The sequence below is a fragment of the Cellvibrio sp. genome, from assembly GCF_046347455.1.
Lineage (GTDB): Bacteria > Pseudomonadota > Gammaproteobacteria > Pseudomonadales > Cellvibrionaceae > Cellvibrio.
The window spans coordinates 225001-282300 of sequence record NZ_JAXMGC010000006.1 but is presented as its reverse complement, the minus strand read 5'-3'; the positions used below and the strand labels follow the sequence as shown (position 1 = coordinate 282300).

Genomic DNA, 57300 nt, shown 5'->3' with positions numbered 1-57300 from the left:
AGCTTTTCATGGTCATAACCACATGCGTATGGCTTACTGACCCCGTCTGAAAGGCTGACCCAGTGCGCCTGGCGCATCAAACACCGATCCTCATGTCGTAGCCGTTCTCCCAAATGCCTTCTGCAAGAAATCGCGGCATCTGATCATCTGTACCGCCATAGCTCGCGCCGACGAACCAGGTCGCCTGCGGTGCACTATCTATCGTCTGAGTGGTCATCCCCCGCCCCCTTTAGTAATACTGCCGGATGTAGCTGTAGGCCTTCTCGAACAGCTCTTCATCCGCATGCAGCTTGTATTTGAAGAGGGCTTTGCGCAGGGCCTTCTTGACCTCACGCTCGCCGGCCTGCGTGCCTTGCCAGCCCGGGAACCGGACGAGGCGCACGATTTCGTCGATGTCTGTGACCACCCGTTCGACCATGATGGGTGTCTCAGAAGTCTTGACCTCATTGAACAGTTCAGTGAGCGCCGCCTTTCCGCGATCCTCGTCCTCTTCGGGCGGGACCTCCTTCTCGGCCTGCAGCGTCTCCTTGGCGATCTCCAGCAACTGCTTCAGAAACTCGACGCTGTTGATCTGTCCGGATTCGAAACGGTCCTTCAGCGCATCGAGTCGTTCCGACAGTTTCTTGAACTTGGGGTTGCCGCCATGCCCGCGCAGCCGGCGCTTGAGCTTGATCTCGATCTCCTTGGCCTTCTTAGGGTCTGGGTTCGAGAGCACTGCCTCCAGCAGATCGGCGTCCAGCACCAATGTGTCGAGGTCATCCCGCACCGCGTCGACATGCACGTTCTGGTGGATCAGCTCGATGGTCTTTGCGCCCAGCGAATGCCAGATCAGCTTGCCGTGGCCACTGGAGGGCTGCACCGACTGGTACACCTGAGACAGCCACTTGTAGTCCTTCTCGAAGGGGCCCAGAACGGTATCCGGTGACAGTGCCTCCCAGATCTTGTTGAGCACGCTGTACTCGGCGGCAAAGTTGTCTCGCACCTCGTTATTGGGCAGACACTGCTGCGCAGCGATCAGGCCCTCGTAGCCTTGCAAGCTGCGGTCGCAGCCAGCGAAGAAGGCAAGGCACTTCTGCGTCGCCTCAGGCAGCTTGTCCTTCAGCTCCTGAATGTTGCTCACCACCTGCTTGACGCTCTGATCGTCGAACTCCAGCGCCGCTGCCACGTCATCGAAGATGCCGAGATAGTCCACGATCAGTCCGTGGGTCTTCTGCTCGGAGTAAGTGCGGTTCACCCGGCAGATGGCCTGGAGCAGCGTGTGGTCACGCAGCGGCTTATCCAGGTACATGGCCTGCAGGATGGGCGCATCGAAGCCGGTCAGCAGCTTAGCCGTGACGATGATCAGCTTCAGAGGGTCGGCCGGGTCCCGGAAGCGATCGAGCAGACGTTCTTCCTCGTCGCGTGAACGGTCATAGGCCGCGTACTCTGGGTGCTCCTTCTTGTCAGACGCCTGCACCGACATGACGATGTCCGTGGCCTCCGGCGGCAGCAGCTTGTCCAGCTCGGCCTTGAACAGCAGGCAGGACTCGCGGTCGAAGGTGACGATCTGGCCCTTGAAGCCGTTGGGCTCCACCTTGGTCTGGAAGTGCTCGACGATGTCCTCACAGACCTTGCGGATGCGCTCGGGCGTCTTCACCAGCACGGCCATCTTGGCGGCGGTCTTCGCGAGGTTGTCCCTGTCCAGATCCGACAGGCCGCCGGTCAGGTCTTTGTAGGCGGCATCCAGCGCCGCCTTGTCGATGTGCAGGTCAATCAGCCGGGGCTCGAAGTGCAACTTTAGTGTGGCACCGTCGCGGATCGACTCCTCGAAGCCGTACCGGCTCATGTAGCCTTTCTCGTCCTCGTCTGCACCAAAGGCGTAGAAGGTGTTACGGTCGGCACGGTTGATCGGCGTACCGGTCAGGCCGAACAGAAACGCGTTAGGCAAGGCCTCGCGCATCTTGCGGCCCAGGTCGCCTTCTTGGGTGCGGTGGGCTTCGTCCACCAGGGCAATGATGTTGCTGCGGTCGTTCAGACTGCCGGTGGCCTCGCCGAACTTGAAGATCGTGGTGATGATGATCTTGCGCACGTCTTGCGCCAGCAGCTGCTGCAGCTTCTCGCGGCTGTCCGCCTTTTCCAGATTGGGGATGTCCGCCCCGGTGAAGGTGCCGGTGATCTGGCTGTCCAGATCGATCCGGTCCACCACGATCAGCACCGTGGGATTCTTCAGGCCGGCGTGCATTCGCAGCTTTTGCGCGGCAAACACCATCAGCAGCGACTTGCCCGAGCCCTGGAAGTGCCAGATCAAGCCCTTCCTGGGGTAGCCCGCCAGCACGCGCTCGACGATCTTGTTGGCCGCCTCGTACTGCTGATAGCGGCAGATGATCTTGATGCGGCGCTTCTTTTTGTCCGTGGCAAACAGAGTGAAGCTGCCGAGGATGTCCATCACCACATGCGGGCGCAACATGCTCTCAGCGGACAGCTTGAGCGACTTCAGCGGGTGGTGCTGACCATCCTCCCCATTGCCATCCAGATGCCACGGCCCCCAATCCTTGACCGGCAGGCCGATGGACCCGTAGTGGTAAGCCTTGCCTTCGGTCGCCACCGAGAACACGTTGCAGACGAACAGCTCGGGTACGAACTTCTCGTAGTCGTCGTGCACCTGCACCGCGCCATCGACCCAGCTGATGCACTTCTTGACTGGCGTCTTGGCCTCGATCAGCACCAGCGGCAGCCCGTTGACCAACAACACCAGATCGGCGCGGCGCTCGGTGGGGCCTGCGCGGTAGATGAACTGCTGGGTGACGATGTACTGGTTCTGCGCCAAATCATCCAGGTCAATCAGCCGCACCGGAACATGCTCGTTGTTGGGGCCGAAGGGCATCGAGCGCTCACCACGCATCCAGGCGGTCATTTCCTCGTTGGCGCGGATCAGCCCATCCGATCGCACCGACAGCACGATGGCGCGCAGCTTGTAGAGCACCTCGTCGGCGCGGTCGGGCTGAGCGGCAATCTCCGGATTCAGGCGGATCAGCGCTTCACGCACCCACGGTTCCACCAGCACTTCCTGAATCTGGCGCGGGACCTCAGCCGGGGCGGCGTAGCGCCAGCCGATGCCTTTGGGGCTGGGTCCGTAGCTGGCCTGAGGTTCCTGGGCGGTGTTGGCCAGGACAGCCTTGACTGGGCCGGCGAGCAGATCGCGGACGTAGGCTTCGACGGTATTGGATTCGTTAAACATCGCCGAATACCTCCCTCAAAATTTTCTTGTAGGTGCGTTCTGTTGCCAATTTTCTTTCCTCGGTCAGCCGTACAGACTCGAAGAGCGCATCAATGGCCGAAACAACACCCTCTGCTAGATGATCTGGCGGCAGAGGCACGGGTAGCGTTTGGCAAAGCTCCAGCGTCAAATTCTGCTGACCAGAGGTCTTCTTCGATCTAGACCCCAACCAGCGTTGCGCCCAATCTGATAGCAGATATGCCGCGATAAACCTCGGAGAAATTTCTTTTCTGGCTCGAAAACGAGCGATCGCTTGATTTATGTTTGCGCTCGGGAACTTTGCAGGAACAATCGAAACCTTACCGAGAGGCGGGCCCACGATATTCATGAGTACATCGCCCTCTTGAACCTTCGACCTTGCCAATTCTTTGGAATGCGCTTCGGAACTCAAGAATGTGGGCTCAATAGTGAAATCAAGCGATCCATCAAATGTGAGGTTGTAGACCTTGAGGAATGGGATGCCCGTGTCGCTTACGCCAGTAGCGCCAGATGGCGTAGCTCCCTTTGTGATCGGTGCCACGCAGATATCCGCAGCAGAGACCAATCGCCACTCTGGGCGAACGATAGCTTGGGACATTTCTGTGTTTGCAGGAGAGCACCCTGCTGCTGCAAAGATCGAAACCAGACCCGACCTCAGCATTTCGTTTGCGGCTTCCAGTGCAGATGCATAGGACTCTGCCGATTCTCGAGCACAAGCAAGAAGTTCAAGTAGGCGAACCTGCTCATCCATTGATGGCAGTGCAAACTCAAAGTCCGCCAAACTCGTCCAGTTTGTACGAGGGCTCAGAGACCCCGCCGACGTGCCAACAGCGTGATCGAAGAAGGCATCGGTCTGGCAAATGAATGGCAGCAGCTCCGGCAGCAAGACCTGCGCATCCTTGGTCTCCAGCACGTAGATGTCCCCGGAACACACCCCAGAGAAATCCGCCACAGCCACCTTGCGCTGGTAAGCGCGGCGCTTGCCGAACAGCACCTGTCCAGGTTGAAACACGCTGGTGAAGGTCACGCCATCCGCAACGTTGCCCCAGCTGCGGATGCGCAAATCACCGGGTTCGAGATGTTCCAGGCCGACGTAGCGTTCAATACCATCGGCCAGCGGATCTTGGCTGCGGGCTTTCGAGAGGCGCACCACGTCGCCGAATTTCACCGGACGCCAGTCGGGCTTCAGGGTTTTATTGTTCTTGTCAGACACGCTCGATGTCCTCCGTAATAAGTCCATCCAGCGTTTCCACCAGCGCGTCCATCTGTTGCCAGAAGGCACGGCCATCGGTTTGCCATTGGTCCCAGGCTGAGCGCAGCGATACCGCGTCACCATTGCTGTCTGTGGCGATGGCGGCGGCAATGCGCTTCACGTACAGCGGGATCGAGAGGTTGCCCGCATTGATGCCGATTTCGGCCAGGGTGGCGACCTTGGCGAAACCGGGCACATCGGCAAAGGTCTTGTAAGCGCTCAGGATGCGCTGCTGGTGCGCGGGCTTCAGAAAGCTCTGCGCCCGTTCCCGGGTGACCTCGTTCACCGCGTCTATGAAGATCACCTTGCCCTTGCGAGCAGCCGCCTTCTTGCGGTTGCAGATGACGATGCACGACTCCATCGGGGAGTTGTAGAACAGGTTGGGGCCCAAGCCGATGACGGCCTCGACCCAGTCCTGTTCGACCATCTTGGCACGCATGGCCTGTTCCTCGTTACGGAACAACACGCCGTGGGGCCAGAGCACGGCACACCGCCCCTTGTCGGTGAGGCTGGTCAGGATGTGCTGCTGGAAGGCGTAGTCGGCCCGGCCCTGCGGCGGCGTACCCAGCGAATTACGACCCCACTTGTCACTGCTCCAGGCCTCGCGGTTCCACTGCTTGATGGAGTACGGCGGGTTGGCCAGGATCACATCGAACTGGCGCAGACGGTCGCCTTCGATGTGCTTGGGTTCGGCCAGGGTGTCGCCCCGGATGATCTCGAAGTCCTCCACGCCGTGCAGGAACAGGTTCATGCGGGCGATGGATGAAGTAATGAGGTTGCGCTCCTGCCCGTAGAGCTTGAGCGTGCGGTACTCGCCGCCCGAGCGCTTCACCTCGTCCAGCGCCGAGATCAACATGCCACCGGTGCCGCAGGTAGGGTCGTAGATTGACTCGCCTGCCTGTGGCGCCAGGAGTTGCGTCATCAAGTGGACGACGGTGCGGTTGGTGTAAAACTCAGCCGCCGTGTGGCCGGAGTCGTCCGCGAACTTCTTGATCAGGTATTCGTAGGCGTTGCCGAGCTCGTCCTCCGGCACGTTGGCCACCGAGAGTGTCTGCGTCGAGAAGTGCTCGATCAGGTTCTTCAGCGTTTCATCGGGCAGGCGCTCGCGGTTGGTCCAGGGGGCATCGCCGAAGATGCCATCGAGCAGATCCGGGTTGGCGGTCTCGATAGCGCGCATGGCTTTCTGGATGGCTGCACCGACGTTTTTGGGTGCCTGGCGAACATCGTTCCAGTGCGCGCCCTCGGGAATCTGGAAACGGTGGTTCTCCGCGAACTGGGCGTAGGAGAGGTCGCCCTTCGAGTTGGCGAGCGCCGCATGGTATTCCTCGTCCCAAACGTCCGAGACGCGCTTGTAGAACAGCAGCGGGAAGATGAACTGCTTGTAGTCGCCGGCGTCGATGAGACCACGCAGCAATACGGCGGCGCCCCACAGGTAGCTTTCGAGTTCTTGTTGGCTGATGCGTTTGCTTGGGTGACTCATTGCAGCCATCCCCCTTCAGTCATGACCTGCGCGAGCCGCTCTTCGGCTTCACGGCAGCGGGTGAGCGCGTCCTTGAATGCCGCGATAGCATCGGGCAGCGGTGGGATGTCTTCCTGCAATGGCGGAAGAACATAGCGCGAAATGTTCAGCGTCCAGTCCTCGGCTTTGATCTCGTCGAGACCGACCACGCGGACCGCGTCCTGCACATCGGCAAAGCCGCGATACCAGCCGAGGATCTCGGCGGCGTGCTCGGGCTCCAGATAGTTCTGCGCGCGGCCCCGGCGGAACAGGCGTGACGCATCGGCGATCAGGACCTTCTTCTTGTGCTTGGCGGGCTTGCGCTTGCGCAGGACCAGGATGCATGCGGCCAGGCCGGTGCCGTAGAACAGGTTGGGCGCCAAGCCGATCACGGCCTCGACCAGATCCATCTCCAGCAGCTTCTGACGGATGCTGCCTTCCACGCCTTTGCGGAACAGTGCGCCCTGGGGCAGCACCACGGCCATGCGGCCGCTGACGTCGGCCATCGACTTGACCATGTGTTGCACCCACGCGAAGTCACCGCTGGATGAGGGCGGTAGGCCAGCAAAGTTGCGGCCGAAGGGATCGTTCAGCCACAGGTCCTCGCCCCACTTTTCCAGCGAAAACGGCGGATTGGCGATGACGCAGTCGAAGGTGGCCAGCCGATCGACCTCGAAGAAGGCCGGGTTGCGCAGCGTGTCGCCGCGCACCACCTGGAAGTCTTCAATGCCGTGGAGGAACAAGTTCATCCGCGCAATGGATGAGGTGGTGAGGTTCTTCTCTTGCCCGTACAGCTTGCCCCACAGCCGCTTCACGTCGCCATGCTGTTCCTTCACGTGCTGCACAGCGGCCAGCAACATGCCGCCGGTACCGCAGGCCGGGTCGTAGATGGTCTCGGCTTCTTTGGGATCGAGCATGTCGATCATCAGCCGCACGACGCTGCGCGGGGTGTAGAACTCGCCGGCCTTCTTGTTGGTGGCGTCGGCGAACTTCTTGATCAGGTATTCGTAGGCGTTGCCGAGCAAGTCCGAATTGACGTTCTTGTTGCCAAACGGCAGCTTGGAGAAGTGCTCGATCAGGTCCTTGAGCAAGGCATCAGACAGCCGATCCTTGTTCGACCACTGAGCATCGCCGAACACGCCGTACAGGGTTTCGGGGTTGGCCTTCTCAATCTCGCGCATCGCGCGCTGAAGGGCCGTCCCGACATTGCTGGCCTTGGTGCGAACGTCGTTCCAGTGGCAGTCTTCCGGGATCTGGAAGCGGTGCGATTCCGGGAACCAGGCCAGTTGCTCGTCGCCGGTCTCATCAACGATCTCCTGGTACTCCTCGTCCCAGACGTCGCAGATGCGCTTGAAGAACAGCAGCGGAAAGATGTAGGTCTTGAAGTCAGCCGCATCCACCGGGCCGCGCAGGATGTTGGCGGATTCCCAGAGGTGACCTTCGAGCTGGCTGAGGGTGATTTGTTGGTCGCTCAAACGCATGGCCCTTCTGTATCGATGCCGTCGCACTGCGGCTTGTGTTCTTGTTTGGTCTTCATCGGTTATTCGAACAGCCGCTTTTGCTTGACGATGTAGCCCGTAGGCTTCTTCTGCTTTTCCAACACGCCCTCGTCAACAAGGCGCTGCAACCATGCCTTGGCCTGAGCGTTGGACACATCCAGCGCGGCGGCCACCTCCGCATCCTTCATCGGCGTACTCAATAGCTGCTGAATCGCTATACGCACGGCAGCGAAGAGCACTTCGGCAGGGGTCGATTCCGGCTGCGGAGATTCCTTGGCCTCGTCTATCGGCGCCACAGCCTCTGGTGTGACTGGCGGCAGTTCTTCCAATGCCGCAGCGTGTGGCTGCGCATCGGAAACAACGTCGACCGGTGCCGATGGCTCACTTTCGGCCTGGGGCGCTGGCGCGGCGTCGGGTGGCACGGGCGCCGTTGGCTTGGCGTCAGCCGACGTTGGTTCTTCGTTTGAAAACAGCGCAAAACCAACCTGTGGGGATGCAGTCGGCGTGGGCATCGCCACGTTGAACACGTCCTCGAACGAATCCACATCTTGCGGGTTCGGCCAGGGAAGTGCGCCTTTCTTTCGTAATCCATCCAATCCGGCGGAAGACTCGCCGGTCGATCGAATGAAGACCGGGACGAACTTGAGTTTGTCGAGCTGCTCGACAGCGCCCGCCCAAGTGCCACCTTTGTTGAGGTCGGAACTGACCACCAGTGAGGTGTCTGCCAGGGCATAGATCAGCTTGTTCCGCTGCATGGCGTTGCCGACATTGAACCCGGCACTCGGATCGTAGGGCGAAATCAGGACCAGTTGCCCATCGAGCAGCAGGTTGCGGTGCTCGCGGTTCATGGTGGTCTTTTCCAGACTGTCCGCCAGAACGCCACAAACTTTTCCACCTCCCTCAAGCGCACCTCGCATGGCGGCCTGATCGATGCCCTTGGCGCCACCGGAGACAAGCGTTCTGCCTGCCCGAGCAGCGAGCCGGCCAACTGCCATGGTGTAGTCAATGAGGGCGTCGTCCACATGCCGCGATCCGACGACGGCAAGCCCACCGGTTTCGAGCAAAGCCATGTCGCCACAGCCGTAGAGCACTGCCGGCGCATCTTCGCGCAGGCGGGTCTTCAGACGACGCGGATACTCGGCATCGGCGCGGCTGACCACCCAAATGGCGCGCGCTTGCCAGCGCTCGATCACTTGGCTCAGCAGGAATCCGCGCCCCAACAACTTCTGCAGGCGGCTCTCGTCAATCACCGGTTGGCACGCACGCAGGATCTCAGCTGCATCCGGCGATAGGAGATCCGCAGGCTGACGCTGGATCTCGCGCAAATGGCGTGCAAGACGTTTGTATTCACCAGGCGAGAGAAGATCCGATGACGCCGTGCCTCGTCCGGCAATGAGCGGCGCCGTCAGCAGCAGGATCGCCTGTGTATTGGGTGAGAGGACTGGCGTCATTCGTCGTGCCCCGTCTGTGAAAGGGCCATCGGCCAAACTGCACCACTACCGCTTTTGCGCAGCAGCCATGCAGCCACCGTCAGGGTCCAGCGCGAGTCGACCATGTCATCCACCAGGAGGACCGGGCCGGGAGGAATGGGCTGGCCGTTGAGTGCGAGCGAACCATCAATGTTGCGCGCCTGTTGTGTACTGTTTGCCATCGTTTTCTGTTCGGGCCTTGCGTCTGTTTTTGCGATGACCATATGAAACGGCAGACCCAGCGCAGCAGCCAAGCGTTGCGCGAAATTCGGCACCAATTCGGGATGCCGAAGCGAAGGAACGCAGGTCACCCAGGTCGGGCTCGGCTGCGGATTCCACTCTTGAATCATCTTCACGCACGCAGCAACGAGGTCATCGGAAAAGTGGCCGTCGTGGTACTTACCCTGTCGAACCAAGCCGCCCCAACCGGCATCGCCCCAGACGCAGAGGGCTTTGCCAGATTCGGCCTGATGGGCAGGGGCGATGAATCCCCTGACGCCGTACTGGGGCATTCCACCGTCGGGCCATTTTTTGCGGGGCTCGATAGGCAAGCTGGTTCGACGAAGAAATTCGACGGCGGCTTTGACCAGCTCGGTATCCACGGTTGCAGGCAATGGCGGCAAGGCAGGTTCTGTGACAACACTTGGATCGCCGTCGAGCGCGCCAATCAAAAAGCCCATGTGCTCACCAAACGGCAGGCTGACGTAGCCCTGCATCTGCTGGTGCTCGTCTCGTCGAAGCGCGGTGAGGCGTTCCGCTCGATCCCAGAACGCTTCACTCAGCGTTGCAGCCGTGAGCTGCCATTTGCTGCCTTGCTTGGCGATGGGCGCCGGGGCTTCGAGGGAAAGCAGTGCAATCGTCTTGTCGACACGTCCTTTGCTCAGATTGACTCGACTGAGCAGCTCGGGAACAGATAGCCCGTTGGGCTCGTCTTCAAGCGCTCCCAGGACGTCGGCAACTTCTTGTCGGGTCGGGAAGGCACTCCGGATAAACCAGTCAGTGATGTCAGACTCTTCCTGACCGCTGAGGAGCACTCCATAGGCGGAGTCCAGTGCGCGTCCCGCGCGACCAACCTGCTGGTAGTAGGCGACGACCGATCCTGGCATTTGGTAGTGGATGACAAAAGCCAGATCCGGCTTGTCGTAACCCATGCCTAGCGCTGTTGTGGCAACCAGCGCTTTGACTTGGTTGTTGAGCAGCGCCTGCTCAAGCTGTTCTCGGCGATCGCCGGTTTCACCGGTGTAGGCTTCCACGTTGAAGCCTTGGGTCTTCAGCCATTGCGCTACTTGATTGGCATCACGAACCGTCAGCGTGTAGATGATGCCGTGGCCCTGCAGCGTGGCCAGTTGCTCTGCCAGCCAGGCAAGGCGCTCAGCCTGGCTGGGTAAGCGGATCGTTTGCAGGGAAAGCGAGGTCCGATTCAAGTCGCCACGCGAAACATCCAGTTTCGGACCGAGCACTGCAGCAAGGTCCTCCATCACGCGGTTATTCGCCGTTGCCGTGGTGGCGAGCAAGCGCAGGTTTGGCGGCAGCGTTTTGACGATCCGCTCCAACAGGCGATAGTGCGGGCGGAAGTCGTGGCCCCAGTCGGAAATGCAATGCGCCTCGTCGATGACCAGCATCGAAATCTGTGCAGCAATGCCGGCCAGAACCTGCGTCCGGAAGCGCTCATTCGCCAGGCGCTCCGGCGAGATCAAGAGAATGTCGACCTCACCCTTGGCCAGCTTGCCTTCGACTGCAGTCCAGTCATCCATGTTGTCGGAATTGATGGTGGCGGCGCGAACCCCCATCCTCTCTGCTGCTGCAATCTGGTTTCGCATCAGCGCCAGCAGCGGCGAGATCAGTAACGCAGGGCCGGCTCCAGCTTCCCGCAGCAACTTGGTCGCGATGAAGTAGACAAAGCTCTTACCCCACCCGGTCTTCTGCACGACCAGCAAGCGGCCCTTGCCTTCGACGATGTGACGAATGGCATCTTCTTGGCCGTCGCGGAAAGTGGCATCGGCGCGTCCGGAGCCAATCCGGAGCAGTTCCAGCGCGCGTTTTGGGTCGTAGGCCACGTTATTGCTCTCCCTTATTTTGGTCAGGCGAGCGGTACCCCGGCGCCAACACAGCGTTCTTGACGCCGTACAGCGCCAGGTGATCTTTCAGCCAGAGCCTGAATTCGTAACCGCGCAGACTGTGGTCCGGAGAGCAGTCCACGCTCCACTGCCGCAAGATGTATCCGGCGGTGGCAGCACGCAGCTTCATCCGCAGTGACCCGCGAACCATGCCGTAGTCCATCTCCGTAATTTCAGGACGGGGCTGGTCCGGGTGCGGCACCATCTCCAGCTCCACGATCCGGGTCCATTGGATGTCCTGATCACTGCGCTCATGGGGCTGAACCTCTGCATCCCTCATAAGGACCGGGCGCTTGATCCGAGTGATGACGAAATCCCGGAACTCCTGCGACTTCCGGTCGAAGGCGCGGACGTGCCAGCGCAGACCGTTGTCGATCAGCGCGAACGGGACGATCTCCCGCTCGGTGCGGCCACTGGAGATGGAGTGGTACTCGATGCCGAGCGGACACTCCTGGTGAATCGCACGGGTCACGCTCGCCAGCACATCCAGATCCGGATGCGTGAGCCGTGACGGGCTCTCGCTGGCCACCCACGCCTTGAGCCGCATCGGCTCACCATCGCCAAAGCCCTGGGTCAGCCACGACAGCACCCGCTCCGGGGGGAAGTCGAAGACGGGTCGGAAGTCCGGCCCCAGGACGTAGGACTTGCCCTTGGAGTCGTAATCAATGTTGCCCGGGGCCAACTCCTTGTACAGCGCCAGATCCCTGGATGCGGCGGCGGACTGGATGCCAAACCGCGTGACCAAGTCCTGACGGCGTATCTCCCCAATGAAGCGCACGCGCAATTCCACAAACGCGAGCCGGTCGCGTTGTGGCTGGGTTAGATCTGCAAGCTGTTCGTTCGACATCCTGGCTGGCTCGTTCGGGTTAGCGAATGCTTGTGATGGCTATTGCGGAAAGTATATGGTCCGCTCTAAAATCTGTCCATAATTCGTTTGTGATTTGTTGGTGGGTCGCATTGTGATAACCACAAGCGGCGCAGCGACGATATGACTGGCATGGACGCTGTGCAGGCTTTTCCGGAGCTTCAGCACTTCGAAATGGAGTGAACGGCATGAGCGGAAATCGATGGGACCAGCCGGGCGTGCCCCACAAAGGATGGCACTGCGTGGATGTGGTCGACCTGCGGGCCGACGGCGAGTCGGCGGGCGAAACCGATTACGCGACCTGCCAGATGTGCGGCAACGAGAAGATCCGCTACGTCCACATCATGGAGCACCCGGGTCTGGATGAGAACTTCGACGTTGGCTGCGTCTGCGCCGAGAAGATGAGTGGCGACTACGAAGGACCGAAACGGCGTGAGGCCAAGTTGCGCAACCGGGCAGCACGCCGAACCCGATGGCTGCAGCGCAAGTGGCGGGTGTCCGCCAAGGGGAACAGCTTCCTGAACGTCGATGGGCACAACCTCGGCGTCCACATGAACAAGTTCAAGCGCTGGGGCTACCGGATCGGCAGCCGGTTCAGCGCCAAGACCTACGCGACCAAGGACGAAGCCAAGCTGGCCCTGTTCGATGACTTCTGGGCCGCGACTCAGGATGACGATCGGCTGTGGGCTTCGGACTGATTTCAGCAGGCTGTCGGACCAGACGTAAACCAGGACACATCAAACAATGAAAACAGACTTGATCGAAAAGTACGCGCCGATTCTTTGTGGGGCGACGCCTCCGATGGTGCGCGATCCGCGCCTCCTAATGGATGCAAGTGGCGACGTGAAGATCTATTACGCACCGTTCGAGTACATCAACCCAAGTGCGCGGATCGTTCTGGTCGGGATCACACCGGGCCCCACCCAGATGGTCAATGCCAACAACGAGGCGCGGCGCGCGCTTCAGGCCGGCAAGTCCAGCACGGAAGCGATCCAGGCCGCCAAGAGCGTCGGCGCATTCAGTGGCGAGCCGTTGCGAAGCAACCTCATCAACCAGCTCAACCATTGGGGCTTTCACAAGTGGCTCGGCCTGACCGATTCTGCCGACCTGTTCTCCACGTCGCGCCACCTGGTGCAGACCACATCCCTCCTGCGCTATCCGGTGTTCGTCAAGGACGACGATTACCGTGGCTCTCCAGACATGACCAAGCACCTCTTGCTGAGGAAGTACCTGCTGGAGAACTTCGCGGCGGAGGTCGAGGAACTGAAGGATGCCGTGTTCGTCGGGCTCGGGCCGCAGGTCCAGAAGGTGCTGGATCGACTGATCCAGGAGCGGGTGCTGAATCCCGAACGGGTGATTGGCGGCATGCTGCACCCATCCGGCAACTGCACCTACCGGATCAATTACCTCATCGGCGACAGAAACGCGCCGATCCCGCACGCCACCAACCCTGTACCTTACGACCAGGGCCGGCAAGCATTTCGGGAGCGGTTCGTCACCGCCTGATCGAAAGTCGGGTGAGTCGATGCGGACGCGGGTTCAATTCCGCAAATGGGAATCGAACTGGCGTCCTGCCCGATGCGCTCGGTTGGTGACCCGGCCGGGGCAGAACTGGTAGGATTGTTGGCAGTCGGGGCTGGATTCCGCACCTTTCCGCAGGAGTTCGAAGCGGTCGTAAGGCGCTGAGTTACATAGGTTTGGCGCAGGGTTCCACCCCACCACCAATAACAAAACCCTTGTCACGAAAGTGACAAGGGTTTTTTATTGGCCACGAAGCGGCGCCTGTTGAACTTTCAAAGTCGGGGTTGACCGCCATGGATGGCGGAAATACAGAAAACGCAGGAGCGGTTTTCTGCCACAAAACAATAAATAGTCATTTTTTACAGTGAGGCTGCCCGAAGGGAGAGGCACATGGATGTGACGAGTGAATTCCCTCCTCCACTTACTACTCTCCCAGCCTCTAAAAGTCCGAGTGCCATAGGTCGAAATTGAAATTGACGACGCGTTAAAAATAATGATTACTTGGGAATTAGGAATAATTCAGGTTGCCTGTGGTGTGTAACTCCACAATTAATTCTGAGCATAATTAAGTCATTGATTAATGCGAGCTAAAACTATTGAGGATTCATCTACCTTTGTATTTATGCAGTTAACGCCAAGTTAGTTGGATTAATCTTCAGCGGGTTATATAGTTAGTGCAATTCAATAAACTGTTAGGCTAATACCTCGAAACATTTGCTTAGGATTTAAATTATGCTTGATAAAATAAAAGATCTAGGTTCGCAAGCTGTATCAAAGGCTAATGAAGCAATAGATGGTGTTGCCACAACAGTAAAAGGAAGTGTGGAGTCAATTTCAAATACAGCGTCTTCCGTTACTGAATCACTTAACGAAAAAGCAGTAAGAGCTTCTACGTCGCAAATGTACAGAATACTGGAAATTGCGTTGCAAGAGCTTGAAGGAAGACCTTTGGCTGAAAGACCTTTATCTTTAACTGCTAGCGTTAATATCGGTGTTGCTGCACTTGAAATGCAAATACATTTAAATCAAATAAGCGAGCAGCGCGAAATACTCAAAAACGAAGAAAATTAAACACAAATTTAAGTTTATTTCGGCTTGGGTTAAGCCTAACAAATCGCACAAGCATCGCAACCGTCGATTGTTGGACAGCTTCCTGCTTAGCTCGGCCTTAGATTGAATGGAGAAAAAAATGAGTTCATATGTTCCTGATGGTCATAATTCGGTTTCACCATATCTTTTAATTGAAAATGTAGAGCAAGAAATTGAGTTTTTGTTAAAAACATTTGAGGCTACTCTGTTATATAAAATTGATGGGCCTAACAACTCAATTAAACACGCCGAAGTAAAAATTGATGACTCGGTAATTATGTTAGGTGAACGCCAAAATCAAGGTTTTTCAGTAATTTCGTCAACGCATATTTATGTAAAATCTGTTGATGAAACTTACAAAAGAGCATTGGCATCTGGAGCCACATCAGTATCGGAGCCAAAAGATCAAGCGTATGGAGATCGAAGCGCTGGTGTTAAAGATGCACAAGGCAATTTTTGGTGGATTGGAACACATGTTAAAAAATAATAAATCTAACAGTCGTTCCAGCACTGCACACTTCGTGCTGACCATTTTTTAACGTCTACCCCGCACTTGCAAAAGCGTAGTTGGATTTCTCAGAAGTTGTACTACCGCAACTTTTGAGCGCGAGATTAATTTGCATGAATTTTTCAATCACTGTCTTGCCAGGCTTTCTCTACCTTGTCGGTATGGTTGTCCGCTTCATTGAGCTAAAATGACGCAATCGCATCATGATGATGAGCAGACTCACCAGCACTAATTGCAATATCAATTAGATTAAAGCAATATTCCGCGTCAGGCAGATGTGCCTACACATCTTTGTTTGTCATGAATCTAATTGGTTACTATTTCCGCTATAAAGTTTGTATCACTGCTATAAGCACTATCAGTCAAATAAATTCTTACATGGGAGTTAGCGAGGCGATGTTCAATTTTCAAAAAGGTAGCTTTAATTTTATTGTATTCACGTCACTAGTTTTATGCGGCTGCGAAACCCGCACTTACATGGAACCCGTTACAGGCGATCAGCCGATTACTGGTGATGTATCTACAATAAAATTTGAGTTACCACAAGGTGACAAAAAAATCACTATTTATGAAAAACCCGAACAATGTGAAGGCATGATGCTCGTGCCCATGCAGAAAGATGAAATCATCAAAGAAGTTAAGGTTAAACGAGGAGAACCAGTAAGCTTTACGGTAGCTTATGTTTTGGCTAGACAGCGCGATAAAAGGCAATCTGTGACTAACTCTTGTCAGATTACCTATACCTTGAATGCGACCGATAAAGATTACCACTTGAAATATGTCGTTAATTCAAGCGGAATTTGCAATTTGGAAGCTCAAAAGCTTGCTGGTGCACAAAGGGTGCGGGAGCCAGACATGGAACAACGTGAATACATCTACGATGCCAGGGACTCCCTGCCCCACTGCAAACCGCAAAAAGCATCTGAAGAATCTGTTGTACAACAGTCCCAACAACCACCAGAAGCACCTGTTGCAGCACAGCTCCAACAAATACCAGAACAAATTACTGCGGAACAGTTCCAGCCCAAAATTTACCCAATGCAAGTTAAAGGAATTATTTTTTCGATCGATATGCCATTAATTGAAGGTGAGGATTTGCAACACCAACAAGATAAAATCTTTACTTCATTAAACGAAGAAACAAAAAATGAAACCATGCGTAAATATGTGAAAACGCAAAAATCGCGTGACGATAAATCAACTTATATTCTGCGCACGGGAATGAGCATTCGTCATCCGAAGCATCTCTTCGATACATTTCTTGAATACAAAATTTCTGCTAACTGCCAACCGCAAAAGAAATACCTACACTGCGATTACAAAGCTACCGATGGCTTTTTTTCGAGGGATTTACCGCCCTCACAGTCACTAGACGGAAATCAAACGGTTGCGCAGATGGAAGCCAGCGAAATTAATAGCTTGTCTTTATTGAATACTCGCTTCATTACGCAGGTAGAAAGTTTTAATTCAGAACTTTCCTTGGACAAATTGCAACCCATGTTACGTGAAAAGAATTTTAGCGTGAAACCCAAAGGTTCTCGCTTGTCTTTGTATAGAGCTAAATTTGATTACAACGCGGAGTTGACACAAAAGAAAGTAAAATCTGGCTATATCACAACGGCAAGTGTTGAGGTTTATCCGCAAAAAAAGAGCGCTTACCACACCGATTTCTTTACGCCTTTCAACCAAATTATGAATGACATTAAAGCGTCTGTTCGGTAGCGTGCTGCCATCCACTTATCGATTAAATGAGTGGATGGCTTCTCGCTCATAAGAAAAACCTAATTGCCGTAAAATTGAAATTATTGAACAACCTAACTTATTCAACATCCCCGCAAAAATAACCACTTCCTCTAGCGGACAATTTTCACCAATAAAAACCAAACGCACCCGACTGTAAAGAAAGATAAACATCGCGCACATTCAAACCACTTTAGTAGAATTTAAAACAAACCCCGTTTAAGCTCCGTGGCTCTAACTAAAGAGGCACAGCAATGAAAAACATAAAAACCCTACTTTTGAGCGGACTTTTAACCACTACCCCACTTTGCCACGCGCAATTTTTTGATGATTTCAACGGCAAATCTACTGCTGAATGGCACACCTTTACGGGCGATGGTAATGCCGAGCTTAAATTTATTCCTATGGATGGATTTGCGCGCATGCAAGTTGATGCGACTAAAGACGAACACAATATTTATTGGACGATTATTAAACGCGACGTTTCAAAGTACCTGGACATGGAGAAACTCAAAAGTCCCGATTACGAATTGCGTGTAGAAGCGCGCGTGCGCCCCAGCGATTCGCCTCGTCGCGTTAACTTTATGCTTAACACGCAACGCACAACAGATTTTCACGAGCATTTGCGCGAATATGACCTCGGTTTAAAACCAGGCTGGCAAGTGATTAGTTTTACCACGAAGAATTTTGATGCTGCGCCCGGTGACCAAGTGAATGTGCAATTGGGTGTAACCGATTGGGGCTTGGGTGAACATTATTTGGATGTGGATTATTACCGCGCCGATGTGGTGAAAGTAAAAAATGCAAAACCGGATTTAGGCGAGCCACTTGTTTACCACCCACTCGTTGCTGCGATTGATAGCTTTAAACATCACGTAAAAGTCAAACACGATTCAACAATCAACTCAGCATTTCCGTTGGTGAATTTTAACAGCTGGAAATCTGACGACGCGCGCGTGCTAACCGTTAGTGCAGGCCAATACCCAATATTGCGCTGGGACCTTCAAAGCTTTAGCGGCCAAAAAGCCAATGATGCTGGTGTACTGGAACTCACCACACAATCGGTTCAAAAAGGTGGTGATTACATTGGTGCGCAGGGCGAAGATTTTGGTATTGAATTTGAAAAGGTGCGCGTGTTTGAAATTTTTGGCGGTGAAGAAAACTGGCAACAAGACAAAGTGACTTATGCAAGCTTTACGCAGGGAAAAGATTTGGTATCCACGCATAATGGCCAAATGATTTTTGATACAGACGTTGCCCAAGCTGGCGGAAAAACTTTGGTCACCATTCCTCGCCCTGTTATGCAGCGCATCTTAGATGGCACTACGCGTGGACTATTACTGAAACCGCTTGGAGCGCTAGAAGCATCTTTCTACGATTCTGAAAACGGTGATGGCAGCCAAGCAGCAACCTTGCATTTCACTACGCGTGTTAAATAAATAACTCCATGGGCGCAGGGAGGCGCCGTGTTTTACCAAGAGAGTCCAACCATGAACCGATTTTTTTCACATCTAGCAAAAAAGATTTTGTTGTTGTGCGTGACACTCTCACTCATGAGCTGCGTTGCGCCATTAACCAAAAATGCGCAGCAAAAATCTGTGCATGTATGGGAGATGCAAGAGCTGGTGTTTTTTGCAGCCAAGCCTTACAAAAATTATTACACCGATGTGGATATGTGGGTTCAACTCAAGGGGCCGAATTTTTATAAGCGCGTATACGGCTTTTGGGATGGGGACAACCGCTTTGTGGTGCGCTTGGTTGCAACAGTACCGGGTGAATGGACGTGGACGAGCGGTGCAAACCACAATGATGATTCTGGCTTGAACGGTCGCACCGGCTCATTCACAGCTGCATCATGGTCTAAGAAAGAAAAACAACAAAACCCGAACCGTCGCGGTTTTGTGCGTGTATCACCCAATGGTCACGCACTTGAATATGCCGATGGCACACCGTTTTTTATGGTGGGCGACACATGGCTTGCGGGCACAACCTGGCGCCTACCATTTCGCAATGCACCAACATCCAATGATTACACGCCGAGCCCCGGCATGGGTTTTGAAGATGCAGTCGCCTTTCGTAAAAGGCAGGGCTTTAATTCCGTCAGCATGATTTCATCTTTCCCCAACTGGGACGCGGACGTAAACCCGAGTACCCATGCGGACGCGAGCGGAATTTATGTGCGCAATGCGTGGGAAAAATTTGGTTACGACGTTTCAAGTGGTAAGGGCACCGATGCATCCGGCGGCGTAAGTTACTGGGGTTCCTTTACCGCAAAAAGTATGCGCGATGAATATGGCAACCTACCCTTTGCTATGTCCGCGCAGCGCAAAGGGGTTTCGGACTTTACGCGCATCAACCCCGCTTACTTTAAAAGCCTTGATCGCAAAATGAATTACTTATCCGCACAAGGTTTTGTGCCACTGTTAGAAACGGTTCGCCGCGATGTTGGCCCGTCCTGGAATGCCTATTTTAATTTTAATGAAACCTTTGCGCGCTACATGCAATACATAGTTGCACGCTATGGTGCGAACAATTTATTGTTTAGTGGCATTCATTTGGATTGGATTCCAAAAGACTTTAGTCTTACAGCTGCGCAATTTAACGAAGCACTTACCTATCATCTAAAAAAATACGGCCCGCCGCCTTTTAATCAACCTGTAACAACCTTAATTGATCGCTCTACTTATGAAGCCTTTGGCCATGGCGATAAAGTGCCTTGGTTAAATATGCACAGCGTGGGCAACAAACCACGCGATCACCGTGTGAGCGAAACTCTTGAAACCGAATTTAAATTAACGCCCGCGTACCCAACGATTAATTTTGAGCCCTACTACACTGGCTGGCTTCACTCTATTAACAAACCCGCTGGTGAAGAACCGCCTGCCAACTCCGCGCGAGATAATTATTTTGCGCGCGCGCAAATGTACGGCTCTGTGCTCTCGGGTGGATTGTCTGGCCATGTGCATGGTACAGCTGCGTATGATATCACCACCACTGGCGAACCCGCTGGTGCACGCCCGCATTTTTGGGATGCGATGAATTATGAATCAGCCAACTACATGCAACATTTAAATAACTTTGTGCAATCCGAAGGCAAGCGTTATCAGAATTTGTTATTGGCTTCTGACCAGATTTTTCCGCGTAAAGCGGCAGGCAGTCCCGAAGACGGCCTCGATGGGTGGAGTTATATGATGCGCACAGCTGAGAAAGATTTGGCGCTGCTGTATTTTGAAAATAAATCGGAAGTGCCCAAGCTAAAAGGCTTTATACCCGGCAAGACTTATACTCTGAAATGGTTTGACCCCGTGACCGGCAAATGGGAAAAGCCTTTAGCCTTAAGGGCAGATGACGAAGGAACCCTTAATTTACAAAGCTTCCCACAGCAGGAGTCCGTTGCCAGCCGCGATTGGGCGGCAAAAATTTCCTTATGAGGAATTGCACTTTGAAAGCATGAGCCTTGAGCGCTATAGTTCAGCTACCGGATTCCATTCTGAACTCTAAACCTATAATACGGAGTAAGTGACACATGAACCAAGCAGCCCAAGCTCATGCAGCAACATTAAACGCAAAACGCTTTAAGCATTTAACACAGCAATTGCGCGGGCTGTTTCTCGGCTCGCTAGCTATTGCTATTGTACCCATGCAAGCTGCCGCTAGCGTGGAGAAAGCTTGTTCATTTCAGTTACCGCAAATCCATTTTACAAAATGCCTTAACTCCGCAGAAAAAAATGTTTTCATCAAAGATGGAAACCTTACATTTAAAAGCGACGCCAAAACCGATTTCTTTAACGACCCCGACGGCAAGCTCTCAAACAGCAATGCACCTGTATTACTGTCAAAAATCGACAACACCAAACCTTTCACCCTAACTGCAAAAGTGAGCCCCGACTTCAAAGAAACCTACGATGCCGGCGCGCTTTATATCTTTGTGACCGATAAGCTATGGCAGAAATTTGCGTTTGAACGCGATGAACGAGCTACAACGCGCGTTGTTAGTGTACGAACCATTGAAACCTCGGACGACAACAATCACCAACCCATTGGTCAAAAATCGGTGTATTTAAAAATTTCCTCAGACACTCAAACAGTCGCGTTTTATTTTTCTGAAGATAAAGTGAAATGGAATTTGGCGAGGCTTTATAAAAATAGCTACCCAGCCACTATTTGGGTTGGCGTGAGCTCTCAGTCACCTATGGGTAATGGCAATTCAACCCAATTTGAAAACCCTTCACTCATAATCGAAAGCGTTAAAGATTTTAGGATGGGGATTTAAACTGTAAGCCTTCTGTTTCTTATAAAGCACTCCTGAGATCGGAGTGCTTTTTCTCTGTTATAGCAGTCCCCGCTCAATTTCCTTCCAATATTTCGCTCCAGCTTGCTTCAAAAACTAGATTTTCATTACAGAAGTCTATTCGCTTTCGCTATTCAAACGAAAAATATTCTTCTTAGTTGTCGAATTTGAATTGTTCCATTCGACTAATAGACGTATGACATTTCTGCAACAACTTATGGAGAAGCAAATGAATAAAACGATTTTTATCAGCCTACCCGTCTCTAATCTAAATACTGCAATTCGCTTTTACGAAGCCTTGGGATTCGTACGTAACCTTCAATTTTCTGACGAAAGTACGGCTGGCATGGGATGGAGCGAGCACATTAAAGTCATGCTCATTACCCACGAAAAATGGCGTACGTTTACCAATCGCCCTATTCCGCCATCAACTTTCAGCGAGGTTGGGCTTTCTGTGTCTGTGGAGAGCCGGGAGCAGGTTGATCGAATGAATGAAGCGGCGGCAGCGAATGGCGGAACGGGAGATATAAACCCTGTTCAAGACCATGGCTTTATGTATTGTCGCGATATGGCTGATCCCGACGGACATATTTGGGGTGCTATGTGGATGGATCAATCGGCAATGACTAGCTCAAGCTAGGGAATCCAGAAAATGCGCCGCTGCCGCCGCCGCTTATGAGCGGAAACACCTAATTATGAAATGAATGTGCATATGTGCGTTGGGTCGTTTTACGCCAGAATAAATGTCATACAATATGGCCACGCTAACACAGCGTTACACACTCAAACATAACGAAAACAGAGGGCTGAATAATGAAATACAAAGGTTTAGCAGTGCTTGCGCTGGCCTTGCCAAGCTTGTGCTTCGCGCAAGCAGATCAAAAAGTGCTGGAAGATTTCAAACCGTCCAGTTTGAACCAACCCGGCAAAGAGTACCCGCAGGTGAACTCACAAGGTTACGCGCGCTTCCGTATTGAAGCGCCAGACGCCAAAGCCGTTAACGTAAGTTTAGGTTTGGGCGGAAAAGGCGGAACTGATTTGGTGAAAGGCGCTGACGGTGTTTGGACAGGAACTACTGCAGGCCCTATGGATGAAGGTTTCCATTATTACCACCTCAAAGTAGACGGCGGCATTTTCAATGACCCGGGCGCGATGAATTATTACGGTTCTGTTCGTTGGGAAAGCGGCATTGAGATTCCAGCGCACGATCAAGATTTTTACGCTGTTAAAAATGTTCCTCACGGTTTAGTACAGGAAGTTCTCTTCCCTTCTGCAAGCACAAACTCAACCAAGCGTGCATTTGTTTACACGCCTCCAGGTTACGAAAAGAACGACAAAAAAAATTACCCAGTTCTGTACCTGCAACACGGTTGGGGTGAAAATGAATACGCATGGATGAACCAAGGGCGCGCGAACTTGATTATGGATAACTTGATCGCCGAAGGAAAAATTAAGCCCTTTATTATCGTAACCACCTACGGCATGACCAACGAAGCCAAGTTTGGCACCATTGGTTCATTTGATATCAAACCATTCCAAACCGTGTTAATTGATGAATTAATCCCTTATGTTGATTCACATTTCCGCACTTTGTCTGACCGCAAAAATCGCGCAATGGCTGGCCTCTCAATGGGCGGCATGGAAACCAAAACCATTACTATGGCTAATTTGGATAAGTTTGCTTATATCGGATTATTCAGTGGTGGCTCATTCAAAATCGACGACGTAAATGCAACACCCGGCTTTAAAGAAAAAGTGAAGCTTGCGTTCGTGAGTTATGGCAGCCGCGAAATGATGGACGAGCGCATGCGCGGTTTTGTTGGCGATCCAAAAGCCAATACCGAAGCTTTGAAAGCAGCTGGCATTAACAGTGTGCTTTACGTTTCGCCCGACACCGCACACGAATTCTTAAGCTGGAGACGCAGCTTGCGCGAATTCGCTCCTTTGTTGTTTAAGGATTAATACAATTTATTTCAGTGCGCATAATTTGCGCACTGAAATATCTAGTAACTCGCACCAACGTACACCCGCCGAATCCAAAGCCTTTTATCAAACCTATCAAATTCAAACACAAAGCCTATAGACTAAATACAGCCTCAAAAGCTACATTAGCACCGACTATTTCCCCTAGGCTTTGGTTATGACCGAACTGAGTTACCTGCTACAACAATCCACCAACAAATTGCTGGACTTGATTAAAGACGCTGCCCCCGGAAGCTCGCAGCTACCCAATGATTTTGCTTTATCACGTGATCTGGGCATAAGCCGCACCACTGTGCGCACTGCAATCACACACTTGTGCGACCAAGGTATTTTGAAGCGTGAAGGCAATTTGAAAATTGTTTTACGTGCACCGAAACCAACTGATTATTTTGACATCAGCAATGAGCCTTCCACCAAAGAAGAACAGTTCGAGAAGTATTTTTTATCCTTGATTAGCTCTGGCAAATTAATGCCGGGCGATCGCTTTTCTGAGTTAGATTTAGCCAAAAAATCCAACTGCATCACCATTACGGTGCGTGAGTTTTTAATTAAATTTGCACACACCGGGCTCATTAAAAAGAACCCGAGAGCGCAATGGCAAATGGTTGAGTTTGATGTTCAATTTGCTGAGGAGTTGATTAGTTTTAGAAAGATATTGGAAATGGCGTCTATTCGTGCGTTGCTCGAGCGCCCTGCTGAAGACCCGGTTTGGGGTGAATTAAGTGATTTACTTGCCGAACACAAAGCTTTGCTTGCCGATATAGATAATAAATTTAACGATTTCCCTGCTTTGGATGCGCGCCTACATCGGCTGATTCAAAGCGCATCCGGCAACCGGTTTATCAACCAGTTTTTTAATATAGTGACTTTCATTTGCCACTATCACTATCAGTGGGACAAATCAGACGAGAAAGAGCGCAATGCGATTGCGGTATCTGAACACATAGATTTATTGAACAATTTATTATCGCGCGATATTGCCGGCTCGGTAATGAGCTTGGAAAAACACCTCAACACGGCGCAACGCACGCTAATGCGTTCTGCGCACGGCCTAACGGATTAAACCGAATCAACGATTATTTATCGTTTGATTCGGTTCTTCTTTAAGCTAGCGTCACTACCGCTTTAATCAAGCTGTCCTGTTCACCAAGCCATTGCGGTAATTTAGTTGGTAGATCTTTTAATTCCGCGGTATGCGTATTCAGCAGATCAATCGGAATTTTTCCATCCTTGATGGACGAAATAACGGTATTGAAATCCTGTTTGGTCGCGTTTCGGCTGCCGATGATGCGCATTTCGCGCGCGTGAAAAAACGGATCATCAAAGGTAATTTGATCTTTCACCACGCTGATAAACACGCTGCTTCCACCGTGTGCAACATATTTCAAGCTCGCTTCCATAGCGCGCTTATTTCCAGTTGCATCCAAGACTACATCAAACATATCGCCGTTGGTGTGTTGTTCAATGTCTGCGTCGGTGGTTGAACTCAATACAAAACCTTTAGCTCCTTTTACTAATGACTCTGCGCCAGATATGCGAGCTGCATTCACATCCAAAATAGCGACCGAACCGCCTGCGATTTGTGCAAAAAGCGCGGCACCTAAACCTATGGGACCTGCACCTACCACCAAGACGCGGTCGCCCGATTTAATCTCACCGCGACGCACGCCATGTGCACCAATGGAGAGGAACTCTACCATTGCGGCTTGCGCAAAGGTTAAATCACCTGCGGGGTAAAGTTGGCTTTCCGGAACCGTAATAAATTCAGTCATACCACCATCGGTGTGCACACCAAGAACACGGATATTGGTGCAGCAATTTGGCTTTTCTTTTCTGCAGGCGATGCATTTACCACACGGCAAATAGGGGTTAACAATAACCCTGTCACCCACTGATAATGCTGAGCCAAGATTCGTTTCCGCCACTTCACCCGATAGCTCATGCCCCATAACGCGCGGGTACTGCAGGAACGGATGAGAACCCTCGTAAATATGGAAATCCGTACCGCATATTCCAATGGATCGAACCTTAACTTTTACCATGCCCGGTATAAGAGCCGGTTCCGCCCTATCCTCCAGCGTTAACTTTCCGGGCTCAACGCACACAACTGACAACATATCTCTTCCCCGAGGCCAATCAGGCCCCACTTAAATGACTTTTATAGTTAATACCCAACTATTTGGGGTGAACCCTAACTGCTCTGTACCCATAAACGGCAATAATCAAGAAACACAACAATGGCAATGAAAAGGACGCTTGTGTTGCCGATAAAGCACTGGATGACCAGTTATCGATAATTACCGCTTGCAACATGGGCAAAAATGTTCCGCCGACGATGGCGGCAATTAAACCTGCGGCTGCAAATTTTGCATCGTCACCGCGAATACCTTCGAGTGCAATTCCATAAATCGTGGGGAACATGAGTGACATGCAGCCAGAAATTCCCACCAAACAATAAATACCTAAACTGCCGCCCAACGTGATAGTTCCAACACTTAAAACAATGCCGCCCGCAGCCAACGTCATTAACAAGGTTCCGGGTGCAATGTATTTCAATAAGAAAGTACAAATAAAACGGCTTACGCAAAAAATAATCATGGCGATAACGTTGAAATTTTGCGATTTAACTTGTGCGGCGGCTTCTGACATTCCTTGGGCAACAAACACTTCAGTGCCGTAATGAATAATAAAAGTCCAACACATAATTTGCGCGCCCACATAAAACACCTGCGCGATTACACCTTCCACATAACGTGGCGTACGAATCAAGCGGGCAAAAATTTCTTTAGTGGTGCTATTACCTTCGACGGTCTCTTTACCGCTTGGCATTTTCATGCAGGCAATCAGCAAAAACATAACCGCGATTACAATACCTATGACAATATAAGGATGACTTAGCACAGCCAAATCCGCAGACTTAACTGCTTCAAAATCCGCAGCAGATAAGGTTTCGCGCGTAGCGCGGTCGCGTGAATCCATGCGCGCCAAAATAAATTGCGATGCAGCGTACATTCCTAACAAACCACCGATAGGATTAAACGCTTGCGCAAGATTAAGGCGACGCGTTGCGGTTGCTGCTGGCCCCATGGAAAGAATGTAAGGATTGGCGCTGGTTTCTAAAAAAGACAAGCCAGATGTCAAAATAAAATAGGCAATTAAGAAAGGATAAAACTCACCAATATAACTCGCAGGCACAAATAATAACCCACCGACAGCATACAACCCGAGCCCCATTAAAATGCCCGCTTTGTAGGAATAGCGACGAATAAAAAATGCGGCGGGAAATGCCATTAACCCATAACCACCGTAGTAGGCAACTTGCACCCAAGTTGCATCTGTCGCCGTGGTTAAAAAGATTTTTTGAAATGCGGCAACCATTGGGTTAGTCACATCGTTTGCAAAGCCCCACAGAGCAAAACAAAAGGTCACCAACATAAATGCCAACAGCATATGTTTGGGAACTAAACTTTCTGAGGGCGCATCCACCGACTGATGCGATTCTTGAACACTAGCGCTCGGGTTGGCCATGGAAGTTACCTGTTATTATGATCGAGTGGTTATTATGATTGAATGATTATTGTTAGTGGCGATGACATCAACTGATGTCCAATTTATAAAAATGAATAGCGTTTTGTCCCCAAATGGATTTTTGATCTTCAAGTGAAAATGGCTTTAAGAAAGCTTCCAGATATTCAATCCATTCTGCGTAGCTCGCGGCGAGAGTACACACCGGCCAATCACTTCCCCACATTAATCGCTGCGCACCAAAGCAATTAGCCAAATGATTCATATAGGGATAAAGACTTTCGTAAGAAACCCTTTTTCCGGCCTCCGTTACTAATCCAGATATTTTGCAAAATGCGGTTGAGTCTTGGCTGATCTTTTGAATTTTTTCTGCCCAGGGATTAAATACATCAGCCGCTATATCCGGTTTCGCGCCGTGATCTACAACAACTCTTAATTCAGGGTAACGTTTAAGCAGAATATAAAGCGCATCCAGATGAACAGGTTTTACCAAGGCATCGAAGGTTAACTCTTTATCGATAAGCCATTTGAATACAGGATCAAGTTCAGGCTTCAACATCCAGTTGGGATCGGCAATGCCCTGAATAATTGGGCGAATACCTTTTAGCTTTTTATGTTGATGCAAGCGTTCCAACACCGCGAGCGAACCGGGCAAATTCATATCCACCCAACCCACAACGCCGGCAACATATTCGTATTTGTCTGCAATATCTAAAATGAAATCTGTCTCTGCTACCGTTTCAGCGGCTTGCACAATGACGGTGTAATCGACAGCATTTTCTAAGAGAAGGGGTTGTAAATCCTGCGGCAAAAAATCACGTTGAAGGCTCGCGGGTTCCGCATCAAGCCAGTAATAATCACCCCGATCCAGCTTCCAAAAATGCTGGTGACTATCGACGCGTAAGGTGCTGTTCAAGGTGGAATCCTCTTATTATATGATCGCAGGTCTACGACGAGCCAAAAGGTAAACGCTACCTTGCGCAATGTCAATCTGTATATAATAAACACTTTTAACAACGGATAAGATCTATGAGCAACCCCGCACTACCCAGGGTGATTTTCGGTACAAGTGGCCTTGGCAATTTGTTTAATGAGCCAAGCTACGCCAGTAAGCGCGATACGGTTGCGGAGGTAATTAAGCATTCCGGCAATGTCGCGGTATTTGATAGTGCCGGCAAATACGGTGCGGGTTTGGCTTTGGAATGTTTAGGACAAAGCTTAAAAGAGTTGGGAATCTCGCCATCTGCAGTCCAAATCTCTAACAAATTGGGCTGGAAACGAGTACCACTCACCTCACCCCAACCCACCTTCGAACCCGGCGCCTGGGTAAATCTTAAACACGATGCCATCCAAACCATCAATTACGATGGAATTATGGAATGCTACCACCAAGGCAATGAGCTACTAGGCGACTACCCCGCACGATTGGTTTCTATTCATGACCCCGATGAATATCTTGCCGCTGCCGCTAGTGCGCAAGACCGCGCGAAACGTCTGAATGACATTCTCGAAGGTTACCGCGCCTTAAATGATCTAAAGCAAAAAGGAGAGGTGGATTCCATTGGCATAGGCTCAAAAGATCCGCGTGTTATCGGTGAAATCAGCAAACTGGTGAAGCTGGATTGGGCCATGTTCGCATGCAGTCTTACACCTTATACCCACGAGCCACATGTGGTTGAGCTTATTGAGCGTTTGGGGCGTGAGCAGGTGCAAATTCTAAATTCGGCAGTCTTTAACTCTGGTTTTCTAACGGGCGGTAATTATTACAACTACCAGTTAGTCACCCCCACCACTCACCCTGAATTATTTAAATGGCGCGAAGCCTTTTTCGCACTGTGTAAAAAACATAATGCAGATCCAGCCGCGGTATGTGTTCAATTCTCTTTCCGTTTTCCTGCGGTAACAAGTGTTGCACTCAACACAACCTCTCCAAGCCGCGTTGCTGGAAATATCGCATTAGCCACAGCGCAGATAAGCGATGAACTTTGGAAAGAGTTGATGCAGGCAGGTTTAATCGCTGTTTAACTTGAAAAAAATTCCCTTATTATGCATCCCTCTATTGCATCGTTTATTTCGGGAGAACATTTATGTTGAAACAGATTGGCTTCGCCTTAACGTTTGGATTATCAATCACAGCTTACGCAAAACCTGCATTCACCGGCCCCGATTTTAGCGGGCAGTATGAGTGTACAGGCATGGACGACCACGAAGGAAAATACACAGGAAAAGTCACCCTACAATTGGTGACTTCGCAAAGTATGGGAAACTACGGCGCTTACAATTTTAAATTAGATGTCCCTGGCTTTGGCTCCTACCCTGGCCACGCCGCCGCTAATGGAACGCAAATGGCTATTCACTTTGCGCTCACCGATCCCAGTACAAAAGATTACGGAACCGGGATCGCAAATTTTTCCAAAAATAAAGACGGCAAATGGGTATTCCACAAATATTATTATGAACCTGAATTTAAATCTGGAAACTTTGGCGAAGAAGATTGCGTTCAGCGTTAATTAGCCAAATAATTTTTTCACAAAATAACCTTTATCAACGCGGCGGCATTTCTTCAAAGCTCGGCAAGTTGGGATCAACGCGATCCCAATCGAGTGCGCGTGAGGTATATGTTCTTACACTCGGCGTGTAACGGCTCGGATCATCTAAGGTACCCGCACGCACACTCATCGCAGCAGGATTTGCTGAAAAAGTCATATATACCGGCGTTCCACACCTACGGCAAAACGCACGTGTTTTTACATTTCCACTATCGGCAGTCATGCTCCACTCGCCCGCTTCACCTTCTACGCGAGCTGCTGCCCGTGGAAAAACCCAATGCGATGCATGGCCGTTTCCACTTTCTTTTCTACAATCAGTGCAATGGCATTCAACACCAATAAATGGCTCCGCAGTAATTTCGTAACGAATAGCGCCACAAGCGCAACCGCCGGTGTAAGAAGTTGTCATGATTTTTCTCCAAGAGTTAACTATATTCAGGTCGTTTTATAAGAATTAATTCAACAGACTTATCACCGCAGGCTGTAGCGAAGAAAAAGAAGCCCGTTATCGCGCACCGAAGCCTCCAGCAATTTTAATTGTCGCCGCTCTATTAATTCGCTAAACAGATTTTTACCTTCCCCGATTAACACCGGGTAAACAATCAAGCGAATTTCATCCAACAAATCTGCTTCAATACACAGCTGTGTAAGCTGCGCTCCGCCCATAAGGTAAATGGCTTTTCCAGGCTGCTGCTTTAGGTTGTCGATGTCTTTCAAGCTACGAATAAATCGAGTATGAGCCCATTGCGCTTGGGTCTGAGTTTTCGACAACACCAAGTGCGGCGTTTGCGATGCAAATTGACTCCAACTCACCTCAGCGGGCGTGGGCACTTTTTCTGTCATAGGATGCACATCTTGCGGCGCTGCGGCCAATGCCGACCAATAAGCCTCATAACCGGGGTACATGGCGCCGCCCAACAAACAGGTATCTATTTCACTAGTCAGGCCGTAGTCTTCTGACCAAGCATCTACCCAATCGGCGTAGCCTTCATTACTTTCTATTTTTCCATCGAGTGATACTTTGAATCCGGCAATAAGTTTTCGCATATCAAGAACCTCGTTAATCTATCGACCTGTTTGGATTTGCTCTGAGCTATAGTAGTTGCCGGCTTTTATTGAGGGGGAGTAACAAATATGACGGGATCTGCATGGATTCGATAATTACCAGCGCTGCTCTGGCACTTGCGCGTGGTGACTTTTTTGGCGCACTCAACCGAGTCGCCTTGCGTGAAGATGCACCTGCATTAGCGCTGCGCGGAATCGCAATGGCGCAACTGGGCGACCTAGAGCGCGCGAAACTCTTATTGCGTAAAGCAGCGCGTGGATTCGGCACCAAGGAACCCGTATCAAAAGCGCGCTGCATTGTGGCAGAGATGGAAATAGCCTTAGCGCTACGCGACTTGGATGGTTCCGCTGATCAATTGAAGTTCGCACAAAAGATCCTTCATGCTCACGACGATTTTATTAACGCTGCTTATGCGCAGCATTTACAAACTCGTTTGCTATTACTCTTTGGCAAGCTGGATGAGGCCGAAACACTGACTAACAGCTTAGATGTGAGCTTATTCTCTCCTGCTTTTAACGCGGCGCACCAACTCGTTGTCGCTGGGATAGCGATACGCCGTTTGCAAATTGGCAAAACTCGCGCTGCCATCGCCCGCGCGCAAGAAGCAGCAACGCGCGCGCAAATTCCTTCTTTGTTTGCTGAAATTCATAAGGCATCTCAAATACTGGAAGCACCTGCTGCGCGCGTGAAGTCGCAGCAGGGCGAGCAGTTATTACTACTGGAAGATGTTGAAACGCTGTTCGCGTCCAACGCAATAATCGTGGACGCATGTCGTTATGTGATTCGCCATCAATCAACCATTATTTCTCTCGCAAGCCGCCCGGTTTTATTCAACCTTTTGTTGGCGCTCGGTGAAGCCTGGCCGCAAGATGTATCGCGCGATCAGCTCATCAAAATCGCCTTTCGCCACAAACAAGTGGATGAATCCTTACGCGCACGCCTGCGAGTAGAAATAGGCCGTCTGCGCGCAGAAATTGCTGCACTTGCCGACATCAAAGCTACCCCACAGGGTTTCGCACTTGTTCCCCATACTAAACAAGATGTAATTGTGCTCAACCAACCGATTGCAGAAAAACATCCGGAAATTATTGCCATGCTTGCAGATGGCGAAGCTTGGTCAAGTTCAGCGCTCGCATTAGTCTTGGGCATAAGCCAACGCACTGTTCAACGCGCGCTCGAATCACTCGCCAGCTTAGGAAAAGTTCAATCCTTCGGGAAAGGACAAGCGCGTCGCTGGATCACATCCCCGCTTCCCGGTGTCACGACAATATTGTTACTCCCGGGCGCGTTTCCCGGTAATTAAACTGGTCGAACTTATCTAACCCAGAGACCTATCCAACACAGAGACTTTTACCATGAAAAAATCAGCAGCTGAAATTATCGGGGAATACGGGCCTTTTCCGGGCGTTGATGCCGTACACGGTGTGAGTTTTGACGGCGAAAAAGTGTGGTTCGCATCAGGCGATAAACTCAATGTTTTGAACCCCGAAAGCGGCAAGATAGATCGTTCGCTTAATGTGGCAGCCCATGCAGGCACAGCTTTTGACGGCAAATTTCTCTACCAAATCGTTGAAGCGCAAATCCAAAAAATCGACCCCAATACTGGCAAGGTAATGTCTGCAATTCCAACACCACCGGGCGGTGCTGCGGGTATGGCGTGGGCAGAAGGCGCGCTTTGGGTCGGGCAACACCGCGCGAAAAAAATTCACAAAGTAAACCCAGACACCGGCGAAATTCTTGCCACCATTGAATCGAACCGTTTCGTCACCGGCGTAACCTGGGTAGATGGCGAACTATGGCACGCCACCTGGCAAGACGACCAAAGCGATTTGCGACAAGTTGATCCTGCAAACGGAGAGGTTTTGCAAAGCCTATCAATGCCCCAAGGCACTTTCATTTCAGGCCTCGAATCCGACGGTGTAAACCGATTTTTCTGCGGTGGAGGCTCCAGCGGCAAAATACGCGCTGTACGCAGACCTGCGTAAAAATAAAGTGCCGATGAGCGAGTTAAGCTCTACCAAATACTAACTCGCTGCTCGGACGGCAACTACATTGAATCACCGGGTTTACGATGCGCATATCGTAAACCGCGCAATATTTTCAAAATTATTGCGCACCGCTACTAGGTAACTCACCACCAAGATCGCATTGACTACCCAATCACCTAATGCGCGTCATTTCGCAATAAAACTTAGCATTTCAAAAGCTGGGTTTATGACAACTGAACAGGTAAAATATTTTCCATGTAAACCTGCTCGCAGAGTTATTTACCACTCATCACCTACTGCCCTACCTAATGTTATGACTCAAGATATAAATTCACTTTCGCCTGATTACTTGCAAAGATTTGGTGGCATAGCAAGGTTGTATGGGCATGATGCTTTGGTCGCACTCAGCAAAGCACATTTCGTTGTTATAGGTTTGGGTGGCGTTGGCACTTGGGTGGCAGAAGCGCTCGCGCGTTCCGGCATTGGAACACTAACATTAATTGAATTAGATGATGTTTGTGTCACAAACACCAATCGACAATCTCACGCACTTAAATCCAACATAGGCCGCTCAAAAAATCAGGTGATTAGTGATCGATTGAAAGAGATTAATCCCGGCATTGTTATTCATTCTGTTGAAGATTTTATCGATCAAGACAACATGAAAGCACTCGTCGGCAAGCAACACCACGTGGTGATTGACGCAATGGACGCTGCACATATAAAAGCGCGCTTGGTTGCTTATTGCTTAGCGATTAAAGTGCGACTAATTACTGTTGGTTCATCGGGGGGAAAGCGTGACCCGCAACAGGTTCGTGTGGCGGATTTGGGCCGCACTGAAAGCGACCCCATGCTGGTAAAAATTCGCACGCAGCTCTACCGCCATTTTAATTTTTCGCGCGATAAAAATCGTAAATTCAGAGTTGATGCGGTTTTTTCCACAGAACAAATGGTTTACCCAAAACCAGATGGCAGCGTATGCATGGATAAAAAATTTTTGGAGGCCGGTGTAAAGCTCGATTGCGCGGGAGGGTTTGGTTCGAGCGTGATGGTAACGGGAACTTTCGGATTTGTTGCAGCCACCAAAGCTATTGAACGGTACCTAGCAGCTACGCTTAGCGCGACCTAGCGCACAGCTCAATTGCCAACTTGTTAAAATAAAATTCGCTTTCTAATGATACTTTCAAGGTAACACACCTCTCCCGAATTTATTCGTGACAGATAGCGCAGTTTAAATTTCCTTTGTTACTAAAATAGCGAGCCAATTCTTAAACACCGCGGCAGCAATTAAAGCAGAGGGACAAGCCATGCCATGTATTTCACGTTTAATCGGGCGAATTGAAAAATATATCTACATAAGGCCGAAAGCAAAACTCTTAATGGTTGTGTGTTGCGGTGCATTAAGCGCTTGCGGCGGAGGGGGAGGCGCAGGATCAGCATTTACTTCTACGTCACCGGTAACAAGCAGCAATGGAACAATGGAGAACCCATCTCAAATTATCAGCAGCGAAGCAAGCAGCATTCCTACGGTGGAATTAATTGCCGCACCTGATAGCAAATCCGGCAACTCTGCGTCTAATTCGTCGGCTTCAAAATCTTTACCAAATGGGAAATCGAGCAGCTCTCTAACAACTTCAAGCGCAAAAACGAGCAGCTCTTCATTAATTATTACACCCAGCAGCACAGCAAGCTCATCCTCTAATCCAGCCGGCTCGTCTTCTGTACCAACCAGTTCGTCCGCCGCGTCAGTATCCTCAATATCCAGCAGCGCACCTAGTTCAAAATCTTCAGTACCGGCCAGCTCGTCATCTAAGCCAGCGAGCTCATCTTCTGCACCAATAAGCTCGTCCTCCACACCAGCAAGCTCATCATCCGTCTCAACGAGTTCGTCTTCAGTACCAGCAAGCTCATCATCAACAAGCAGCACTTCTCAGCAAGCCTTCTATACTGAAAGCTTTGAGGGAAGCGCTCAGTCTGGAGGCGGCGCAAACTTTAGTTGGAGCGGCGGAGCGTGGAGCTTTGTCACGACTGACGCAGCAAAATCTGGCGCAAAATCTTTACGCTTCCGTTACCCGGCTGGCGCTAACACAAGTGCAGAAGAGCGCTTCGCATTCACGCTGCCGCACCAAGAAGTATGGGTGAAATATTGGTTCAGAGTTCCAACGAACTTTGAGCATGTAGCACCTGAACCAAACTGGCCAACCAATAACAAATTGTTCGCTATTTGGATGGATGATTACTCAGCGCACGGCAAAGGCCCATCGGTTATTTGGGAGTATTGGGATAATGGCCAAGGCGGAAGTGATTTGGCCGTGCATTTTTCAGAGGGCAGTTACACCGGAGCGGGACCACATCTGCAATTCCAACCGTTTATTAATGCTTCGACCGACAAGGGGCGTTGGATGCAACTGGTTTTGCACGTGAAAGCTGCAACCACAACAGCCGGCGTGAGCAATAATGATGGCTTGATTGAAACTTACCGTCGTTGGGAGGGAGAGTCCACTTTTGTGAGATTGCATCAGGTCACTCAAGCAAACATCGCGCCCGCCACTACAGGCCCCAACGGCTGGCAAGCCGGTTACTTTATGGGTTGGTCTAACCCCGGCTTCGCCGCGCAAACTGATTTTTACGTAGACGATGTGGAATTTGCCGATAGCATGGATTTGACTGCAAGTGCCAACACGACATCATCGGTTGCCAGCAGCAACTCATCCTCCAGCCAGAGTTCGGTTAATAGCTCTGCTTCAAGCCAGAGCTCAACAATGAGCAGCTCATCAAGCAACAGCTCAACGACAAGCTCCTCGTCCGCAGCCTCTGGACAATTAAAATTTACGCCTTGGCTCTTGCTGGATGCAGACACCGGAAGCGACATGGGAAATAACATGGTATCAACAACAGAAAAAGTTGCCTTCGGAAACAAAGCGTGGAAAACGACAGCAATACAAGGTACCGAAGAATGGGCAATGGGCGGTGGGGCCTATTTCCCAAGCGCACTTAAAAAAGGCCAAAGCCTTCAAGCGCAATGGTCAGCATTCTTTCCCACAGATTTCGATTGGTACGCTGGTGGCGGTGGCCGCCTTAAATTTTTCAGAATAAGAACTGAACCTGTTGGCGGCGGCAACAGCGGCTACCACGACATCTACCTCAATACATTGGGTTTGGGTGGTGGCCCCAGCGAAGATGGAAGGCTCACCAACATTTTTGAAGGCGTGCAAAGCTGGCACGACACCAATGAATTTATGACAAAAGGCGAATGGAATACCTTTGAGATGCGAGTTGATTTCGACAACGTGTCATTCGACCAAGGTGGCAAGGGAAGAACACGAATTTGGCGGAAAAAGAATAATCAAATGCAGCTCATACTGGATGTAAAAAGCGACCCTACGTTAGTTAACGCTACCGATGTTGCGCCTTTCTTTTACATATTCACCTATTGGAACGGTGGAGCGCCGAAAACCCAGTCCATGTACATAGACCGCATTATTTTTGAAACAGATCTGACGCGTTTGGTGGAAACAGATAATGCTGGCAATAAAATTATTGGCGGATTGTGATCTGATTACGTACCGCGCTAAATAGTTTCGGCAATTTTTTTTAATCGCGCAATAATGGCTCGCAAACCATTATTGCGTGAAGGCGTTAAATGTTTTTCCAATCCCATCTCACTCATGGTTTGCTCTAAATCCAAGGCGATGATTTCCGTGCTAGTTCTTTTATCGACCTGAGAAAGCAATAACGCAACCAAACCATTAATTACACGGCTATCGCTGTCAAATGCAAAACGATGAATTTCGCCGCATACTTCATGAGCCAACCACGCGGATGTTTCGCACCCTCGCAGCAAATTTTCATCGCGCCTAATAGCTTCTTTGCGCTGGATAAGCGTTCCCCATTGTGTAATAAGGCGGTACTGGGATTGCCAATTTTGTGCAGCTTTTAATTCTGCAACAGAAATAGAAGATAAGTCGTCGTACACAAACATTAAAAATTAATCTTAAAAAGTGATTGGGCATTGAGTGTTGTTTGTTTTGCGATATGAGCAAGATCATCGCCGCGTAAGCTTGCAAGCTCATTTGCTACTTGCACCAAGTAAACGGGGCTATTGCGTTCACCTTGTTTACCGTGCAAGGGCATGTCGGGTGCATCAGTTTCCAGCAATATAGCGTCCAGAGGAAGCTGGCGCACTGCCTCGCGTGTTTTGTTGGCGCGCTCGTAAGTAATAGTTCCACCTATACCTAAACGAAAACCCAAAGACCAATATTGCTTAGCCAATTCATAACTCCCGCTGAAGCCGTGAATAACGCCGCCCGCAGGTAAGCGATAGGATTTAAGCCATTGCAGCACTCCGTTATGAGATTTTCGGCAATGAATAATGAGCGGCATTTTTGTTTCTTGTGCAACTTGCAAATGAACTTCAAACACCTGCAGCTGTTCGGCAATCGGGCAATCAATTAGCGCATCCAATCCGCACTCACCAATCGCAACGCAGTTTTTTTCTTCGATCTGTGAAATTAATTGGCGCTTTAATGTTTGTAGATCGACACCGAGATGATTTGAATTAAACTCTCGTGCAATCCACCACGGATGCAAACCAGCAGCACAATAAATCCCCGCATATTGATTCGCGAATTTAGCTGCACTGGACCATTGCGCTGGAGAAACGCCGGGAATGACTAAATGGCGAACACCGTTTTCCTGACAATTACGCCAAACTGAATCGCGGTCATTGTCAAAATCCGCGAAATCAAAATGGCAATGGCTGTCAAATAAAATCATGAGTGCCCATTCTCAAGCAAGGTTTTTTCTATACGCCGATCGGGAACTAACCAAATAAAGGTTACGATCAAGTAAGCCAATAAAGCGGGCACCACGTGGAAAAATGCAATCGGAATTGCCGCAGCGTAGATAACCACAGAAATAAGGCCTTTCGCATCTTTACCAACTGCTTTAGCGACAAGAGAATCCTTGCCTTCTGTCGTAATAATGCAATGCACTAAAATCCAATAAGCCAAGCCAGCCATTAACAAAACCCCACCATATAACGCGGTAGGCGCAGACGCAAAATGGTTTTCGCCCATCCATCCGGTTACAAAAGGCAGTAATGATAACCAAAACAACAAATGCAAATTTGCCCAAAGCACACTAGCACTTACGTGCTTAACGGCGTGCAACAAATGATGGTGATTATTCCAGTAAATGCCTACATAAACAAAACTCAATACATAACTAAAAAACACCGGAATAAGCGTTTGCAACGTCTGCCAATCAGAGCCGTGCGGCACTTTCATCTCCAACACCATGATGGTGATGATAATTGCGAGCACTCCATCGCTAAAGGCTTCAAGACGATTCTTCCCAATAGATTTTTCCTCTAATCAGACCTTGGTTCAATTTAATCAGCTTATAGTCTGTGACACCACAAGCAAAGAATAAAAAAAATCTTAACAGAAGCCGATTTAACGTGAATAAAAGTCGCGCTTGCGCACTAATTTCTGCAAAATAGGCAACTTAAAAATAAAAATGTCGTGATGGGCGTGCCCGTCGGCTAAGGGTAGGCAGAGCTATGCTTGATAACTCCACGAATAAATTTCAATTAGGGCTGGTTTATCTTTTTGCAATTTTGGCCGTAATTGGAATCGGTCCTTTTATCTACTTCCGCTATTCCCAAGGTGAAATTTCCCACGCATTACTGGATCTGGCGATCGTGAGTGCGGCTGTTTCAAGTGCGATTTACGCTCGCTGGAAAGGTGAAGTCACTCCCACTATTCTGAGCTTCGCAGCAGGGTTCTATACCTTGGGCGCAATTGCAGTGGTGCACTTTAATAACCCTATTTTTGTTTTTTGGATGTTCCCTACCATATTGGCAAACTTCTTTTTACTGCGCCCCACCCAAGCTATTTTCCTCAACCTTTTCGCAATTGCCTTGGTTGTTCCCGTTGCGTGGAAATTGGAACGCACCTTGGACACCTTCGCCATGATGTCCTCCCTGTTTTTTGTATCCATCATGGCGTACTTATTCGCGCGCCTTACCGAGGGGCAACGCAAACGGTTAGAAATTTTTGCATCGCAAGATCCGCTCACCTTGCTCGGCAACCGTAGATCAATGGATTTGGAGCTTACACTCTGCGCCGAAGATTTCGCCCGCTACCAAATACCCGCAACCCTAATTGTTTTTGATATAGATAAGTTCAAAGCCATAAATGATAAATTTGGGCACAGCCTTGGCGATAAGGTTTTAGTCGATATAGGTAAATTAGTTAGCGCACGCCTACGTAAAACCGACCGTGCCTTCAGATTTGGTGGAGAAGAATTTGTGCTTTTGGTGCGCAACACCAAACTTGAGGAAGCGGCAATCATTGCAGAGAAAATACGCGAGCAAATCCTCAGTCAAATTAACGGCCCAAAAGGAAAAATAACCGCGTCATTTGGGTGTGCGGCCATTCAACCGGAGGAAACCTGCGAGCAGTGGTTTGTACGAGCAGATCGCGCCATGTATCAAGCCAAGGAAAAAGGGCGTAATTGTGTCGTGCTGGCAGCCGAATAATCACCCAAACGATTTTTAAAACACATCCACAAGATTTCCCGCTATTATTTGCGCTCGATTACCGATTCCATAACCAATGGCTACGCAATTGCTATGTACCACACTTTTTTTGGACTGGCCGAACCCGCCTTTTCCATAGCAGTAAATCCGCGCTATCTGTACATGAGCCAGCAACATAAAGAAGCGCTGGCGCATTTGCTCTACGGCGTAACCGGTGGCGGATTTGTAATGCTAACCGGCGAAGTAGGCACAGGTAAGACAACAATTATTCGTTGCCTGCTGGAACAAATGCCCCAAAACACTGACATAGCGATTGTGATGAACCCTATGTCAAATGTGCTGGAGCTACTCACAACCATTTGCGATGAATTAGGCGCTCCCAGCCTTAGAGAAGAACCCACCGTTAAAGATTTGACCGACGCGCTCCACCGCTTTTTGTTGAACAACCACACCCAGGGGCGCAATACGGTTTTATTAATTGATGAAGCCCAGTTACTTTCTACTCAAGCCTTGGAGCAAGTCAGGTTATTAACCAACCTGGAAACTACCACGCAAAAATTGCTGCACATTATTTTGGTGGGACAACCGGAATTAAAAGCGCTAGTGTCCAAGCCTGAATTGCGGCAGCTCGCTCAGCGAATAACTGCACGCTTCCATTTAACGCCACTAACATTTTCAGAGACGCAAGCCTACATTCGCCACCGGTTGAAAATTGCTGGACTACCCGAAGGCCGGAGCCCTTTTCCCTATCCCATAGTGAAGCGTATTCACGCGTTTACCGGCGGTATTCCCCGCTTGATCAATGTGATCTGCGAGCGCTGCTTAATGGGAGCCTATGGCAGCAATAAAATGCGCGTTGATAACGCTATTTTTAATGCAGCAAAAAAAGAAGTCATAGGCGGTTTGGAAAACGGACGCACTGCAAAGCAATCGTTGTGGCTTACATCCGCCTTGATTGCTGTATGTGTTGCACTATTGAGTGCTGCACTTTATTTCAACAAAAGCTCACACCACGCAAAATCCGTGGCTGTTGCTTCATCTAGCGCGAGCTCAACGAGCAGTGCAATCTCATCGGCAGCCAGCAGCATCGCTCCCGATTTTTCCATCAGAAACTATCAAGACGCTGAAGATATCTTCTTTGAATATCTGGAGCTGCCTTTGGCCACTGAAACCCGCCCATGCGGCAGGAATTTAAAAGCACCACAACAATGCGCTAAAGTTTCTTTGCATACGTGGACAGATATAAGGGAGCTTAACCGCCCAGTAATACTGGTTTTATCAACACCGGAAAAATTTTCAACTTATGTAGTACTCCTTGGTTTAAAAGATGAGAGTGCGCTGATCATCAATGCACAACAACAAAGACAAATAATTCCTTTAAATAAAATCGGTCGCGACTGGACCGGTGAAGCCGTTTATTTATGGAAACGCCCACCCGGATTTAGTGAAACACTTTTATTGGGCGACACCAGCCCAACCGTGGCTTGGGTTGCTCAGCAATTTGCGAAGCTGGACAAACAGAAAGAACCGCTTAGCGATGATTTATTCAGTATTGCGTTGCACGAACGGATTAAAATATTCCAGCGCACCCGCGGTGTTACTGCTGACGGTAATATTACTGAACAAACCCTGTTAAAAATAAATGAAGCTGTTGGTGCGGACCAAACATTGCTTACTACATTTGACGAATCAATAGAAAACGAACCACAAATTAACAAGAACGAGTCCAAAGAAGCTGTAAATCATGTCCCTACTCCTTGACGCACTCAATAAAGCCGAGCGAGAGCGCAAACGCAATGAAACAACGCCCGGCATTAACAGCAATCACGAACGCGTAGATGATTCTGTTTCCCATGCAAAAACGACATTAATTGTGCTTTTAGTTGTAGCAGTTATTTCTATTGGACTCACCGGTATTTATTGGCTTGGAAAAAAATCCGCCGACCAAGCGCCTACCAAGAGCGCAACTACAGACGCGCCAGCCCCTCAATATAAAACCGCTTCATCTGCAACGCCAAAATCTGCTGCCACAACACCCAATAAGCAGATTGATAAAACCATAGACGTGAACAACATGAAAGATGACATTGATACATCTGACGAAAACGTTGCAAGTCTTTATCAACAAAATACTCAAACACAAACTGCAAACGCAACGCTCACCATCAACACCCCCACGGCAGTTTCAGAAAATATGACAGACACAGATCAAAATATAGGATCGCCTACATCTATTAATCAATTTGCAAATCTGCCTGATTTACACGATTTACCCAACCAGGTTCTGGAGAAAATTCCCAGCCTGAATTACAGCGAGCACAACTTTAACGCGAATGGCGGTAGCGTAAAAATTAACGGCGTTATTCACCATGCGAATGATCAACTCGCACCGGGTTTAGTGATTGATAAAATTTTGGAAGATGGAATGATTCTGCACACAGATAACTATTCTTTCAAAATGCGCGCACTTAATTCCTGGGTAAATATGTAAATGATAAACAGGGAGTCGTCATCCTCGCGTAGCGGGGATCCAGTTTTTAATTTTAGTTTGTTAATGGCTGGATCCCCGCTACGCGAGGATGACGATTCCCTTCTTAAATTACTTTATCATCCGATTTAATTTCTTATACATAACAAACAAAAAGCCCCACGATTTCTCGCAGGGCTTTTTTCTTTAAATCATCCGCAATAATTATTTGCCAATAACATTCACCTGAATATTGCCAGCACCGCTCAACACCTTCGTGGAATTATTCCAGTGAAGTTTTGTGGTTGAACCTTTGCCTTTTTGGTAATCCAAACTCACACCGTCGTCGTCGTACAAACTGAAATCGGCATCAGCGCCGGGGTAAACCTTGATGCTCGCAATCGCTTGTTTACTTGCCGTGCTTTGAATATCCGCACCCATAGGCACGATAGAACCCGCTTTTACAAATACAGGAATTTGATCGATAGGCGCGGCAACTTTAACGGTTTGGCCGCCCGCATATTTTTCATTCGTCCAGAAGTTGTACCAATCTGCACCCGCTGGCAAATAAACTTCTTTTTCGGTTTGCGCTTGCTCTGTTACAGGTGCCACCAAAAATGCGGGGCCAAACATATATTGGTCGCCAATATTTGCCACTTTAGGATCTTGTGGGAAATCTACCCAAAGCGCGCGCATAAATGGCGAGCCCGTATCGTAAGTACGCTTGGCTTGCGAATAAATATAGGGAATCAGTTGATAACGCAGGCGATCAAACTTCGCCATAACGGCTTCTGCCTCTTTACCAAACGCCCAAATTTCGGTGTGCTTACGGTCACCGTGCAAGCGCAAGGTTGGCAAGAAAGTCCCGTATTGGAACCAGCGCGTATGCAATTCGGGGTAATCATGGTTTTGGCCTACGGTTTCGCGTGCGTCCGAAGGATCGAGCAATGGAGTTTTAGTCGCCGTTGTGGTTTGCGGCAACCACTGCCAGCCACCAATATCATTACCCCAGTAGGCAAAGCCGGATGCAGTCATATTCAAACCCGTTGGAACTTGGCGCTTGAGCGCTTCCCAACTTGGCAAAATATCTGATGACCAGAACAAACCGCCTGTACGTTGCGAACCCAAATAAGCGGCACGCGCCAAAATCAAACTACGTTTGTTAGGGCGGTACTCACGCAAGCCATCAGCAAAACCTTCTACGTGAACCAAAGGATAAAGGTTGCGATAACGATCGCCGGAACCGATTTTAAAGAACAAACCATCTGGCACTAAATCAGGCTCGGTTTCGTCCAACCATGGGTAATCAAAACCGTGAGACAAGATGTTGTCACGCGCTTTTTCAAAGAACCATTTACGCGCTTCTGGGTTGGTTGAATCAATCAAAGCGCCAGTGCGATCAGAACGGAATGGCAAACCGTCTTGCGTTTTACCGTCTTTGTTTTTGAGGAAGTAGCCTTTCTGATCCAGCTCGTTGAAGTAACGGCCAGCCGTTTCGTAACGTGGCCAAATGGAAATAATGGATTGCAAACCCATCGCATGAAGCTTTTTGTTCATGCCGGTTGGATCAGGGAATTGCGATGGATCTATATCCATTTGACCCATGCGGGTCCAATGGAACCAGTCCACCACCATAATATCCAGCGGATACTTTTTGGCTTGGTAGGTTTCAGCAACCTCTTCCACTTCTTTTTGGCTGGCGTAACGCGCTTTAGATTGAATCAAGCCGAAAGCTGCCTTTGGCGGAATAGGCGTTTTGCCGGTAAGTTTTGCATAACCCGCCCAGATTTCATCTGGCGTGCCGGTGATAACAAAGTAAGAAACCCGCTCACCCACGTTTGATTGCCACAAGGTGCGGCCATTAATGCCCGGGTAAACCTTGGTTGCGGATGGGTTATCCCAAATAATCCCGTAGCCTTTATTGGAGAGCATAAAAGGCACGCAAACTGTCTCGCCGTGAGGAGCGTCGTACCAGTGTTTACAGTCAATGGTACGGCCACGTAAATCCAGAATGCCTTCTTGGTTTTGGCCCAAACCGTAAAAATGCTCATCGGGCGATGTACCAAAACTCGCGCCCACTTGGAAAGTCTGCTCGCCATTTACTTCATGTGGAGCCATTTCCCAGCCATTCATTTTCAACACTGTTTCGCCCTTGGCGTTGCTAACCTGCAATGAAACAGGTGGTAAAGATGGTGCGAAGTAGCGTTCGCCCATGCTCGGAGCTTTTGGCCACGGCTGCGCATTCACGTGAAGACTCAAGCCGCCAGAGACAAAATCATCGCCTTTCTCATCACTCTTGTGGCTAAAACCCTTATCGTCGCTCTTGGCGATAAACCCATAGCCGGGCGCAGAAGCCGCCAAATCGCGGTTAGTTGCCAAAGTGACTCGCACAATATTGGGCGCATAGGTTTCTATCCCTACATATGAACCATTACGATCCAGCACCTTTAAAGGCTCTGCCATCACAGAACCCGCTAGAATACTGGCGGCAATAGCCGCAAACAGGTGTTTTAGCTGCATAGAATTAATCCGATGAATTATTGTTTGGCGACGCCACGGCTGGAAAAAGCGCAGCGCATTTTTTAACAGATGATTATGGTTTTATCTGTAATTCCCATTATAGTATTAATCAGCTCTATGTGATCATATTTGTTTCAAAAAATACAAATACCAAAACGGAAAAAGCCCGCTAAGAATAGCGGGCTTTTCGAATTCAGTTAGACAAATGAATTAGGCAGGCCGAAAGCTCAGGAAGGGATTGACCAACTTGCCGAAGAATCCTGTCACTTTGACTGGCGCTTCAACCACAGAAATGCAGAGACAATCTTGGTTTTGGGTAGCCGTTGGGCGATGAACCTCTCCCGGCGAGCGCACTAAAAAGTCGCCTTCACTGTAAACACCATCTTCGTCCGAAAAACTTCCACACAACACCATGGTGATTTCCATACCGCGATGGTCATGCTGAACCACTTTATTGCCGCTGGTAATGCGCTGGAAAGCCACTTCGTATTTGGTTTGCCCGGTGATTAAACGAGCAAACTTCAGCCCTTTGGATACACGCTGCCACTGCAACTTTCCATCGCGCGGCAAAAGCTTGGCGATTACTTTGGGGATAGGCTTAAACAACGGGTCACGGGCGTAATTGGGGTGCAAGTCTTCGCTCCCTTTCGAACGCACGGGCTCAGATTCAGGCTGTTTACGAATGCGATTCATCAGTTGCGCAAAACTATCGGGTTGCACGGCTTCAGCCACGCTGCTGGTTAAAATGGTCGCGCCTAACTTATTAAGTTGCTCAACGCGCTTGCGGCAATGAGGGCATACCTGCAAATGGGCACACACGATCAAGCCGGGGGCTACATCCAAACTGCCGCTGGCATATTCGGTCAGGAGATTGTCGTCGGGATGATGTTTGATCATTGCCACGCCCCCCTATTTTTTTCCGCCGCTTTCTCTGCGCCCAAAATCAATGTTTGCATTTTCTTTAATCCGATTCGCACGCGAGATTTCACGGTACCCAAAGGCAGGCCAGTTTCCTGTGCGATTTGTTGATGCGTTTTACCTTGCATATAAACCTGAGTTAACACCTGCCGCTGCTCAGGTGGTAGCTGACTAAATGACTTATCGATAAGTGCCTCATTGCTGGATTGCTGCATATAAACAAAAGCCTGATCGTCATCGGCTTCGTCCCAAATATCATCGATATCAATCACATCGCCGTCGGTAGGTGTGCGCTGGTTCCGGCGCATGAGATCGATACGGCAGTTCCGCATCACCGTATAAATCCACGTTGATGCCGCGGCTTTGGTGGAGTCATAGGTCGGCGCTTTTTGCCACACCTTGAACATGACTTCCTGTACTACCTCATCGGCAGCATCTGCAGGAAAGCTGCTGTTCAAGTTGCCTAGGCAAAAGCCTTTAATGAGCGGCGCAAAATGAGCGAAAAGCTGGCCAAACGCTTGCTCATCGCGGTCTTGACCTACCCGCTCGAGCATTTTGCTCCAAGTATCGTCGCGCTGCCGAGAGGGTACGCTCGTTGGAATTGAAATCATGTTTATCTCAAAGAGCCTCATTCAGTGGAGGTATGGGCATTGTACGAGCCGGTTTAGATTTTGGATCAGCCGAGATGACGTCAAAATCTATTCCTGATCCAAATCATCAAACGCAACGTAAAACCGGATAAGATGCATATCAATGCGCCGCTAGTGACGTCACTAATACCGAATGGCCTCATTGACTTATGACTCCATCCACAAAGTGACATTAACCCATAACGCCAACAAAAGCACACCAGGGCAATTCCATGGACACACAGCAGCAAAGCCAACAACCGGTGTTCGATACAGCCCGCTTTAAACAGCTCTACAAAAAGTTTGACCAAGAAACCATTCGTAACCTGCCCGATATTTATAGCCCTCAGATCAACTTCAAAGACCCTATTCACGAACTCCACGGCATTCCTGAACTCAGCCGCTACTTTGCAGGCTTTTGCAGTGATGAGCTGCGTTGCGAATTTGATATCCATAACGAAGTTGTCTCGCACGACCAAGCCTTCTTTCAATGGAAGATGCGCTACCAACATCCAAACTTAGCCTCAGGAAAACCTTTAACTCTCGACGGTGGAACGCTAATTAAGTTCGATAGCCACATCACATATCATGAAGACTTTTACGATATGGGCGCGATGATTTACCAGCATGTACCTGTATTGGGTTGGGCCGTGAAAAAAGTCAACGCGCGCATCGCCCAGCAAGTTGGCGAAGTCGATAATTCGCACGGGCAACACCATGAGTAAGATAACCGGCCGTTGCATTTGGATTACTGGCGCTAGCTCTGGTTTAGGCCGAGCGCTTGCAGAGCAATTAGCGCATGCCGGTAACTATGTGATTGTCAGTGCTCGTTCACAGGCAGCCTTAGCACAACTGGCGGCACAGTACCCCGGCAAAATAAAAGTACTCCCCATCGATTTGGGTCGCGGTTTAGACCTCAGTGAGGCCGCAAGCAAATTGCGCGAAATTACCGATTACCTCGACATGGTTATTTGCGCCGCAGGAATTTGTGAGTATGAAGACAACTTAAGCTTCAACCCGCAAATGTATGAGCGCACCTTCGATATAAATTTTTTTGGCGTGGTGCGCACTCTGAACATCGCATTACCACTGCTAAAAAATGCTCAACTTCGCCCGCAATTTGCAGTAGTGAGTAGCTTATCAACCTGCGTTGGTTTTCCGCGCGCGGAAGCTTATGGCGCATCCAAAGCAGCGCTGAATTATTTTATGCGATCCTTGCGAACCGACTTGTCGCACATCCCCATGGATTTAAGTTTGATTAGGCCCGGCTTTATCGCCACGCAATTGGTGAAAAATAACGATTTCCCCATGCCCTTTATGATGAGCGCGGCGGACGCCAGCGAATACATCATCAAGAAATTGCAAAAGCGTCAGTTCGCTATTGATTTCCCCAAGCGCTTAAGTTGGCCGCTGGAACTCTGGGGATTTTTTTCAGGCCCGTGGTACAAATGGATTGCACCCAAACTCACCAGAATTCATGACTGGCCGCAATTCAGATAAAAATTCAAAGTCCAGTTCCCAAAAATTTAACCAAAGAGAAAAGTGCGTGAAAAAAATTGCAATCATCGGCAGCGGAATTTCGGGTTTAACAGCCGCCTATTATTTAAACCCGCATGTTGATATTCGCTTGTACGAAGCTGATCCACGCTTGGGTGGGCATACAGCGACAAAAAAAATTACTGTCGATGGCAAAGATTATTTCATTGACACAGGTTTTATCGTTTTTAATGACTGGACTTACCCGAACTTTATAAAGCTCATGAATGAATTAGGCGTTGAGTCCCAAGCTACCGAGATGGGTTTCAGCGTATTCAGCCACGAGCAAAAATTCGAATATGCCGGCACTAATCTCGGCACCCTCTTCGCTCAAAAGCGAAATTTATTATCCTTTAAACACTGGCGCATGCTGAGTGACATAGTTCGTTTTAATAAAGAATCTATTGCCGATTTAGAAGCAGGTCGGCTTGCACCCAACGAAAGCCTAGGTACTTATCTAGAACGAAAAAAATATTCAACCGCATTTAAAGAACGTTATTTAATTCCGATGGGTTCAGCCATATGGTCTGCAACACAAGGCGTTATGCTTGCATTTCCCTTGGAGTTCTTTATTCGATTTTTTAAAAACCATGGTTTATTGAATATTACCGATCGACCTCAATGGCGCGTTATTAAGGGCGGCTCCTTCGCGTACATTGAGCCCTTAACAAAAAGCTTTAAAGACAAAATCAAATTAAACAGCCCGGTCGACCGCGTAATTCGCCACGAAACAGGAGTTACAGTTGTCAGCAATGGCCATTCTGAAGAGTTTGACGAGGTCATATTTGCTTGCCATTCAGATCAAGCATTAGCTGCTTTAGATTCACCCAGCGATGATGAGCGTGCAGTCTTAGGCAGCATCGCCTATCAAAAAAATGCCGTTGTGTTGCATACAGATTCGCAACTATTGCCAAGCCGTCGCAAAACCTGGTCGAGCTGGAATTATTTATTAGACAGCGACCCGAAGAGGCCGCCCGTTCTTACTTACTCCATGAATATCCTGCAAGGCATAAAAAGCGATACTGAATTTTGCGTAACGCTCAATGCAACACACAAAATTGATCAACGTAAAATTGTAGGCGAATACGAATACGCACACCCCGTTTTCAGTCAAGCTGCGATTCAAGCGCAAGCTGCTTGGCCGCTTATAAGTGGCGTTAACCGCACCTGGTTCTGTGGCGCCTATTGGTTTAATGGTTTCCATGAGGATGGCGTGAATAGCGCATTACGTGTTGTAAACGCATTCGGAATTAAAGTTTAATGAACACATTCGCCAGCGCAATTTATACAGGTAGCGTTCGCCACCGACGTTTCCATCCCAAACAGCATGAATTCCAATACCAGGTTTTTATGATGTATTTGGATACGAAAGAAATTGCGCAAGTATTTTCGCTGAGCCCCTTTTGGTCGCTAACACACTTCGCGCCCGCGCAGTTCAAACGCGGTGATTTTCATATAAATGAGCGTGCAAAAAAAGCGAATGAAAATCTTGATATTGATGAAGCGGTCCGTAAAACCGTGTTTGAGGAAAAAGGAATTATGCTCACTGGCCCCATTAGAATGCTCGTGAACTTACGCTATTGGGGTTTTAACATGAACCCTATAAGCACCTATTATTGTTTCGATGATACGGGTGAAAACTTGGTCGCTATTTTGGCGGAAGTACACAACACTCCGTGGAACGAACGCCACAGCTATGTGTTAACGGGCGAGGATTTTGCGCGCAAGCAACATGTAGATTTCACTAAAGAGTTCCATGTTTCTCCGTTCAACCCTATCGAGATGATGTATAGGTGGCACTCTTCAACACCCTCCGATACTTTGGCATTACATTTAGAGAACTGGCAGAGCGACGAGAAAATCATGGATGCCACCATGACATTGCGCAGGGAAGAAATATCCACCGCAGCCCTCAATAAAATCCTGATCCGTTTCCCATGGATGACCGTAAAAGTTATTAGTGCGATTTATTGGCAGGCCTTAAAGCTCTGGTGGAAAGGCGTTCCCATTTTTAATCATCCCGGCAGCAAGCATTTAAATCCCAACAAATCGAAAATTTCGCTAGCCTCCGCGTCTATAAAAACAAGCAACCGGATACAAAAAGGAAACTAGTCTATGAAGTCGATCAGTCTTATTGATAAGAAATCATCAAGCCTAGCTGAACGCGATTGGTTAGATAATTTTGCGCGCAAAATTCTGTTGCAGTTACTTCAAAAGATTGAACATGGCCATCTTACCCTTGAAGACAAAGGTGAAATTTATAGCTTTGGTGAGCCACAAGAATCGGCAGATTTAATTGCGCATATCTCCGTCACACATCCTGCCTTTTATCGCCAAGTTGTGTTTGGGGGGAGCATAGGCGCGGGCGAAGCCTATATGTTCAAAAATTGGTGGTCGCCAGATTTGGTTCAAGTGATTCGTCTTATGGCGATCAACATGAAAGTATTGCAGCAGCTAGATTCTAAATGGAGCAGTGTATTTAATATTTTCTGTCGCATTGCTCACCGCTTGCGCCCCAACACAATCGCCAAAGCTCGAGAAAACATTTCTGCGCATTACGATTTAGGTAATGATTTCTTCAAGTTATTTTTAGATAAAACTATGCTTTACTCCGCCGCTATTTACCCGAGCGAAACGGCGAGCTTGGAAGAAGCATCTTTACACAAAATGGCGCATATTTGCGAACGCTTGAACTTGAATGACCAAGATCATTTATTGGAAATTGGCACCGGCTGGGGTGGCATGGCAGTTTATGCCGCAAAAAAAACGGGTTGCCGCGTAACGAGCGTGACCATTTCGCAAGAACAATTCAACCATGCAACCGAATGGGTTAAGCGGGAAGGATTGGAAAATCAAGTCACCATACTCCTACAAGATTACCGCCTGATTCAAGGCACCTTCGACAAACTAGTCTCGATTGAAATGATTGAAGCCGTTGGTCATGAATACTACCGCACCTATTTTTCCAAATGCGCCAGCCTGCTAAAACCCAATGGGCTCATGCTCATTCAGGCCATTACGATTCAAGACCAGCGTTTTGAATATGCACAAAAAAATACCGATTTTATTCAGCAATATATTTTCCCTGGTGGATGCTTGCCTAGTAACGCAGTAGTTGCTCGCCATGTCGCTGAAGATACCGACTTACAAATTGTAGGGCTGGAAGATATAACCAAAGATTACGCGCGCACCCTCGCTGATTGGCGCTCCGCGTTTCACAAAAATCTTGATGCCGTCAAAGCCCAAGGGTTTGATGATGTTTTTATTCGTATGTGGGATTTCTACTTGTCTTATTGCGAAGGTGGTTTTGCTGAACGAGCTATTAGCACAGTGCAATATGTATTTGCTAAACCGCGCGCCCGCGAACTCCCACGTGTGCATTAGCCCGTGAACATGGTCACCAAGCTAGCTTACGGCGTTGCGTTTCAAATAGGCTGGTTTGTTTGTGTGGCAACCAACAATTTTCTTAGTTTTATTTACACCCTTTTGTTTTCAGCTATATACCTTTCGTTAGCCAAGCAACCTAAGGATTCACTGTACAAGGAATTTTTATGGATCGTCCTTGTGACAAGCCTCGGGTTTATACTGGAAACAATTTCTTTTTCCGCAGGATTTCTTTATAGCTCAGCCCCAACCAAGTTCTATGTAATTACCTTTCCCCCTTTCTGGCTAGTCAACTTGTGGATTCTATTTGCGGTAGCCTTAAGAACCTGTTTGACATTCGTATTTGAAAAACCGCTACTGACCTACCTCGTATCTAGCATCGCAATTCCCATAAATTATTATGCGGGCGCCGCACTTAATGATGATGTTGCGGTCAATGATCCGTACCTTATCAGCCTCGGTTTGATAAGTGTTTTATGGGTTAGCTTACTCTGGCTACTCAATTCGGTGAAACGCTATTATTTTGAGGATATCTTCAATGCTCGCTAGCCTGATAATGGTTGCTGCTCTATGGCCACCTCACGTAATGCAGCTATGTAACCCTAATGAAGAAACCCACATCCTTGGTGTTGCGCAATCGCCGTCAGGTGACTTCCTTTATTGCGAACATATTGAAATTTCTTCAGAGCACAATTTGGATATTTCCTATATTAAAGACGGAAAAAAATTTGCAGAAAAGAAAGTTGCCCGTACCGCTAACCCTGCAACGCCTTCCATTGAACAAATAGATTCACGTTCTGGAGAAACTCGCCTAGCATCCATAAACCAGCAACTGCTTAGCATGCAATATCAAGCGAGCCGAAAAGAAAAAATGCAAAGCACACAGATATCTATGGCGGACGTGGATGTCGTGGACGCAGGTTTTGATTATTTTATTCGCGAGCATTGGGATGATTTGCAAGCGGGAAAGGTTCTTCCCGTCAATTTCGCATCCATTGCCCACCAAAAAGTTTTATCCCTTAGAGTACGCAAGCTTGAATCACAAAAATGTGCCGAAAAAAATGAAACCACTCAACCACCCTATTGCTATTTTGTCGAGATTGACAACGCACTTTTACGCTTGGTGCTCGGCAATATTAAACTCGGTTACGACGATCAACGTCGGCTTGTAAATTTTAATGGCGTAGTCAATATAGAAGACGAGACAGGATCAACTCAAACTGCGCACATTCGTTACTATTACAGAGCGGAATAGTTAAAGCGTATACCCAATAAAAAAGCCCGCTGCGAACGCGGGCTTTTTTATTGCACTCAGGCGAATAAAATTATTTCAAAGGCATATTGCCTAGGAAATCCTTCTTGCCAAGATCAACGCCATTGTTGCGCAATATGGAATAGGCTGTAGTGATATGGAAATACACATTGGGTAGAGAATGCTGAATAGCGAACTCCAAGCCCGTTAAATATTTACCTTCCCAACGCGGTTGGCTAACGTGGCGCTCTTCCGCACCCTCAAAATCTTCAGGTTTAAATGTTGCCAGATAATCCTGTACAGTTTTGATACGAGCCTGTAACTCAGCCAGGGTTGTCTCAGTATCTGGGTGACTTGGCGCTTCCTTACCACACAGACGTGATGCACCGAACTTTGCGCTATCACATGCGATCTGAACCTGGCGAATCAAGTTGAATTGATCTGGAGCCAGACGGCTATTCAAGAGCACCTCAACATTAAACTTTTTAGATTCAGCGTATTCAGCCGCTTTGCTCAAAAACTGACTAAGATTGCCCAGCATTTTGCTGTATTGGGTAACGGTAATGTCGTACAACATAGTAACTCCTTAGCTTTGCGATTATTGGCGATGATTATTTTTAACATCTCAAGGATGGGGGGGTGATATCCCGATTTCAACTGCAGCAGCCAAGTATCTTTTTGTCAGCGGCTCGACTTTCGGTAGGTTTTACGATAGCGAAATAAATATTTCGGCGACAGCGCATATATCCGAAACACCTTGCGGATGCAGCGAAAATTGCGAAATAAAAGCCGAAAAATTAATCAGAGTTGGCTAGCCATTAGCAATGCATCTTCGTGGCCGTTTAAAGTAGGGTAATAACCTTTGCGATGCCCCAATTCAAAAAAACCTTCTTTTGAATAAAGTTCGATGGCCTTTTTATTGGAGACCCTGACTTCCAAAAAAAGCATATCTGCGTGACCAACAACACAATTAATAGCGTGTTGCAAAAGTACGGAGCCTATACCTTTGCGCTGGAATTTCGGCGAAACTGCAATGTTGAGCAACTCTGCATCTCCACCTGCGTGAGTAACAACAACGTAGCCAACCAGCTTTTCTTTAGCTTCCGCCAACCAGCAGCGTTGACGCCCTTTAAGGCAATCTTCGAAGCTCGACAATCGCCAAGGATGTGAATGCGCACTTTTTTCCAACTCCATCACCGCGGCCAGATCTTCTTCTGTAAGCAGCCGCAACGACAAATCCAAGCCCGTAACAGTGGTGAGTTTTAAGGGTAAATCAAAATGATTCATTTAGATGCTGCTAGATATTTACACAGTACAGACTGAAGTTGCTTCTTAGAAATTGGCTTCTGTAACAACTCATTTAGGCTTGGCAGAATCAATGCGTTTATAGAGGAATCCAACAAAGGAATCTTCTTGAAAAGGCTGTCTGGATAAAGCGTTTGGTCTGGCAGAAGATAAGTAGCAGCGTTACCCCCCATCAGCAATAAATGTTTTATCGGTCTAATTTCATGTTGTACGGAAAGCCAGGTTTGCAATTCATTTCTTGCATCTGCAGCGGAACGTTTGGCAAAACTATTCTCGATAGCTGGCCAACGCAAAACCTCTTCCTTCGTAACAATCGCCTCGTCCGGAAAAAAAGATCGCACTATATTCTGGAATAATTGCTCTGTAGGTAGCGCAAGTTTTGTATTGCGCGAATCCACCACCACTAGACCAGAAATGGGGCGCCATATACTTAAACTGAAAGGCTCAATCGTTTTAGGTTTGGAATCGAGCTGAGCCAAAATATCGGCCGCTGAAACAGATTGAGGAACTGTACGCGATACTTTAGGTTCTTCGAAAATATTTCCGATCAGACTCACAACGGGAGCCACATTTACAGTAGACATGTTTACTGAAGCGGGCTTTTGAACAAAGGAAGAATCCGCATTAGGCGATTGCTGCTCAGCCACAGAAAAAACTTCTTCGACAAAAATTTGAATTTCACAAGCAATCGATACACGGGCAAAGGGCAATTGAAAGCGTGGCATGTAGGTGTCTACACCTATCGCCGAGAGATACATTTGCCGGTGAAATTCATTCATCGTTTAGATACCGTCGTGTTGCGGGTGATGCTTCGCAACTTTTTCAGACAAAATATTAAGTGCATCCAAATAAGCTTTGGCGGAAGCTGTTATCACGTCCGTATCTGCACCAACGCCATTCACTATGTGCCCTTCGTGCTCCAAACGAACTGTGACATCACCTAGGGAATCCGTACCTTCTGTAACTGCATTTACGGAATACAACTGCAAGTGGGCTCCACTATTAACAACATTTTCAATTGCTTTAAAGGTTGCATCGACAGGCCCTGACCCAGTCGCTTGCGTAGAAACATCTTTTCCATCAATATTAATAATTAACTTAGCTGCTGGGTTTTGGCCCGTCTTGCAAATAACTTCCATGTCACCCAAACGATATTTTTCAACCAGCTCTTGCGGCTTTGCCTCACTCACCAAAGCTTGAAGATCTTCATCAAAAATTTCGTGCTTTTTATCTGCCAAATCTTTGAACTTGGTAAAAGCAGCGTTTAATGCATCTGCATTTTCAAACGTAATTCCTAAGGCTTCAAAGCGAGCCTTTACAGCCGCGCGCCCCGAGTGCTTACCCAAAACTAATTTATTGGTATGCCAACCTACATCTTCCGCGCGCATAATTTCGTAAGTTTCGCGATGTTTTAAAATGCCGTCCTGATGAATACCAGACTCATGGGCAAATGCATTCGCGCCGACAATGGCTTTGTTAGGCTGAACGGGAAACCCGGTGATACTCGAAACCAAACGAGATGTTGGAACTATGTGGCTAATATCTATTTGTGTTTCAACCGGCAATAAATCTTTGCGAGTTTTAATCGCCATAACGATTTCTTCTAGCGCCGCGTTACCTGCGCGCTCGCCCAAACCATTAATTGTACATTCAACCTGACGCGCACCGTTCATAACAGCGGACAGTGAGTTCGCAACCGCCAAGCCTAAATCGTTGTGGCAATGGGTTGAGAAAATCGCCTTGTCTGAATTTGGGATATTTTCAATTAAGCGACGGAACAACAATCCGTATTCACTCGGTTCACCGTATCCAACCGTGTCCGGCAAATTTATTGTACGTGCACCTGCATCAATAACTGATTCAATAATACGACACATGAAATCAAATTCGGAGCGACTCGCATCCTCTAAGGAAAACTCTACATCATCTGTAAATTGACGAGCCAATTTAATAGCCGCTACAGCTTGCTCGAGAACTTTTGAAGGTTCCATTTGCAATTTGTATTTCATGTGAATAGGTGAAGTGGCAATAAAGGTATGGATGCGCCCGGAGTTTGCAGGTTTTATGGCTTCTCCGGCTCGTTCTATGTCACCCTTAACGGCACGCGCCAAGCTACAAATTGTCGAATCTTTTACAGCTTCTGCAACAGCGCGGACAGATTCAAAGTCACCTTGACTTGCAATCGCAAAACCAGCTTCGATAACATCGACACGCATTTTTTCTAACATTTTAGCGATACGAATTTTTTCGTCGCGTGTCATGGAAGCACCAGGGCTTTGCTCACCATCACGCAAGGTTGTATCGAAAATAACGAGCTTATCTTTATTACTCATAGCAATTGTCCAAATCAAAAGTTGGAGCAATTATAAAACAAACGACTACGAAGCAGAGAATTAAAGAAGCAGAATCAAAGGGATGAAAGAAAAATTGTAGGAAATAAAAAAGGGAGCGCGTCCTGCGACTCCCTAAAGTCCATTGCGGGACAAGGATCGTCCAGATCCTGCGGCATCACTGCCTTATCCATGCATTTCCTTTGTAACGCCTCGTCCTGAGACTATTGTCCTTTCATCACAGATCCCTTCGTGATGACGTCCATGTGGTGCCCATTGTAAAGAATCAGGATTGAGGCGCCAGTCGCTAAAATCTGCATTTCGTGTGAGACATTGACCATAGAGTGCGTAAGATCGCGTGGATTCAAACGACTTATTTGTTTGAATAGCGGGAGTCGAGAAAAGAAGAAGGGCGAAGAGCTAGCTGGGGGAATAACCACAAAGAAAAACGCCCGACAGAGATACTGTCGGGCGTTTTAGATTTAAGAGCTTGACGATGACCTACTCTCACATGGGGAAACCCCACACTACCATCGGCGCTAAGTCGTTTCACTTCTGAGTTCGGGATGGGATCAGGTGGTTCCAACTTGCTATGGTCGTCAAGCAATTCGGTATGAGTTCGGAGGTCTTAGGACATGTAGGATGTCGGCCTCGATTGACTCAAATAGGGTGGTGGATGTAAAGCTTTACTGTTTCCAGCTTGCTGAGCTGATTGTTGCTTTGTGTATCTACTTATTAATGACTTTCGTCATTGCAAGTCCGTCGTTTCGTTTAATCATGTTGAAGCGTTTCATCATACACAGTCGATTCTGTTATATGGTCAAGCCGCACGAGCAATTAGTATTGGTTAGCTCAACGCGTCACCGCGCTTCCACACCCAACCTATCAACGTCGTAGTCTTCAACGGCTCTTTAGGGGGATTAAGTCCCCAGGGAGATCTCATCTTGAAGGAGGCTTCCCGCTTAGATGCTTTCAGCGGTTATCTCTTCCGCACATAGCTACCCGGCAGTGCCACTGGCGTGACAACCGGAACACCAGAGGTGCGTCCACTCCGGTCCTCTCGTACTAGGAGCAGCTCTTCTCAAATCTCCAACGCCCACGGCAGATAGGGACCGAACTGTCTCACGACGTTCTAAACCCAGCTCGCGTACCACTTTAAATGGCGAACAGCCATACCCTTGGGACCGGCTACAGCCCCAGGATGTGATGAGCCGACATCGAGGTGCCAAACACCGCCGTCGATATGAACTCTTGGGCGGTATCAGCCTGTTATCCCCGGAGTACCTTTTATCCGTTGAGCGATGGCCCTTCCATACAGAACCACCGGATCACTAAGTCCTACTTTCGTACCTGCTCGACCTGTCGGTCTCGCAGTCAAGCACGCTTATGCCTTTGCACACAGTGCGCGATGTCCGACCGCGCTGAGCGTACCTTCGAGCTCCTCCGTTACTCTTTGGGAGGAGACCGCCCCAGTCAAACTACCCACCATACACGGTCCCCGATCCGGATTACGGACCTAGGTTAGAACGTCAAGCACATCAGGGTGGTATTTCAACGTTGGCTCCATGCCGGCTAGCGCCGACACTTCAAAGCCTCCCACCTATCCTACACAGACGAACTCAACGTTCAGTGTAAAGCTATAGTAAAGGTTCACGGGGTCTTTCCGTCTTGCCGCGGGAACGCTGCATCTTCACAGCGATTTCAATTTCACTGAGTCTCGGGTGGAGACAGCGCCGCTGTCGTTACGCCATTCGTGCAGGTCGGAACTTACCCGACAAGGAATTTCGCTACCTTAGGACCGTTATAGTTACGGCCGCCGTTTACTGGGGCTTCGATCAAGAGCTTCGCCTTGCGGCTAACCCCATCAATTAACCTTCCAGCACCGGGCAGGCGTCACACCCTATACGTCCACTTTCGTGTTTGCAGAGTGCTGTGTTTTTGATAAACAGTCGCAGCGGCCTGGTCACTGCGGCCTCGATCCGCTTCCTGATGCATATCATCACGGTTCGAGGCGCACCTTCTCCCGAAGTTACGGTGCTATGTTGCCTAGTTCCTTCACCCGAGTTCTCTCAAGCGCCTTGGGATTCTCACCCTGCCTACCAGTGTCGGATTACGGTACGGTCTGCATAACCTGAAGCTTAGAGGTTTTTCCTGGAAGCGTGGGATCAGTGACTTCAGCCTAAAAGGCCTGGTCTCGGTGCTCGGCGTATGAACTCCCGG

The 57300-nt window shown here is 49.2% G+C and carries 51 protein-coding genes and 2 rRNA genes (1 of these 53 only partly in view); 27 read left to right on the top strand and 26 right to left on the bottom strand.

All coding sequences use genetic code 11. The features are described 5' to 3' along the window. Window positions 1–76: 76 nt before the first annotated feature. The 8 genes from U1F02_RS12975 to U1F02_RS12940 all read right to left on the bottom strand — a co-directional run bounded on the left by U1F02_RS12975 (window position 77) and on the right by U1F02_RS12940 (window position 11917). Window positions 77–217 (bottom strand): hypothetical protein, encoded by a 141-nt coding sequence (locus U1F02_RS12975; protein ID WP_409990822.1) that lies wholly within the window; start codon window positions 215–217, stop codon window positions 77–79. A gap of 12 nt (window positions 218–229) precedes the next feature. Beyond that, window positions 230–3217, bottom strand: a complete 2988-nt coding sequence (locus U1F02_RS12970) for a type I restriction endonuclease subunit R (protein ID WP_409990821.1) — start codon at window positions 3215–3217, stop codon at window positions 230–232. After that, window positions 3210–4448 carry a restriction endonuclease subunit S gene (locus tag U1F02_RS12965; RefSeq protein ID WP_409990820.1) on the bottom strand — a complete coding sequence of 413 codons (1239 nt, stop codon included), beginning with the start codon at window positions 4446–4448 and terminating at the stop codon, window positions 3210–3212. The genes U1F02_RS12970 and U1F02_RS12965 overlap by 8 nt, the downstream gene beginning before the upstream one ends. Continuing rightward, window positions 4441–5967 (bottom strand): N-6 DNA methylase, encoded by a 1527-nt coding sequence (locus tag U1F02_RS12960; protein WP_409990819.1) that lies wholly within the window; start codon window positions 5965–5967, stop codon window positions 4441–4443. Before U1F02_RS12960 ends, U1F02_RS12965 begins: the two co-directional genes overlap by 8 nt. Further along, window positions 5964–7460 carry an N-6 DNA methylase gene (locus U1F02_RS12955; RefSeq protein WP_409990818.1) on the bottom strand — a complete coding sequence of 499 codons (1497 nt, stop codon included), beginning with the start codon at window positions 7458–7460 and terminating at the stop codon, window positions 5964–5966. The genes U1F02_RS12960 and U1F02_RS12955 overlap by 4 nt, the downstream gene beginning before the upstream one ends. Before the next feature lie 65 nt (window positions 7461–7525). Then, window positions 7526–8935 carry a DNA-processing protein DprA gene (locus U1F02_RS12950; RefSeq protein ID WP_409990817.1) on the bottom strand — a complete coding sequence of 470 codons (1410 nt, stop codon included), beginning with the start codon at window positions 8933–8935 and terminating at the stop codon, window positions 7526–7528. Further along, window positions 8932–11010, bottom strand: a complete 2079-nt coding sequence (locus tag U1F02_RS12945) for a RecQ family ATP-dependent DNA helicase (RefSeq protein ID WP_409990816.1) — start codon at window positions 11008–11010, stop codon at window positions 8932–8934. Before U1F02_RS12945 ends, U1F02_RS12950 begins: the two co-directional genes overlap by 4 nt. Window position 11011: 1 nt before the next feature. After that, window positions 11012–11917, bottom strand: a complete 906-nt coding sequence (locus tag U1F02_RS12940; RefSeq protein ID WP_409990815.1) for a helix-turn-helix transcriptional regulator — start codon at window positions 11915–11917, stop codon at window positions 11012–11014. Window positions 11918–12123: 206 nt separating this feature from the next. Between U1F02_RS12940 and U1F02_RS12935 the strand changes: the two genes are divergently transcribed. From U1F02_RS12935 to U1F02_RS12885, 11 genes are all read left to right on the top strand, one after another. After that, complete coding sequence (locus tag U1F02_RS12935; protein WP_409990814.1) at window positions 12124–12633, top strand: hypothetical protein; 510 nt, start codon at window positions 12124–12126, stop codon at window positions 12631–12633. Window positions 12634–12679: 46 nt separating this feature from the next. Then, window positions 12680–13441, top strand: coding sequence for a hypothetical protein (locus U1F02_RS12930; protein ID WP_409990813.1), 762 nt, complete (start codon window positions 12680–12682; stop codon window positions 13439–13441). Window positions 13442–14188: 747 nt separating this feature from the next. Further along, window positions 14189–14527 carry a hypothetical protein gene (locus U1F02_RS12925; protein WP_409990812.1) on the top strand — a complete coding sequence of 113 codons (339 nt, stop codon included), beginning with the start codon at window positions 14189–14191 and terminating at the stop codon, window positions 14525–14527. A 118-nt stretch (window positions 14528–14645) separates the two neighbouring features. Beyond that, window positions 14646–15032 (top strand): VOC family protein, encoded by a 387-nt coding sequence (locus U1F02_RS12920; protein WP_409990811.1) that lies wholly within the window; start codon window positions 14646–14648, stop codon window positions 15030–15032. Window positions 15033–15449: 417 nt separating this feature from the next. Next, window positions 15450–16775 (top strand): hypothetical protein, encoded by a 1326-nt coding sequence (locus tag U1F02_RS12915; protein WP_409990810.1) that lies wholly within the window; start codon window positions 15450–15452, stop codon window positions 16773–16775. A 272-nt stretch (window positions 16776–17047) separates the two neighbouring features. Next, window positions 17048–18232, top strand: a complete 1185-nt coding sequence (locus U1F02_RS12910; protein WP_409990809.1) for a hypothetical protein — start codon at window positions 17048–17050, stop codon at window positions 18230–18232. 51 nt (window positions 18233–18283) lie between these two features. Further along, window positions 18284–20224: a DUF4038 domain-containing protein gene (locus tag U1F02_RS12905; protein WP_409990808.1), complete on the top strand. Its 1941-nt coding sequence runs from the start codon at window positions 18284–18286 to the stop codon at window positions 20222–20224. A gap of 95 nt (window positions 20225–20319) precedes the next feature. After that, window positions 20320–21066, top strand: coding sequence for a DUF1349 domain-containing protein (locus U1F02_RS12900; protein ID WP_409990807.1), 747 nt, complete (start codon window positions 20320–20322; stop codon window positions 21064–21066). Between the two features lie 247 nt (window positions 21067–21313). Then, complete coding sequence (locus tag U1F02_RS12895) at window positions 21314–21724, top strand: VOC family protein (RefSeq protein ID WP_409990806.1); 411 nt, start codon at window positions 21314–21316, stop codon at window positions 21722–21724. 173 nt (window positions 21725–21897) lie between these two features. Further along, entirely contained in the window at window positions 21898–23046 is a 1149-nt protein-coding gene (locus U1F02_RS12890; RefSeq protein WP_409990805.1) for an alpha/beta hydrolase-fold protein, read from the top strand. A 178-nt stretch (window positions 23047–23224) separates the two neighbouring features. Then, entirely contained in the window at window positions 23225–24130 is a 906-nt protein-coding gene (locus U1F02_RS12885; protein WP_409990804.1) for an FCD domain-containing protein, read from the top strand. Between the two features lie 40 nt (window positions 24131–24170). Here the strand turns inward: U1F02_RS12885 and U1F02_RS12880 are convergent, their stop codons facing one another. The 3 genes from U1F02_RS12880 to U1F02_RS12870 form a co-directional block, all read right to left on the bottom strand. Continuing rightward, window positions 24171–25184 (bottom strand): zinc-binding alcohol dehydrogenase family protein, encoded by a 1014-nt coding sequence (locus U1F02_RS12880; protein ID WP_409990803.1) that lies wholly within the window; start codon window positions 25182–25184, stop codon window positions 24171–24173. Between the two features lie 58 nt (window positions 25185–25242). Then, a complete protein-coding gene (gene fucP, locus U1F02_RS12875; protein ID WP_409990802.1) occupies window positions 25243–26595 on the bottom strand; it encodes an L-fucose:H+ symporter permease in 1353 nt (450 codons plus the stop codon). A 67-nt stretch (window positions 26596–26662) separates the two neighbouring features. Continuing rightward, entirely contained in the window at window positions 26663–27508 is an 846-nt protein-coding gene (locus tag U1F02_RS12870; protein WP_409990801.1) for an amidohydrolase family protein, read from the bottom strand. A 113-nt stretch (window positions 27509–27621) separates the two neighbouring features. On the opposite strand from U1F02_RS12870, the gene U1F02_RS12865 reads away from it, so the two are divergent. After that, window positions 27622–28617, top strand: coding sequence for an aldo/keto reductase (locus U1F02_RS12865; protein ID WP_409990800.1), 996 nt, complete (start codon window positions 27622–27624; stop codon window positions 28615–28617). Between the two features lie 62 nt (window positions 28618–28679). Beyond that, complete coding sequence (locus U1F02_RS12860) at window positions 28680–29102, top strand: hypothetical protein (RefSeq protein ID WP_409990799.1); 423 nt, start codon at window positions 28680–28682, stop codon at window positions 29100–29102. A 34-nt stretch (window positions 29103–29136) separates the two neighbouring features. On the opposite strand, the gene U1F02_RS12855 is transcribed toward U1F02_RS12860, so the two are convergent. Next, entirely contained in the window at window positions 29137–29550 is a 414-nt protein-coding gene (locus U1F02_RS12855; protein WP_409990798.1) for a GFA family protein, read from the bottom strand. 62 nt (window positions 29551–29612) lie between these two features. Then, window positions 29613–30188 carry a dihydrofolate reductase family protein gene (locus tag U1F02_RS12850; protein ID WP_409990797.1) on the bottom strand — a complete coding sequence of 192 codons (576 nt, stop codon included), beginning with the start codon at window positions 30186–30188 and terminating at the stop codon, window positions 29613–29615. Window positions 30189–30289: 101 nt separating this feature from the next. On the opposite strand from U1F02_RS12850, the gene U1F02_RS12845 reads away from it, so the two are divergent. From U1F02_RS12845 to tcdA, 3 genes are all read left to right on the top strand, one after another. Next, the gene (locus tag U1F02_RS12845) at window positions 30290–31510 is read left to right on the top strand and encodes a hypothetical protein (RefSeq protein WP_409990796.1); all 1221 of its coding nucleotides are present in this window, start codon (window positions 30290–30292) and stop codon (window positions 31508–31510) included. A gap of 52 nt (window positions 31511–31562) precedes the next feature. Then, entirely contained in the window at window positions 31563–32192 is a 630-nt protein-coding gene (locus U1F02_RS12840; RefSeq protein ID WP_409990795.1) for a glutaminyl-peptide cyclotransferase, read from the top strand. 316 nt (window positions 32193–32508) lie between these two features. Beyond that, window positions 32509–33324 carry a tRNA cyclic N6-threonylcarbamoyladenosine(37) synthase TcdA gene (gene tcdA, locus U1F02_RS12835; protein ID WP_409990830.1) on the top strand — a complete coding sequence of 272 codons (816 nt, stop codon included), beginning with the start codon at window positions 32509–32511 and terminating at the stop codon, window positions 33322–33324. 363 nt (window positions 33325–33687) lie between these two features. On the opposite strand, the gene U1F02_RS12830 is transcribed toward tcdA, so the two are convergent. Further along, window positions 33688–34122, bottom strand: a complete 435-nt coding sequence (locus U1F02_RS12830) for a hypothetical protein (protein ID WP_409990794.1) — start codon at window positions 34120–34122, stop codon at window positions 33688–33690. A gap of 211 nt (window positions 34123–34333) precedes the next feature. On the opposite strand from U1F02_RS12830, the gene U1F02_RS12825 reads away from it, so the two are divergent. After that, window positions 34334–35749 (top strand): hypothetical protein, encoded by a 1416-nt coding sequence (locus U1F02_RS12825; RefSeq protein WP_409990793.1) that lies wholly within the window; start codon window positions 34334–34336, stop codon window positions 35747–35749. Between the two features lie 17 nt (window positions 35750–35766). Here the strand turns inward: U1F02_RS12825 and U1F02_RS12820 are convergent, their stop codons facing one another. Genes U1F02_RS12820 through U1F02_RS12810 form a run of 3 tightly spaced genes read right to left on the bottom strand, consistent with a single transcriptional unit; the run spans window position 35767 to window position 37555 of the window. Further along, window positions 35767–36177 (bottom strand): SufE family protein, encoded by a 411-nt coding sequence (locus U1F02_RS12820; protein WP_409990792.1) that lies wholly within the window; start codon window positions 36175–36177, stop codon window positions 35767–35769. Beyond that, window positions 36177–36971 carry a TatD family hydrolase gene (locus U1F02_RS12815; RefSeq protein WP_409990791.1) on the bottom strand — a complete coding sequence of 265 codons (795 nt, stop codon included), beginning with the start codon at window positions 36969–36971 and terminating at the stop codon, window positions 36177–36179. Before U1F02_RS12815 ends, U1F02_RS12820 begins: the two co-directional genes overlap by 1 nt. After that, window positions 36968–37555 carry a TMEM175 family protein gene (locus U1F02_RS12810; protein ID WP_409990829.1) on the bottom strand — a complete coding sequence of 196 codons (588 nt, stop codon included), beginning with the start codon at window positions 37553–37555 and terminating at the stop codon, window positions 36968–36970. Before U1F02_RS12810 ends, U1F02_RS12815 begins: the two co-directional genes overlap by 4 nt. A gap of 203 nt (window positions 37556–37758) precedes the next feature. Between U1F02_RS12810 and U1F02_RS12805 the strand changes: the two genes are divergently transcribed. The 3 genes from U1F02_RS12805 to U1F02_RS12795 all read left to right on the top strand — a co-directional run bounded on the left by U1F02_RS12805 (window position 37759) and on the right by U1F02_RS12795 (window position 41230). Next, window positions 37759–38739 carry a GGDEF domain-containing protein gene (locus tag U1F02_RS12805; protein WP_409990790.1) on the top strand — a complete coding sequence of 327 codons (981 nt, stop codon included), beginning with the start codon at window positions 37759–37761 and terminating at the stop codon, window positions 38737–38739. A 93-nt stretch (window positions 38740–38832) separates the two neighbouring features. Next, on the top strand, window positions 38833–40500 hold the full coding sequence (locus U1F02_RS12800) for an AAA family ATPase (protein WP_409990789.1): 1668 nt from the start codon (window positions 38833–38835) through the stop codon (window positions 40498–40500). Next, window positions 40484–41230, top strand: a complete 747-nt coding sequence (locus tag U1F02_RS12795) for a general secretion pathway protein GspB (protein WP_409990788.1) — start codon at window positions 40484–40486, stop codon at window positions 41228–41230. The genes U1F02_RS12800 and U1F02_RS12795 overlap by 17 nt, the downstream gene beginning before the upstream one ends. A gap of 201 nt (window positions 41231–41431) precedes the next feature. Here U1F02_RS12795 and U1F02_RS12790 read toward each other — a convergent pair whose 3' ends face one another. The 3 genes from U1F02_RS12790 to U1F02_RS12780 form a co-directional block, all read right to left on the bottom strand. Beyond that, a complete protein-coding gene (locus tag U1F02_RS12790) occupies window positions 41432–43726 on the bottom strand; it encodes a TIM-barrel domain-containing protein (protein WP_409990787.1) in 2295 nt (764 codons plus the stop codon). Between the two features lie 210 nt (window positions 43727–43936). Next, window positions 43937–44623, bottom strand: coding sequence for a ChrR family anti-sigma-E factor (locus tag U1F02_RS12785; protein WP_409990786.1), 687 nt, complete (start codon window positions 44621–44623; stop codon window positions 43937–43939). Further along, complete coding sequence (locus U1F02_RS12780) at window positions 44620–45255, bottom strand: RNA polymerase sigma factor (RefSeq protein ID WP_409990785.1); 636 nt, start codon at window positions 45253–45255, stop codon at window positions 44620–44622. Before U1F02_RS12780 ends, U1F02_RS12785 begins: the two co-directional genes overlap by 4 nt. Before the next feature lie 251 nt (window positions 45256–45506). On the opposite strand from U1F02_RS12780, the gene U1F02_RS12775 reads away from it, so the two are divergent. The 7 genes from U1F02_RS12775 to U1F02_RS12745 are packed head-to-tail and all read left to right on the top strand — an operon-like array spanning window position 45507 to window position 51448. Next, a complete protein-coding gene (locus U1F02_RS12775) occupies window positions 45507–45998 on the top strand; it encodes a nuclear transport factor 2 family protein (RefSeq protein WP_409990784.1) in 492 nt (163 codons plus the stop codon). Continuing rightward, a complete protein-coding gene (locus U1F02_RS12770) occupies window positions 45991–46773 on the top strand; it encodes an SDR family NAD(P)-dependent oxidoreductase (protein WP_409990783.1) in 783 nt (260 codons plus the stop codon). The genes U1F02_RS12775 and U1F02_RS12770 overlap by 8 nt, the downstream gene beginning before the upstream one ends. 46 nt (window positions 46774–46819) lie before the next feature. Beyond that, window positions 46820–48070 carry an NAD(P)/FAD-dependent oxidoreductase gene (locus U1F02_RS12765; protein ID WP_409990782.1) on the top strand — a complete coding sequence of 417 codons (1251 nt, stop codon included), beginning with the start codon at window positions 46820–46822 and terminating at the stop codon, window positions 48068–48070. After that, the gene (locus U1F02_RS12760; RefSeq protein WP_409990781.1) at window positions 48070–48921 is read left to right on the top strand and encodes a DUF1365 domain-containing protein; all 852 of its coding nucleotides are present in this window, start codon (window positions 48070–48072) and stop codon (window positions 48919–48921) included. Before U1F02_RS12765 ends, U1F02_RS12760 begins: the two co-directional genes overlap by 1 nt. Window positions 48922–48924: 3 nt before the next feature. Further along, window positions 48925–50193 (top strand): class I SAM-dependent methyltransferase, encoded by a 1269-nt coding sequence (locus U1F02_RS12755; protein WP_409990780.1) that lies wholly within the window; start codon window positions 48925–48927, stop codon window positions 50191–50193. Between the two features lie 9 nt (window positions 50194–50202). Continuing rightward, a complete protein-coding gene (locus tag U1F02_RS12750) occupies window positions 50203–50742 on the top strand; it encodes a DUF2878 domain-containing protein (protein ID WP_409990828.1) in 540 nt (179 codons plus the stop codon). Next, complete coding sequence (locus U1F02_RS12745; protein ID WP_409990779.1) at window positions 50732–51448, top strand: hypothetical protein; 717 nt, start codon at window positions 50732–50734, stop codon at window positions 51446–51448. The genes U1F02_RS12750 and U1F02_RS12745 overlap by 11 nt, the downstream gene beginning before the upstream one ends. 70 nt (window positions 51449–51518) lie before the next feature. Here the strand turns inward: U1F02_RS12745 and U1F02_RS12740 are convergent, their stop codons facing one another. The 6 genes from U1F02_RS12740 to U1F02_RS12715 form a co-directional block, all read right to left on the bottom strand. Then, entirely contained in the window at window positions 51519–52022 is a 504-nt protein-coding gene (locus U1F02_RS12740; RefSeq protein WP_409990778.1) for a DUF1993 family protein, read from the bottom strand. Window positions 52023–52246: 224 nt separating this feature from the next. Then, the gene (gene rimI / locus U1F02_RS12735; protein ID WP_409990777.1) at window positions 52247–52732 is read right to left on the bottom strand and encodes a ribosomal protein S18-alanine N-acetyltransferase; all 486 of its coding nucleotides are present in this window, start codon (window positions 52730–52732) and stop codon (window positions 52247–52249) included. Further along, on the bottom strand, window positions 52729–53529 hold the full coding sequence (locus U1F02_RS12730; protein ID WP_409990776.1) for a hypothetical protein: 801 nt from the start codon (window positions 53527–53529) through the stop codon (window positions 52729–52731). Before U1F02_RS12730 ends, rimI begins: the two co-directional genes overlap by 4 nt. Window positions 53530–53532: 3 nt before the next feature. Beyond that, window positions 53533–55083: a 2-isopropylmalate synthase gene (locus U1F02_RS12725; protein WP_409990775.1), complete on the bottom strand. Its 1551-nt coding sequence runs from the start codon at window positions 55081–55083 to the stop codon at window positions 53533–53535. A gap of 485 nt (window positions 55084–55568) precedes the next feature. Next, a 5S ribosomal RNA gene (gene rrf, locus U1F02_RS12720) occupies window positions 55569–55684 on the bottom strand. A gap of 212 nt (window positions 55685–55896) precedes the next feature. Continuing rightward, window positions 55897–57300: ribosomal RNA gene (locus U1F02_RS12715) — 23S ribosomal RNA — on the bottom strand (it continues 1479 nt past the right edge of the window).

Bases quoted from the DNA above. Each gene is read 5' to 3' on its own strand.
- U1F02_RS12975 (WP_409990822.1), bottom strand. From the start codon at position 217: ATGACCACTCAGACGATAGATAGTGCACCGCAGGCGACCTGGTTCGTC.
- U1F02_RS12970 (WP_409990821.1), bottom strand. From the start codon at position 3,217: ATGTTTAACGAATCCAATACCGTCGAAGCCTACGTCCGCGATCTGCTC.
- U1F02_RS12960 (WP_409990819.1), bottom strand. From the start codon at position 5,967: ATGAGTCACCCAAGCAAACGCATCAGCCAACAAGAACTCGAAAGCTAC.
- U1F02_RS12950 (WP_409990817.1), bottom strand. From the start codon at position 8,935: ATGACGCCAGTCCTCTCACCCAATACACAGGCGATCCTGCTGCTGACG.
- U1F02_RS12940 (WP_409990815.1), bottom strand. From the start codon at position 11,917: ATGTCGAACGAACAGCTTGCAGATCTAACCCAGCCACAACGCGACCGG.
- U1F02_RS12935 (WP_409990814.1), top strand. From the start codon at position 12,124: ATGAGCGGAAATCGATGGGACCAGCCGGGCGTGCCCCACAAAGGATGG.
- U1F02_RS12930 (WP_409990813.1), top strand. From the start codon at position 12,680: ATGAAAACAGACTTGATCGAAAAGTACGCGCCGATTCTTTGTGGGGCG.
- U1F02_RS12925 (WP_409990812.1), top strand. From the start codon at position 14,189: ATGCTTGATAAAATAAAAGATCTAGGTTCGCAAGCTGTATCAAAGGCT.
- U1F02_RS12920 (WP_409990811.1), top strand. From the start codon at position 14,646: ATGAGTTCATATGTTCCTGATGGTCATAATTCGGTTTCACCATATCTT.
- U1F02_RS12915 (WP_409990810.1), top strand. From the start codon at position 15,450: ATGTTCAATTTTCAAAAAGGTAGCTTTAATTTTATTGTATTCACGTCA.
- U1F02_RS12910 (WP_409990809.1), top strand. From the start codon at position 17,048: ATGAAAAACATAAAAACCCTACTTTTGAGCGGACTTTTAACCACTACC.
- U1F02_RS12905 (WP_409990808.1), top strand. From the start codon at position 18,284: ATGAACCGATTTTTTTCACATCTAGCAAAAAAGATTTTGTTGTTGTGC.
- U1F02_RS12900 (WP_409990807.1), top strand. From the start codon at position 20,320: ATGAACCAAGCAGCCCAAGCTCATGCAGCAACATTAAACGCAAAACGC.
- U1F02_RS12895 (WP_409990806.1), top strand. From the start codon at position 21,314: ATGAATAAAACGATTTTTATCAGCCTACCCGTCTCTAATCTAAATACT.
- U1F02_RS12890 (WP_409990805.1), top strand. From the start codon at position 21,898: ATGAAATACAAAGGTTTAGCAGTGCTTGCGCTGGCCTTGCCAAGCTTG.
- U1F02_RS12885 (WP_409990804.1), top strand. From the start codon at position 23,225: ATGACCGAACTGAGTTACCTGCTACAACAATCCACCAACAAATTGCTG.
- U1F02_RS12880 (WP_409990803.1), bottom strand. From the start codon at position 25,184: ATGTTGTCAGTTGTGTGCGTTGAGCCCGGAAAGTTAACGCTGGAGGAT.
- fucP (WP_409990802.1), bottom strand. From the start codon at position 26,595: ATGGCCAACCCGAGCGCTAGTGTTCAAGAATCGCATCAGTCGGTGGAT.
- U1F02_RS12865 (WP_409990800.1), top strand. From the start codon at position 27,622: ATGAGCAACCCCGCACTACCCAGGGTGATTTTCGGTACAAGTGGCCTT.
- U1F02_RS12860 (WP_409990799.1), top strand. From the start codon at position 28,680: ATGTTGAAACAGATTGGCTTCGCCTTAACGTTTGGATTATCAATCACA.
- U1F02_RS12855 (WP_409990798.1), bottom strand. From the start codon at position 29,550: ATGACAACTTCTTACACCGGCGGTTGCGCTTGTGGCGCTATTCGTTAC.
- U1F02_RS12850 (WP_409990797.1), bottom strand. From the start codon at position 30,188: ATGCGAAAACTTATTGCCGGATTCAAAGTATCACTCGATGGAAAAATA.
- U1F02_RS12845 (WP_409990796.1), top strand. From the start codon at position 30,290: ATGGATTCGATAATTACCAGCGCTGCTCTGGCACTTGCGCGTGGTGAC.
- U1F02_RS12840 (WP_409990795.1), top strand. From the start codon at position 31,563: ATGAAAAAATCAGCAGCTGAAATTATCGGGGAATACGGGCCTTTTCCG.
- tcdA (WP_409990830.1), top strand. From the start codon at position 32,509: ATGACTCAAGATATAAATTCACTTTCGCCTGATTACTTGCAAAGATTT.
- U1F02_RS12820 (WP_409990792.1), bottom strand. From the start codon at position 36,177: ATGTTTGTGTACGACGACTTATCTTCTATTTCTGTTGCAGAATTAAAA.
- U1F02_RS12815 (WP_409990791.1), bottom strand. From the start codon at position 36,971: ATGATTTTATTTGACAGCCATTGCCATTTTGATTTCGCGGATTTTGAC.
- U1F02_RS12805 (WP_409990790.1), top strand. From the start codon at position 37,759: ATGCTTGATAACTCCACGAATAAATTTCAATTAGGGCTGGTTTATCTT.
- U1F02_RS12800 (WP_409990789.1), top strand. From the start codon at position 38,833: ATGTACCACACTTTTTTTGGACTGGCCGAACCCGCCTTTTCCATAGCA.
- U1F02_RS12795 (WP_409990788.1), top strand. From the start codon at position 40,484: ATGTCCCTACTCCTTGACGCACTCAATAAAGCCGAGCGAGAGCGCAAA.
- U1F02_RS12790 (WP_409990787.1), bottom strand. From the start codon at position 43,726: ATGCAGCTAAAACACCTGTTTGCGGCTATTGCCGCCAGTATTCTAGCG.
- U1F02_RS12785 (WP_409990786.1), bottom strand. From the start codon at position 44,623: ATGATCAAACATCATCCCGACGACAATCTCCTGACCGAATATGCCAGC.
- U1F02_RS12780 (WP_409990785.1), bottom strand. From the start codon at position 45,255: ATGATTTCAATTCCAACGAGCGTACCCTCTCGGCAGCGCGACGATACT.
- U1F02_RS12775 (WP_409990784.1), top strand. From the start codon at position 45,507: ATGGACACACAGCAGCAAAGCCAACAACCGGTGTTCGATACAGCCCGC.
- U1F02_RS12770 (WP_409990783.1), top strand. From the start codon at position 45,991: ATGAGTAAGATAACCGGCCGTTGCATTTGGATTACTGGCGCTAGCTCT.
- U1F02_RS12760 (WP_409990781.1), top strand. From the start codon at position 48,070: ATGAACACATTCGCCAGCGCAATTTATACAGGTAGCGTTCGCCACCGA.
- U1F02_RS12755 (WP_409990780.1), top strand. From the start codon at position 48,925: ATGAAGTCGATCAGTCTTATTGATAAGAAATCATCAAGCCTAGCTGAA.
- U1F02_RS12750 (WP_409990828.1), top strand. From the start codon at position 50,203: ATGGTCACCAAGCTAGCTTACGGCGTTGCGTTTCAAATAGGCTGGTTT.
- U1F02_RS12745 (WP_409990779.1), top strand. From the start codon at position 50,732: ATGCTCGCTAGCCTGATAATGGTTGCTGCTCTATGGCCACCTCACGTA.
- U1F02_RS12740 (WP_409990778.1), bottom strand. From the start codon at position 52,022: ATGTTGTACGACATTACCGTTACCCAATACAGCAAAATGCTGGGCAAT.
- rimI (WP_409990777.1), bottom strand. From the start codon at position 52,732: ATGAATCATTTTGATTTACCCTTAAAACTCACCACTGTTACGGGCTTG.
- U1F02_RS12730 (WP_409990776.1), bottom strand. From the start codon at position 53,529: ATGAATGAATTTCACCGGCAAATGTATCTCTCGGCGATAGGTGTAGAC.
- U1F02_RS12725 (WP_409990775.1), bottom strand. From the start codon at position 55,083: ATGAGTAATAAAGATAAGCTCGTTATTTTCGATACAACCTTGCGTGAT.